The sequence below is a fragment of the Methanothermobacter tenebrarum genome (assembly GCF_003264935.1).
Taxonomy (GTDB): Archaea; Methanobacteriota; Methanobacteria; order Methanobacteriales; family DSM-23052; genus Methanothermobacter_A; species Methanothermobacter_A tenebrarum_A.
This window is the reverse complement of the sequence record NZ_QLOE01000005.1, coordinates 56463-108581: the sequence shown is the minus strand read 5'-3', so window position 1 is coordinate 108581 and position 52119 is coordinate 56463. Positions and strand designations below refer to the sequence as shown.

Below are 52119 nucleotides of genomic sequence, written 5' to 3'. Positions count from 1 at the left end.
TCTATGATGAGGTATCTTCCCTGCCCGTCACTGATAAGCGTGTAATTCTCGCTTTCGAGGATGTTTAGTGACCCGCCGTTGAGGAGTGTTAGGCCTATTCCTGTTGTGGGCGCGCTTGTGGGGTCTGATCCTGGGAAGAGGGCCTCCATCACATAGTATTCTATTGGATTTATAGCTGATGTTCTCGCATAATTGAATGCTTTAATGTTTTCGGGTGTGCCTTCTGCTTTCACGGCCATGTTGTGGTTGCATTCGAGGCTTATCCATGTTCCGGGGGCGTGGTCTCCTGCTGAGACCATCACTGGCATGGTCCTGGTCCATGTTACATTATAGCGCGTGGCTGCTTCTTCTGCGATGAGATCGTGGAGGTATATTACTTCAAGGCCTGTTAGGAATGTTCCGTGGGCTGCCTTTAATGGTCCGGGCTCGTATGTCCTGTTTAGCCACTTTTGTAATGTCTGGTTTGTTATCTTCCCTGTGGCGAGGGTGTAGGTTATGATGGCGTCGTAGTTGCTAGCCTCCCAGATGAGAGTGTCGTTTATTATGATATTGGGTCCTGTTTCTCCTGGTGGGTGTATGTCTTGGCCGTTTGTGTAGAGTAGGAGGAGTGTTCTTGTTGATTTGTTCCCTGGGAATGTTATATTGGCTATTGTCACCTTTTCCTCGCCGGGATACTCCACACTGACCTGTAAAGGGTCTATGCACTTGTTATAGTTTGTGAGTATGAATGTCTTTTCTGCCTGGGTTAAATTGAAGTTGTTGAGATATTCATTCACTTGAGGTTCTGCTCCGAGTTTTGTGTAAATTTCTATGAGTCTGTTCAGGCCAGCTGTGACTTGCCAGACTATTTCTCTTTGACTCTGGCTGTTAGCCTGGTAGAATGGGTTAGTGACCTCGGCTAGTTTGTATGCTATGCCATCCTCCACAAGGAATATTGTTTCATTGAATAGGCCCGAAGCTATAGCCCCTATACTAATCCATTTAACCGTGTCATTGAGCGGAATTTTAAATGTTAAATTTAGGGGCTTCCCAGAGGATGTTGCCGTGGAATTAACATGGACCGTTGCAAGCATAACCTCCAATGTCATAGTCTTCGTGTCTGTTATGCCATAGGCTTGGACTGTTAGGGTTGCTTTGTAGGTTCCTGGTTTGTAGGCGTGTACTGGATTCTGGTGGGTGCTTGTGCTTTGGTCTCCGAAGTCCCATTTGTAGTATTGTATTGTCCCTGTACTTTTATCCTGGAATTGGACATTATAGCCTTGTATTGTGTAGGTGTAGTCTGCCTTTGGCCTTGTCAGGGTCCCGGCCTTACCTGTAACACTATATACTGTTACATGGTTTGGTAGTTTTCTTGTGCTGTTGTAGAAGTTTATTATTTTTGCGTAGGTGTATATTAGGCTTTCTGGGCGGACTTTTCCGATGGCTGTGCTGGCATAATTCGGCGACCTCCCATAGGATTCCATGAAAGCCTTAACGTTCTTTGCCGCCTGCAAGTATCCTATATTGTCTGTGTAGGTTTTGTAGAGTGTTCCTGTTCCACTCGGACTGGGTGGTGGGGCCATACTATCGGATGATATGCCAAGCCCTCCTGTTCTGATCGAGGTTTATGATGGTTGAGGATGAGGCGTAGTAGGTAATCAGTCTGCCGACACATTCTTACCGTTAATCACAACCTGTGATGGTATTTTCCCATTTTGTGCAGTGTAGTTTCCGATCAGCTTTGAAGCGTCACAAATTTCATCATAGGATAAAGTTACAGCTGAAGAACTGCCCAGAAAACAGAAACAAGAGAGGATTGCCAGAAAAAAACAATAACCTCTTCACAACCACCACCAAAAAATAGTAATACATTATAGTATAAAAAGATTACTATCTTCTTTGGAGGCGAAAAAAAGTATATGCAGGGGGACTAGGGTTCCAGTTAACACATAGGAAAACAAAAAAGGGGGGGAGAGAATTTCCAAGACAAGCATGCCAAAAATTTTGGTGAATGACTTTAAAGTGATGCCCCCCTCATCAGTTTATCCTAACAGTATTGAAGATAGAAAAACAATTTAAAGCCATGATAAAACTCGGTGGATATAAAATCTAAGATTTGGAGATGTTCAAATAGATGTTAGTAAGGTATAGATGGAAGAAATATGCGCTCTCCGTCTACGATTCCTTTCGATGATGTTCACTTCAGGGGGTTATCGCCCACGCCTAACGAAAACGTTATACGAAAGGCTCGCTCGCCCCACTATAAAGTCGTTCCAAAATTGTCTTATTTATAGGGGAAAATGAACAAAGAAATAATTCACATCAAAAACAACTTCAAAACCAGGTTCTTATTTTGTACTACAGTCTTCTTGGGGCTGACTAAACATTTGGGTGGATTGAAAGCCCATTAAAGAACTAGTCACATACTCATACGGTTTTTTGGAGGTTGTAGATGCTATATGGCAAATATGGTTGCAATATCAAAGATAATGGTTAAAAGGGTAGAAAGAGCTAAGAAAAAGGGTAAAATGATAAGATTTAAGGCAGCAGATGCTCAGAACCCTTTTTGGAGAAGGATCTTTTCAATGCAGTTTATTAGCGATTCTGTAAATGCCTTCAAGCCCATAAACGAGTATAAGATGGTAGTAAAGCCTGGGGGTTACATTGGATTCGATAAAGCAACTTGGGTGGAAATTCCTCCTCTAGAATTAGTTGAATGCTTATCCCACGCTTTAAGTGGAGCTGAGTTTTTAACTACAGAGGATTGAAATGTTTTTGTTGGGAGAGAGCAGGATCTTTTCTTGACCTAGTAGTTAACAAGATTATTATCCTACGCCAGGAGGGCTGACGAAGCTAAATGAATCCTGAGGATTGCTTGGAGGGATGGGGGCAAATAGATTATATTGGTGATAAAAAATGAGGTGGCGAATGAGCGCTTAAAATTGTTATGCAATTTTTGCCCTTCGAGTCCTTTAACAAGCAAAGTATCTGGCTTGGACTTTAAGTCCCCGCCCAAATCGCTTTTGGGCGATTTCAGCGCCAAATCTTATAGGAGGTTGCATTGGAGGGAAAAGAAGAATGTTTAGCATAGAAAATGTGTTGAATAAGCGTGAAAGGATCGGTCTATTCTGAAGCGGATTTTTCAACACTCAATTTAGCATGGGAAATTCATAAAATGCATCCAGATTTCAATGTAAGATTGGAAAAAGAGAGGAAATGTTTTCATTTTTTAGGAAACGACAAGATTTGTGTTTTAGAATTGAAATATAAAGGTAAGAGGTTTGACATAACTGTATCAAGATTATCACTTAAAAAATCAAAGTGTCCAAGGGGTACGATTTTTTTGTAAGGGATGTTGAAAAGGACTGAAAAAGTGTTAGAAAAATACCCGATGGCACAAATTTCGTTATTTTTTTTCTAATGACGATCTCTATTGGAGGAGCGCCACGAAATTCAAATGCAGCAGATAAAGTGGTCATGAAGGAAGAACATTGAAATGGAAAGAATGGGGGACCCATCCAATTAGCCAATGAGTTACACCATTCACTGGAAAGGTTATTCAGACTTAAAAAATGGAAAGTTTAGATTTCTAGAGGGAATTTTTTGATCTAGTTTTCCCCTTAAAGTCATTGACATAAAAAATTTGGGTTAAGAGCCGATTCAAAATAAAACTTTTTTTTGTTGCTGCTAACATGCCATTAAATAGGGAGGATAAAATCAGAAAATTTGTTTCCTATAAAGGATCTTGTTATTACCAGTGGGATAGCCTAGGAATGGTTCAAAGGTTATGTCCATGAACATCTGGGGGGGCACCTTCTACCCAAGACTGAAAGAGCCCACTAGTATAAGTGCTCATGAATTAGAGTTCTTCACATAAGCAAGGAGTGGTTTTTCTTTTGTTTGCAGTGGATTAAGCCGAGCCAATTCTTTGTAATCTGTTTATGTAAATTCGGGCCCAGAGATAGGCTATTGTGCTTCCTACTATGTCTCCTGCGACTATACCCCACCATGCCCCCTTTTGGCCAAGGTTAAAGATTATGGCTAGTATATATGCGAATATGACTATGAAGAGTAATTGTCTTATTATCGTTAATATTAGTGAGGTTGTTCCTTTTCCCATACCCTGGAATATGGAGTTTGACATGAGCCCTGGGGGTATGAAGATATAGAATAGGCACATTGTCCTGAGGAATTCTGTTATAAGGGGGGATAGGTGGCTTGTCTGTGGAGAATATGTGAATATCATTGAAATATAAGGTGCAAGTATGAAAGTTAAGATACTTGTAGCTATTGCTACGAGCATGCCTATTTTTATAGAATAACTATGGGCTATTGAAAGGTTCTTATATTTTCTGGCTCCATATGCCACTCCAGCAACTGTAATGGTACCCGCGCCGATTGATATGAGGGGTACGAAGCCTATCATCACAACCCTCCAACCGGCAGAATAGATCGCTACTGCATCTGTTCCAGCGACTGCAACAAATATTATATTCAAGATGGCTGTGCCCATTGAAATCACCAAAAATTCTACACTGGCTGGTAATGCAACTTCTAGAATGGATTTAGCGACCTGGAAGTCTGCTTTGAAATACTTCCATGACAAACTTGTGAAAGTATCTTTCTTGTGAAAGAACCAGTATATTATAACAGCCGATACAATAAATTGGGATGCCAGGGTTGCCCATGCCGCTCCTGCAATACCCATCCCAAGGGAATAGATAAGGATAGGATCCAGTATCATGTTGATTATAGCTGATACCATCATGGCATACATTGTTCTTTTGGTGTCACCCTCACCCCTCAGGATCCCATAGGCAGAACCAGTAAATAACATGAAAATTGTCCCGACAAATACTATACGGCCATAGATAAGGGAAAGATTAAGCGTAGTCTTTGCTCCTAACATTAAAAGCAGATCCTTTAAGAAAAATTCTAACAAAAATGTTATAAAAAGTGAGATTATAAGTGTGAGTATTATAGCATGTATTGCACTGTTGTTCACTCTTTTTGTGTCACCAGCCCCTATGCACCTGGAAATGGCTGATGTTGCACCAGCACCAAGACCATTTGAAAGGCCAACAAGCACCATATAGAGTGGCGTGACAAATCCAATAGCTGCAAGGGCACTTCCTCCTAGGCCAGAAACCCAAATAGCATCTATCAAATTATAAGTTGATGTTAGGAGCATGGCAACGACAAGGTGACTTGACAATTTCAAAATGGCCTTTTTAGGATCTCCAGTGATGAGATCAACACCCGCTGTACTTTTGCTTTTTTCATTCAAAAAAAATCACAACCTCTAACAGATTATTTCAATGATCTTTTAGCCGATATTATTAGAATAATTGGGGGAGTGATATAAATTACTATCTTTGAGGGGCATCCTATAAAAAGAGTATTCTTATTTTGAAAATTTTGAAGGGGGAATTCCCATAAAAAAAAAAAAAAAAACAAGGGGGGAATTAAAAGATTAAGTTCCCTGGTCAGCCACCTAGTCTTTCCACAATACTCTGAAGTTTCGGCTTCGCCACATTGACTCTCCAATCCTCCAATTCCTCCATCAACTTTACAAGTTCGTCTATATCTGCCTTAAAGGCTTCTGTGTCGCCTTTTTCAAAGTCGTCAGGCATCTTGTTCGTTAAGTTCACCAATTTTTCCATTTTTTGTTCTATGTCTTTGCTGTAGACTTCTCTTATGTCACTTGCAACATCCCCCATCAATAAAATGTCATATCTGAAAGCTACATCTTCGCGGTTCCTTGTACAATTATACTTAAATTCTTGAAATTCTTTTGTCATATTTCCAAAATAATCTTTTCTCAGTTCATCGGCCATCTTTTTTCTTTCTTCTTGGGGGATAACTTTGAGATCAGTCCCTTCAAGCATAGATGAAAGTTCCTTCATTTCTTTTATCTCAGCGGAAGTTAAAAATGGTTCTTCTACTGACTTTAGCTCACTTTTAAATGTTTTTAAGTCCTCTGGAACAAGTGTTGTCATGGCATAGGCATAATAGCCTAGATAGCCACCAACCACTATCACTAACACTATTATCAGAGCCGCCAATTTTTTATTCATTTTCACCCCCTCAATCTTCAAGCTCTATAAAAATCCAAGGGCGATCACTATTTATTAACCCACAACTTTGAAAACTTATACCCTGTGATCCCCAAAGGTAATCTAAAATGAAAACGAATATATAAAAATTTACTTATGGAGTTAAAGTAACTAAAGTTTCACTGACTTATCCAACATATAGCGAGGCTTAAGTACCCTTTTATGCCTTAAGATGTTTCAAGGCTCATGTACAAGGAATTCACACCATTTAATGCCTTCACCATCCGAAATGCTCGGTTTTAGCGGCGCCCCACACTACAAAAAAACATGATATTAACTGGACAAGAAACAAGAACAATAAAAGCAAAAAAACATGGGAAAACCCAGTAGTCACAGTAATCCCCCAGTGAGCGACGCACCCATAAAAAAAGGATTCAAGATAACCAAAGGCCACAATTGAATACAATTACAATCAAAGCAACGCAAGTGAAGGACACACACTAATAGCAGATCCCAAGCGTGTATCAAAAGAACGTTATCATAAAAACAATATCACGTTAATCAAAAAACCAGACCACCAAAAAACACAGCCATAATAAACCCCACCAATCAAACTGTAAGCATACCAAAACGTGCAAATAGTAGAATTCACAATAACCAACGGAAACAATGGAATCTACCTCCAAGGAAGCAATTGCACAATAAAAAAACAACAATATAACCAACAACAATAATGGAATTTTAAAGGGTTGTGTAAGTGGGTTGATTCCCACAACTTCAAAACCCTTAAAGAAAGCAAAAAGATGTAAGGGATGGGATTAGAGTTTATTTTTTTGGGTCAGCCCTCCCTCAGGATTCTTTGAAATTTTGGCTTTCCTCCTATAGCTCTTGGTTAACTTTATAAATTTTTCCAAGATTTTCCTTGAAGGCTTCTAATTTTTATTTCATCAAGAAATGAGCATAATGTCTATTCGGCCTTATCATTGGGGTGGGTACAATAACTTGCATGACCAGTAAAACCAATACAAGGTATTGTTCACTTCATAGTCTCCTTTATTGCACCTCCCTTTACCGGTGTAGATCCTCCCAATCTTGCAGAAGATTATGAAAGTCCGATTAATGGAATATTTGTACTTTCCAAGAGACTTGTATGTGAGTCTGTGTAGCTGATTCCATAAGCGCTACCTTTCTCTGTAAATACTTCCTTTAATAATAATCCTGTTGTCTTATCATAATATCTTGTTGCTTCTATTGTGGATCCATCTCCTTCCTGTTCTGTCTTCGTCACCCAACATGCGATTTTTTTACCCATGAAATCTATTGTCTCAGAACCAGTCAGAATCTCTCTTCCAACCACTTTTTCTCCTTCATAAATGGGTAGAGAATCATTGACGTCGATAAGTGCACCCTTAGAGAAAAATATCAAGGAAGAATATGTTCCGTTTTTGTCTTGGAGAGTTTCAGGGTTAAATATATAAGATTCACTAGGTATTGGTGTTTGATATACTGTGCTAGTTAACCATATTGTCTCGCCGCTCCTTTCGATGACTTCCTCTATGTTTCCTCCAGGAGCATTACGATAGGTAACATTCCATTTTGCTGAATAAGATTTATCATTCGCTGTCCCATTGACGCTATACTTTGCATATACTCCAGTATTTGGTATGATGTTAATGGTTCCTATGCCAACACTTTTCCCTTCTGAAAATGGATCCCAAGAGCTTCTATATTCTAAAATTTCTGGGGCTTCAGCAGCGTCAAAAACTAACAAGAAACTTTTACTTTCTCCTTCTGGGATTTCAACGCTTTCAGGGACGTCTGTACCTTGACCATAGAAATTTGAATAGGTAATGTATTCTCCCTCAGTAAGGAGGCTGAATTCATTTGCATGAACTGTTAATGGGCCTTTGCCATTGTTCTTTACCGTGACGTTCATAACAATGAACTTACCATTGGTTGAATCATTACCGGCGATGTTGTCGACAGCATATGCTGAATTCACAGTCACTGTCGCGTCTGCATTAATTATAAGACAACCAATGGCATATATTGCTAAAATTGCAATTAACAGGTAGCCGGCGGATGCCAAAATCATCTTCCATGGAGTCCTAGATCTGAAACCAGGTATTTTACTTATAAAACTTTCCTTTCGTGTGTAGTCTTGTTCTGTAGGCTTTAGTTTCGCGCCACATCTTACACAAAATTTTGCAGTGTCAAGGTTTTTGGCGCCACATTTTGGACAATACATCATATAACCCCCCCACATACCACATAAAAGACTACTGGAATCCCCCTGATATATACTTTATCATTTGATATGTATTCTTCATATTTTTTCCGCTTGGATAAACTAGTATAATCTTTTTTTTGAAATAATATCCCCCAAGTTTGAGTTTAAAATATTATAAAAGTCCTTCAATGGAACATCCTAACCCATACCTTTTTTTATTGAGCGAAGGACTATCCTAAAAAGAATTTATTTTAATAATTTCACTTATATAAGATGGAAAATTTACAGTGACTAGGTGTTGAAATTTCAAATCTTCAGAGGAACGACTTTATAATGCTAAAGCATCCCCTGGAGATTGTGCGAACTTCCTTTAGTGGGATTTAATCTAGGAGGTTATACCATGAAAAAAGTGCTTTTCATTTGCAAGAACAATTCTGGAAGGTCTCAGATGGCCGAAGCCCTCCTAAGGAACATGTATGGTGAATATTATAAGGTTTATAGTGCTGGGATCGAACCAAAGGATATAAATCCCCTCACAGTAAAAGTCATGGAGGAAATTGGCATAAACATGGAAGGCCACAAGTCAAAAAGTATCGAAGAATTTCACGGGAAAAAATTTGATATCATAGTAAGTGTATGTGAAGATGCTTGTCCAACGCCCCCAGAGGCCAGAAAATACATTCATGTTAAATTCCCAGATCCTCGAGGCTCAGACATTGAAACATTCCGCAAAATCCGGGATCAAATCAAAAAATGGATCGAAAAAGAACTAAAACCCGAATCTATGAAATCTTTAAAATAAGGGAAAATTGCACCCCCAGTATGGCCTTGGGGTTACCTTAACTTAAATTGACGAAAAAAATCCTAATTAGTATTCTCATCTTAGTGGTATTTCCCCATTATAAAATTTTTGTAGGATGATTGCGTAGGCTTGTCCAATTTCCTCTGAAACTTTAAGATCCTCTATTGTATAATCTATTGGAGGATCTCCAAGGACTATCTGACCCAATATCCTGTTTTTGTCTTTCACGGCCACTGATAGGAACCTTTTGATGGGTTTATGGCCTTTTGGTGTTCCATGGACTGCTGGATGATTCATGGGGTCGTTTGTGAAGAAGGATTTGCCGGTGTCAATGGAATATCCTAGTAATCCTCCATATTTTCCATTTTTTGGACGTTTAAATCTGGCCTCTTTTATGCTTTCATAGTAGTTGCATTGGCTTGTAACATGTGTGAATGTTATGGCGACACTATCACCATTTTCGGGGTCTATGTAGGCTACATAGCAACATTTGCTCCCTGTTAATTTTTTAAGTTCTTTGTATATTATATTGGCGGCTTCTTTGACTGTGGAGGCTTCTTTGATTTTATCTGCTATTTTTTCTGTTTCTTTCACTTGTATTCGCCTATTTGAGGTTTTTTAATCCTACATATGATAGTATTTTTTCTGTGTCTTTGCCTAGTATTTCTTTTGAACGTTTTTGACATTCTTTGATGACTTTTTTGAGGTCTTCTTCACCATCCCAATATTCTTCTAGGATTTCTTGGCCTGTTTCTTCTGCTATCTTTTTTAGTATGAGTGATGATAGGTATATGTCGTCGATGTAACCTTGTGGTCCGTATATTTCCTCGGGTAGGATGTCGTAGGGTGCTACGAAGTATCCTAGGGTGGCGCATATCATGATACGTGTCCGTGCATTGATTCTTTTATCGTTTAGGAGGTCTGAGAGTAGTTTGAAGATGTCCGGGGCATAGTCTACTATCAGTTCATAGTCTCCCCGGTACATGTCCAGGTTTTCCCTTAAAACATCATAGAATCCTTTAAATTTCATTTTAACCCCTCATTTTGTATCCCGCATAGGCTTTGGAATATGCAGAATTTGCAGAAATAATTTTCCTTTGGTTTGAATTTTTCATTTTTTATGGAGTCTACTATGTTTTCTATTTTGTTTTTTATTCGATGTTCTGGGTCTGGTTTGAAGCTTGTTCTTTCATTGTCTTTTATGGTGTATGCTGTTAGTTTGTCGAATTTGTATTTATCTGATAGTGCATATTCATAGGTTCTGAGTTGGAAGTCCACGCCCATATATTCTATGCCGGCTTTTTCCCTTGCTTTGAAGTCTACAAGTTCAATTTCACCATCCTTGTTTTCTATTATGAGGTCTGTCCGGCCCCTTATTATGATATCATCCTTTGGTATGGAGAATGGTTCTTCAACTGCTATAACCCTTTTTATATAATCCTTGTTTTTATTATAATAGTTTTTTAGTTGTTTTTCGAGTTTTTCTTTGAATTTGTCGCTTCTCCAGCAGGTTTCCACGATCTCTCTGATATCTACTTTTTCTCCTTTTTTCATTTTTTTGTGTAGCATTTCGAGGCAATTGTGCAATATTTTCCCATATACTTGCATGCGAGTTTCTGGGTAGATGAAACCATAATGGTAGATCATCATATATCTGAATGGGCACTCTTCATATGTGTGGAGTGATGAGAAGTTCACGGTCATGATATTATCCTCTCTAAGACTCCTTTCAACACACTTTTCAACCCTTTTACAACCCCATTCAAGTTCACATTCCCTTACAAGCTCTTTTATGAATGGTGAATATCCTACTTTCCTAGTGCGGATCCTCTGGGCTGTTGATATTATGAGGATGTCCTGAGCTCGTGTCATGGCAACATAGAATAGGCGACGTTCCTCATCACCCACATCTCCCTGGGAAAGTTTAAGATGCTCTGGGATGGGAACGAAACTCCTGTTATCGGCTCCTTGCCTGGGGAATCTTCCATTCACCACGGAACAGATGATCACAACAGGAAATTCAAGACCCTTAGCCTGGTGTATCGTCATTATCTTAACAGAATCTGGAGTATCAAGGGTTTCCCCATCATATTGCATGTGTTTTGGCAGCAGATAGAGATACCACATGAAGTCTTGGACACTAGGCCTTGCGTGTGTCCTTTCATATTTTTTGATTATGGAACTAAGCTTTGCAAGATTGAGGAGCTTCACCCTACTCTCATAGCTATCATCTTCTATGAGACGTCCCAGATAGCCTGTAATATCAAGTAGCTTGTAGAATATTTCAAGGATACTCATCGGCTCCTTCTTTATCTTCTCTTTGAGCCTGTTCAAACCCAAAAGCTTCTTTATGTCAGCGGGTTCTTTTATACCGGCTTCCTTGAATGATTCCTCATCTAGGAGAGATGACAACTTGAATGTTTTCCCGAAGCCTTTGAGGGCATTCTTGGTTTCTCTGCTAAGTCCCAAGAATTCTCCATCGAACATTGAAATGTTCCACCAATCCCAACGCCTGAAATTCTTGTAGCGTGGCGGGTTAACATAACCTAAAAAATATAAGATGCTTTTTATCTCGTCACGGTCAAGGAATGAACCATCGCCTCTGATCGTGTAGGGCACGCCCTCCTTTTCAAGTTCACCTATGATTTTACCCGCATGATACCTCACACTCTTAAAAAGTAGTGCGACATGACCATAATCTGGGATTATACCATCCCTTTTAAGATTCTTTAAAAGTCTAACAATCCTCCTAGCCTCGTCATGCGCATCCCTGCTTTCTAGGAGGATAACATCATAGCCGCCATTCCTTTTAGCTTTTATACGCTTCTTATAATACCGGCTTTTATTCATGAACTCGTCCGCTATCTTTATGATACCGGCTCTTGACCTGAAATTCTCATCAAGGAAGATTGTATGGGCGTTAAACTTATCCTCGAAGGATCTGATATTCTCTACTGTAGAACCCCTAAAACCATAGATGCTCTGGTCTTCATCTCCAACTACGCAGATATTCCCACTTGCTAAAAGTTCGAATAAACGCTCCTGTATAGGATTAGTATCCTGATACTCGTCGATGAGAATATACTTGAAACGTGTTCTCAGATCCTCCTTAACTTTCTCATTGGATTCCAAAAGTTCAACAGCATTCCTCTGAAGGCCGGGAAAATCAATCTTACCTTCCTTTTTAAGCAAGTCTAGGTATTTGGCGTAGCAGTCGCAGAAGCCATGATATCTGCCATTGTCTGGGTGTTCCCTTTTTAGGGCTTCTTTAAGCTCCTCGGGGTCTATGCAGTTTTCACTGCACTCGTTAAAGAAGGTTATAACATCTGGGGCTTCCCCCATTCTAATATACTTGTTGAGTCCTAGCTTGTAGAAATGGGATCTTATGAAGATTAACTGGTCATCGTTGTCTAGGATGTCGAAGCCAGCGCCAAGATCATGATATTCACTGTATTCGCGCAGGATCCTATTGCAGAATGAATGGATGGTGGAAACTTGCATCCTCTCAACGTCTAAACCCACACATTTTCTTAAACGATTTTTAAGTTCCTCGGCAGCTTTCTCAGTGAATGTTATGACAAGTATGCTCCCTGGGTCCACATTCTCCTTTTTTATAAGATAGGCCACTTTCTCGATGATTACACGGGTTTTACCCGTCCCTGGCCCGGCAACTATAAGCAGCGGACCTTCATCGTATTTAACGGCCTCTTTTTGGGTTTCTGTACATTCCTCCTGGGCATCGCATAATGATCTGGTCATCCTAATATATGGGATCTCCTATACTATGATAATATTAGGATGAAGAAGAGTGATTCTATTGTGAAGTGCAAAGCCCTGTGATATAACCATCCATGTTCAACTCCTGTGATTTGATGATATACATCTACTATTAGATGTATTAGAGCTGCTAATAATCCTATCTCAACTGATAGGAAGACTATTGAGAGTATTATGAAATGGAATAATGCCTCCAGGCCTTCGTGTATGAGCCATAATTGTATGTTGGAGCTTACGGCCTCCCTTATAATACCTGCTAATATTATATAAAAGTCCGTGAAGGTTTTCCAGAGTATCCTTGTGTGTAGTTCGTCACTTATTGCAAGGAAGACCGCTATATAAAACCATACAAGTTCCATCAAACTTCACCACTATATGGGACTAATGATATATTTATTAGGAGACTAATTCTCTAATAAACTTTTCACATTAGGGGGAATGTGATGGACAGTGAAATCCCAAAGGATTATGATCATAGAAGAGAGGCTGAATGGCAAAGGAAATGGGAAGAACAAAAAATATACAAGTTCCATGCTGATGAGAGAAAACCCCAGTATATAATTGACACACCACCACCATACCCAACCGGATCCATACATATGGGCCACGTACTAAACTGGGTTTACATGGATATAATCGCCCGCTTCAAAAGGATGAGAGGATATGATGTATTATTCCCACAAGGGTGGGATTGTCATGGACTCCCAACCGAGGTGAAGGTTGAGGAAACCTATAATATAAGAAAGAGCGACATACCCAGGGAAGAATTCAGGGAACTCTGCATAAAACTCACAACAAAGAACATAAAGCGGATGAAAGATCAGATGAAAAGCCTAGGATTTAGCCAGGATTGGAGCACAGAATTCGTTACAATGACACCAGAATACATGAAAAAAACACAACTCTCATTCCTCAAAATGTATAAAGATGGGCTGATCTATAGGGGTGTGCACCCAGTTAACTGGTGTCCGCGCTGCGAAACAGCCATAGCATTCGCAGAAGTGGAATACATAGAAAACGAAACAAACCTAAACTATTTAAAATTCCCATTAGAAGAGGATTCAAATTACCTTGAAATAGCCACGACAAGGCCCGAACTTTTAGCAGCTTGTGTAGCGGTCGCAGTACACCCCGAGGATGAAAGATACGCTAAATTGAAGGGTAAAAGTGTTCGGGTTCCCATATTCAACCACAGGGTCAAGATAATAGAAGACGAGGACGTTGACCCGGAATTCGGGACAGGAGCCGTCATGATATGTACCTTCGGTGACAAAACAGACGTAACATGGGTAAACCGCCACAACCTGGACATAATAGAGGCCATAGACGAGAAAGGGCAGATGACAGAAGCAGCGGGCAAATATAGTGGCCTTAGCATAAAAGAATGTAAAGAGAAGATAATAGAAGACCTCAAAGCCGAAGGCCACCTTATAAAACAAGAAAGGATAAAACAGAACCTTGGCGTCTGCTGGAGGTGCAAAACACCCATCGAAATCCTAGTCAAAAAACAATGGTTCGTTGCGGTGAAAAAACTCATAGACGATGTCATAGAAGCCGCAGAAGAAATGAAGTGGATCCCAGAACATATGAAGGCAAGACTACTAAACTGGACAGGATCAATGGACTGGGACTGGTGCATCTCAAGACAGAGAGTATTCGCAACACCAATACCAGTATGGTACTGCAAAAACTGTGGCAAAACACACATAGCAACAGAGGAAATGCTACCAGTAGACCCCACCCAGACCAAACCAGACTTCAAATGCGAATGCGGCAGCGAAGAATTCATTGGAGAAGAAGATGTACTAGACACTTGGATGGACAGTTCAATATCACCACTCGCAGTCGCTGGCTGGCCCAAACCAGAATATAAAAAGTTATTCCCAGCAACTCTAAGACCCCAAGGACATGACATAATACGAACATGGGCATTCTACACCATACTAAGATGTAAAGCCCTCACAGGCCAAAAACCATTCCATGAAATAATAATAAATGGTATGGTATTCGGCGAGGACGGGCATAAGATGAGCAAATCCAGGGGCAATGTTATAACACCAGAGGAAGTCATAGAAGATTATGGTGCTGACGCGCTCCGATTATGGGCTTCCAACAGCGTCCCAGGCTCTGACGTCCCATTCGCTTGGAAAGATGTGAAATACGCTTATAAATTCCTCAGGAAATTCTGGAACGCATTCAGGTTCATAAGCTTCCACTTAGAAAACGTGAAAGGAAAACCCAAACCCCTAGACCAATGGATACTATCCAAGCTCAACAGGCTAATAAAAGAAGTTACAAGGGCCCTTGAAGATTACAATTTCGCAAAAGCCATAAATAGTATACAAATGTTCATCTGGCACCAGTTCTGTGACGAATACATAGAAGCGGTCAAATACCGCCTATATTCAGATGATGATCCCGAGTCGAAGAGAGCAGCCCAATGGACATTAAACAAGGTCCTTGAAACATCATTAAGACTATTAGCTCCAATGGCCCCACATTTCACAGAGGAGATCCACCAACACATAGCCACAGGATCAATACATACAAAAAGTTGGCCGAGTGTCCAAGAAGAATATATCAACGATGAAATAGAAGCCAAAGGAGACCTTGCAGTAGAGATCATAGGAGCGCTTAGAAGATTCAAATCATCCAATAGGATACCATTAAACGCCCCACTAGAAAAAGTGAACATCTACACAACAGAAAACCTCTACAATACAATAAAAGACTACCTAGACGACATCAAAGGTACAATGAACATACAAAAAATAGAGCTCATAATAGGCAAACCAAGGATAAGAGAACATATCAAAGAAGTCAAACCATTAATGGAGAAAATAGGCCCCAAGTTCAAAGCCGAAGTCCCCAAGATACTATCATTCATAGAATCCACAGACCCACAGGAAATATATAATAGGCTAGAAACTGATGGGATGATAGAAGTCAAAGGCCACAAATTAACAAGAGAATACTTCAAGATTAAAAAAGAGGCGCTCGGCGCCACAGGAGAAAAAGTAGAGGTAATACACTTAGATGACATAATATTAGAGATTGTACCGTGACCATATATGGAGCTTAAAATCCGAAAATCCCCCAAGATTTATGGTATGGTGGACGCGCCACCATCCAAAAGTTACACCCATCGCAGCATCATAATAGCATCACTTGCAAAGGGCACATCAACACTATACAATCCACTAGAAGCCGAGGATACCCTAGCCTCAGCCCATGCTTGCAAAAAATTCGGGGCCAAAATAGAAAAGAAAAAAGGAAAATGGATAATAGAAGGCGTGGATGGGAAGCCAAGCACTCCAGATGACGTCCTAGATCTTAGAAATTCTGGTACAAGCTTGCGTATATTAACTTCAGTCGCTGGATTGGCAGAAAATTACACTATACTCACTGGTGACGAGTCTCTTCGTTCACGTCCAATGCAAGATCTCCTGGACGCCCTCAGACCACTTGGGGTTGAGGCAGTATCATCTAGGATGAATGGCAGACCACCAATCATAGTGAAAGGAGGATTCAAGGGCGGCAAGACAATCATATCTGGCAGTGTGAGCTCACAATTCATATCATCCATACTTATAGCGGCACCATTATCAGAGCATGGCATAGAACTTAAAATTGAGGGAGATTTCATATCAAAACCATACGTGGACATGACAGTAGATGTTATGAGAAAATTTAATGCAAGGGTAGAATTTAACCCACAAAAGAGAATATTCCATGTGGAACCAGGAAAGTACACTGGCAGAAATTATCAAGTGGAGGGTGATTATTCATCTGCATCATATCTCTTAGGTGCTGTAGCTGCCGTTGGCGGTGAACTCACAATCAAAAACCTCCCAAGGGACTCGAAACAAGGCGATAAGATAATATTGGACATTCTAGAAGATATGGGGGTCACCATCCACAGAAGACAAGAGAGTGTTACAATAGAATGTGATGGCAGACTACAGGGTGTGGAAGTCGACTTACATGATAGTCCAGATCTACTACCTACAGTAGCCGTCCTCGGAGCCCTCGCAGAGGGCACGACCAGGATACATGGAGTGGAACATGCCCGTTTCAAGGAGACCGACAGGATAAAAACTTGTACAATGGAACTTTCACGCTTGGGAGTGCCAGTAGAGGAGAAAAGAGATGGTATGATCATAAAAGGTGGCAGGATAAAGGAGGGTACAGTATATTCCCATGGTGATCATCGTCTTGTAATGGCATTCACACTCATAGGCCTCAAGGCAGGTTTGAAGATAAAGGACGCTGAAGCATATAAAGTATCATTTCCAGATTTTATCAACATTCTATTAGACTTGGGTTGCAGATTAGAGGTGTTCGAAAATGGGTAAAAAGATTGTAATATTCGGGGATTATGATTCTGGGAAGACAACAACCCTCGAAAGGTTATGTGAAAAGACTGTGAAGATTGAATACAATGGGATTACGGTAGCCCTTGATTATGGTAACATGACAATAGATGGTGAAAAAATACATCTTTTCGCCACACCAGGCCATGAAAGGTTCAGGTTCATGTTAGAGATAATATCAATCGGCTTGGATGGGGCTATAATAGTGGTTGATAATAGTAGGGGTGTTACACTCGTCGAGGAGCGTATAATGGACTCATTAGAGGATGAAGGCATACCATATGTTGTATTCGCGAATAAACAAGATTTAGATGATTCCACCCTTAAAATTGGCAGGGACGTGGATGTTATACCCACAATAGCCACTGAGAATGTGGGACTCTTCGAGGGCCTTAAAACACTCCTAGGAAAAATTTCATGAAGATAGTTAAGATAATAAAAATCCTTAGAAAATTTTATAATCTGCGCGTATTCGAGGACAGGGACCCCTATAGGGTCCTTATAAGAACCATATTGTCCCAGCGTACAAGGGATGAAAATACTGATGAGGCCAGTAGTAGACTATTCCAAGAGTATCCGACAATAAAGGATGTTGCAGAGGCGCCAGTTGAAAGGATAGAATGGCTTATAAAGCCTGCTGGATTTTATAGGGTGAAGGCTAAAAGGATAAAAGAAGTCTCAAGGATTATATTGGAAGATTATAAGGGTAGGGTGCCCAGCAAATTAGAAGATCTATTAGAATTGCCTGGGGTGGGGAGAAAGACCGCGAATTGCGTCCTTGTATACGCGTATGGGAAGGCCGCCATACCAGTTGATACTCACGTACACCGTATAAGTAATAGGTTAGGCCTCGTTAATACAAAGACCCCAGAGGAGACCGAGAAAAGGCTGCGGGAGATAGTTCCAAAGGAGTATTGGATTGAACTTAATGATCTTTTCGTACAATTTGGACAAGACATTTGCAAGCCTATAAGCCCTAGACATGATGAATGTCCAATAAGAGAATATTGCAGATACTATAAACTACTTTCTCTCTAGTTTCGCTATTTTCTCGGCGAATCTTCCAAGAACCTTCTTTGAAAGGCCTTCCACATATTTGAGTGAACCTGCACATTCATGGCCGCCTCCGTCAATGGCCGCCTCCGGTATTTCATCAGCGAGTTCCCATACTATCTTATTTAGGTTGAATCCGAAATTTTCATGGACTGCATCAGTGGCTCTTATCACGCTAAAATCTGGTCCATAGGCTAATGTTATTATGGGCTTGTCTTCTCCGTGCTTTTGCACCATATAATCGTGTACGAAGCCACAGGTTTTACCAGGGGCTGGGAATGTGAAACGATGAGAGTATTTCTCCACGTCGAGTACGTTGAGTAGTATGCCATTTGGCAGCTTTTTTGACTTTACGTGTGGTAGGGCTGCTCTTAATTGTGATTTCACCCTCTTTTCATATTCTTTGTAAAGTGCTTCAACGAGCTTTTTATGTTTGTCGAGACTCCCCAAGCCTAGTATTGTGTCTATTATCCCCCTACCATTCATGAACCTAAGATAGAATGCTTCGAAGTCTATGCAAGCCGCGATCTTCTCTAGGTCTTCTCTAGTGTACCCTTTTGATTTTGCGAGTTCTATGTATTTTTCTGCTTCCGGAGAATCTGCATGGTCTCCTACCACTGCTATGCCTGGCAAGTGCAATATGCGTTCTTCTATTTCCGGGTTTATCATCTTAGCTATTTCAACTGAAAGGGCGCCAGCCGTAAGCTGGGAATCTCCACCAACAAGGTAGGGGTTTACATGTACATCAACATAATCATCCACTTCAACTCTCCCATCAACTACTTCCCCGGGATAATGATGGTCTATTACCACGATTTCGATATCATATATTTTGGCTTTTAAGAGAGCTAATATATCCTCCTCAGTGGACCCATTATCCAATAATACTATCAGGGGAAGTTTTTGCCCGAACCTCTCCATATCCTCAAGAGCATATGTTAAATCCTTCACAACATCCTCCAGTTCATAAAATGGTGCCTTGCTCGGTTTTCTCTTGAAATAGTGCCATTCTGCTTCTATGTTCGGATTCAACTCCCTGAGGAGTGGTATAACAGCCTTTTCTATTGCCACACCAGCACAGATACCATCAGCATCTGCATGATGCCTTACAAGGATTGATCTACCATCGAATATAGCCCTTCTTATAGCCTTAGCAGCCTCTATCATCCTAGGCCTCAACCTTTCTAAGATTTCACTCTCAATGAGTAAATCTGTCTTCTCGGGTTCCGCCCTCCGATCTATGGCCTCATCGATTAATCTTCGAGCCTCTGAAGCTTCTTTACCTATGAGACGCTCTATGATCTCTGATTCTATCTGTATTCTCCCACTGTGCTGGTTAACTTCCCCTATAACCTCTACAATATGGCCTACTTGTATATGGGGGTAGGCTCTTATACCTGGCTCGTCGAATGCAGCTACTGAAGTTGTCCCTGTTTCATCAGATATTGTGAAGATTGTGGGACCTGTTGTCTGTTGGATTTGTATAACCTCCCCAACGATACGTATAGTCTTCCCCAGGCTCTTGTTGTCTATTTTCCCTATCCTAGTCCTTGGGATGTCCTTTTTTAATTTAACGACTTCATAGGAGCCGCTTATGGAGGCCAGTAGGAGGTCGACTTCCCCCTTATAGTGGTTTATCTGGGCTACCTTCACGAGTACTTCATCCCCTATCTTGTAATCCGGGAAGATACCGCGCATCAGCCCCCATACTTTATTGTTCAAGCTTACAAACACGCCATAATCTTCTATCCTTGTTATTTTACCCTTATAGATCTTGTCCCTTTCAAGGTCTTCTATGGTGCAGGCAGGATGTAATATGTAGACTTTATCCTTTTTCTGACAATCTGGACAATACTTGCTAGTTCCTTCGATTATTTTGCCACATTTGGGGCATATGTTTATTTCTCCTTTACCATCACATGCACTACATTTTTCTCTAACTTCGATCTCTCCTTTACCTTTACATACTGGACAGGGCACCTCCTGTATATCTTCTAGGTGAAATTTTTGTTTCGCAGTCTCGGGGAGTCCTTTAACATGTTTACTTATATCCTCAGTTGATTGGAAGCCTGTGCCGTGACAAGCTTCACAGATTTTATAACTTTTAACCTTGTAACCCTTACCTTTACATTCACTGCACTTCCTGATCATAGAATCATCATCCAAGGAGTAGAATTATATTATGTAATGAATCTCCACCCAATAATTATATATAAGTACACTATTAGAATTTTCCTTGTAACTGGGGGATCATAGTGCCAACTTTCGAGGATAAAATCTTGGATTTTATAAGGAATAGAAGTCACGAAGACGGAGGATATACTTTATATGAGGGTCTCCCTGATTCAAAGAATACATACTATGCCATTAAGAGTTTACAGTTACTCGGCGAGGAACCAGAGAATCTCGAAAAGACCCTTAAATGGGTTGAAGAAGTCCATAGAAGGGGGTCATTCACTGCCCAAGGATTATTCTACAGGTGTAGTATACTCAAAGAATATAATAAAGATTATGAGATACCTGAAAAATTTATCAAGAGATTAGAGGAAACTTATCAGAGATCTCAATTCGAGATAACATATTATATAGATTCAGTGCTTAGAATGCATAATATAATATTAGATGATATCGTGGATTGGATCATATCACAACAAAACCATGATGGGGGCTTCGGAAAATATGGATCTGATATAATAAACACGCAATATGCTCTTGAAATCTTAAAAGCCCACAAATACAAACCCAATAAAAAAGATATAAAAAATTATCTTAAATATTGTGAGGATAATGGATTATGGTCCTTCACACCCATCTCCTATCCACCATATATAGAAACAGTATATGCAGGTTTTAGGATAAGCGAAATACTAAACCTTAAATTTAAAAACAAAGATAATATTTTAAAGTTTGTATTATCATTACAAAACAGTGACGGCGGATTCAGGAGATCATCATACCTTGGCATATCCGAATTAGAATACACCTACAAGGCCCTTTATATTATAAAATCTTCAAGCTTGTAGTATTGGTGCGATTGGAGAATAAAACGATGAACAAATATCAGGGTTTCCATCATAGGAGCCAATCACTATTCCTCTTCATACTATTACTATTATTTCTACCATTCCTTTTCCTAGTCTTCGCTGGGAGTGTGATGATAGCATTCACACGCCTTGGAATACCACTACCATTAGCATACTCCCTATTCTGGTTATCATTGATTGGAAGTAGTATAAACATCCCCATAAAAGAGTGGATAAGCGAAGTCGAAGAAATAAGGGAGATAAGATTTTTCGGGATAAATTATAGGATACCATACCATGGAATGAAAAAAACGGTACTCGCAGTAAACCTTGGAGGCGCTATAATACCCCTCACAATAGTAGCATATGAACTTCTACGTTTATCAGGTAATCCACACCTCCTCTCTAATTCTATACTCGGGATAATAATAGTGACTGTAGTATGTAAAATATTCGCCCGGCCCATAAAAGGGCTTGGGATAGCTATTCCCGCCTTCATACCCCCAATCACAGCGGCGATAACAGCACTAATCATCGGTGGAGAGAATCCGGTTGTGGTCGCATACATCTCAGGGACCATGGGGGCCCTGATAGGAGCCGACATCCTAAACCTCCACAGGATAAAAGATCTAGGCGCTCCAATAGCAAGTATAGGAGGGGCTGGAACCTTTGATGGGATATTCCTTTCAGGAATAATAGCTGTCCTACTAATATGAACACGCCCCATTCCAGCAATCAAAAACCCACAAAAAAAGCTTATAATAACCATGAACTTCCTCTAAACAGGCCCCCCTCCATTAGATTGCGAACTCCCCATACTATGAAATTTTATCCCCCCTGTTTAAATTCCTTTGAGGAGTAATATTCCATCCCCCCCATAAACCTCCAATCTGGAAGATGTTAAGAACGTGCAAGACACCTGGAGTATCCTAGAAGACCCTTTAAAGCTTCCAGGAGCATATAAATATTAGCTAGTAAAATCATGGAGAAATAAGATATGAAGAGAGCGGGTAAATTTATAATACTCCTAGGATTGGTCAGTCTCTTTGCTGACATGACATATGAGGGTGCGAGGGGGATAACAGGACCGTTCCTTTTAATGCTAGGTGCAAGCGCCACGATGGTAGGTTTCGCCAGTGGCCTGGGGGAACTTTCAGGTTATATTATACGACTTTTCTCGGGGTATGTTGCTGATAAGACTCGTCGTTACTGGCTCATCACATTCACAGGTTATATTATGAATTTGGTGGTTGTCCCATTGCTTGCATTGGCCTTTAATTGGCAGTTAGCAATCCTATTGATAATCCTTGAAAGGATAGGGAAGGGTTTCAGGACACCAGCTAGGGATGTTATGTTGTCATATGCTACAAGCCAGGTAGGTCATGGGTGGGGTTTTGGCATCCACGAGGCCCTCGACCAGGTAGGGGCGATATTGGGGCCTTTGATGGTCTTTCTTGTATTATATTTTAGAGGGGGTTATAGGACAGGTTTCACATTCCTTGGATTGCCTGCGGTTTTTGCCATTTTAACGTTAGTGGTGGCATATTTTCTATTTCCAAGCCCGCATGAATTGGAGGTTGGGAGAGCAGAACCCTTAAGGTCTCCCGGGTCGGTTTTCTGGTTGTATCTTGGTGTTGTATGTCTTATAGGTGTTGGTTATGCTGATTTCCCCCTTATTGGATACCATTTTAAGAATGTGATGTTATTTGGGGATTTTATGATACCTGTATTGTACGCCCTTGCGATGCTTGTGGATGCTCTTTCAGCATTATTATTTGGGAAATTTTTCGATTATTATGGTTTCAAGGTTATGATAGTATCTGTCATATTATCTTCATTATTCGCTCCTTTAGCATTCCTTGGTGGTGTGCTGGCGGCCGTTTTTGGTGTTATATTGTGGGGTGTTGGCATGGGCGCCCAAGAGTCTATTATGAGAGCTGCTATAGCAAGGATAATCCCATCCGATAGGCGCGGGTCCGCCTATGGAATCTTCAATTTACTATTCGGCTTTTCATGGTTCCTTGGCAGCCTCTTTATGGGTATATTCTATGAGATCTCATTGTTAGCATTGGTCATCTTTTCGGTTATAATGCAACTTCTAGCTGTTCCTTTACTTATCAGGATAGAAAAGAGCGTATGAGTGGGCCGGGCGAGATTCGAACTCGCGACCACCTCGTTGTGAGCGAGGTATCCTAACCCCTAGACCACCGGCCCCAAATAGTATATTTTGATATTATCTTTCATATAATTGTTTGTAGAATTAGGTGTTGTATGCCACCCACAAGAAATGCTAGTGTCACCATGAGTATTCCTATTTTTATCATGCCCTTGACCCCTATCTCCTTTGCAAGGACTACGAATGTTGCAATACATGGGAAATAGATCGCTAGGACAGTTGTTGCCACTACTAGCTGTTCTGGGCTGAGGTGTAGTGGTGCTAGCAGGCCAGTGGCAATATCCTTTCTCAAGAATCCTATTATTAGGGTAGTTGCGGCTTCCTTGGGCAGGCCTAGCACTCCTGAGAATATGGGTGCAAGTATGCTTGTCAGGATCTGCATTATACCCGCTACATATAATAGGTTTACTAGTAGGATTCCTAGGAAGACGAATGGTATGGCTTCTATGAGGAATCCTCTTATGCGGGTCCATGTTTTTTTAAGCAGCGTCCCCATGTGGGGTATTTTGTATGGTGGTATTTCAAGGAATATTTCGGGGCTTTCGCCTTTCATGATCTTGTTTAGGATGTACCCAGCGGTTATATAGATTGTTAGTAGCGTCCCATATACCATTGCAATATATTTTATACCGTAGGGTCCTAGTAGTCCTATTATAACTGCTGTCTGGGCCATGCACGGCACAGATATTGATAGTAGTGTTAGGGCTATGAATCTTTCCCTTTCATCTTCTAGTATTCTTGTGGCAAGGACTCCTGGCACGTTACATCCAAGTCCTAGTATGAGTGAGATTATGGAGGCTCCGTGCAATCCTAGCTTGTGCATTATATTATCTGTGAGTACTGCGAGCCTTGGCAGATACCCGAGATCTTCAAGGAAGCCTAACACAAGGTAAAATAGTGACACGTATGGTAATACGATTGCAACCGGCACGTATATGCCTGTTGTCAGAAGCCCGAATGATTCCATGTAATTGTAGCCCGTACCTACTAGTATGTCATGTATGGGGCCTTTTGGGAACGCTGATTCCACGATCCTTGTTATGAATGGGCCGTAGTAGTTGTAGAAGAATGGGTCTAGGATTTTCCCGGTGAGGAATTCTCCGATACCTATTATAAACTGTAATGTGAGGTATGCTACTATTAATCCTATTAGGACTCCGAGTAGGGGATGTACTGATGCGTCTTCGAGTTTTTCAAGTAATGTAGGGTGTCTATGTTCTATCTTTTGTATTTCTAGTAGTAGTTTGCCTATGAATTTCCATTTTTCCTCATCACCCATCTCCGGGATACTTGGGGTGTGTTCTTCTTTTTTTTCTAGTATTTTTTTTATTAGGTGTACTAGTTGTTTTATTCCTTCCCCGCTTACTGCGGTCACTGGTATTACTGGGACTCCTAGGCTTTCCTGGAGTTTTTTAATGTTGAGGTGGACTCCTTTTCTTTTTGCAAGATCCCACATGTTAAGAACGATTATGGTGGGCATCCTCTTTTCTAGTATCTGGAGTGTTAGATAAAGATTCCGTTCTAGGTTTGTTGAATCAAGCACATTTAATATTAGGTCTGGGTTTTCTTTGAGGAACATGTCCCTTGCAACTTCTTCGGCCTTACAAAATGGTGTTAAAGAATAAGTGCCCGGGACGTCTATTACCTCGATTTTTTCATCATCCACCTTGAGGGTTCCCTTGGTGTATTCCACTGTTGTACCTGGATAATTTGATGCAACGACATTTGCACCTGTTAGTCTTGAAAAGACAACACTTTTGCCAACGTTAGGGTTTCCCATGAGGAGTATTTTCATCTATTACCTCCACTAGGATCTTACCTGCCATGCCCCTGCCTATGGCTATCTTGCAATTGTCAACTTCGATGATTATAGGACCGCGGAATGGTAAAGTTGATACTTTCCGGATCTTCTTCCCAACCCTTATATTAAGGGATTCTAGCCGCCTTTTTAGGCCGATCCCCCCTGTTATCTCACGTACTATGGCATTTTTTCCTGTTTTAAGGTTTTTTAGGGTGATCATCACACAACCTCGAATATTAGGTGAACCTAAATCCTATTTAAATGTTCCCACACACAACAAAATTTTTCCACCATCCCATTGGGGGGATGCCATCCATAAACTTTATATACTATGATAGAAGATGTGATGCCAATAGGAAGGGTGATGGAGTCCACCTTTAACTGCTATTTTTTCAGCTGATGACTCCTGCTTTCAAAAAAGAGAGCATGGAGGGGATTCTACAAATGGAGTATGTTGCATTTAGTATAGCTATTATTATCATTCTAGGACTTCTTTTAGGCAGAATATTCGAAAAAATCAAATTACCGGGACTTTTAGGAATACTCATTCTTGGCATGTTACTAGGCCCCCATGGCTTGAATCTCATCTCAAAGGATATATTAGCCATTTCAGGCGACCTTAGGATCATAGCCCTCATAATAATCCTGTTAAGAGCTGGTTTCGGTATAAACATTGAAAGTCTTAGAAAAGCTGGCATGGCCGCAGTTAAGATGAGCTTCATCCCTGATTGCATTGAAGGCTTTACCATAATGATAATAGCTTCTCTCCTACTGGGTTTGCCCTTAATAGAAGCTGGTATACTTGGATTTGTCATAGCAGCTGTCTCACCTGCAGTTATAGTCCCCCAAATGTTATCATTCATTGAACGGCGGATGGGAACAGCTAAGGGCATACCAACCTTAATCCTCACAGGAGCCTCAATAGATGATGTGATTTCAATAACAATATTTTCAATATTCCTTGGAATCTACACTGGAAAGGAGATAAATATTGTGAAGGAGATTTTGGGAGTACCCTTATCCATACTTTTAGGTATACTGGGAGGAGCTGCCATAGGTTTTTTCCTTATCCAAGTTTTCAAAAGATTTAAGATGAGAGATAGTGAAAAGACCCTCATAGTCCTCGCGACAGCAATTCTCTTCAAGAATATGGGGGACATTCTCAATTCATACATTCCTATCGCAGCACTCATAGGTGTCATGGTCATAGGCCTTGTAATATTGGAGAAAATGCCTGAAGTGGGATTAAAATTGTCAAAGAAATTTAATAAAATATGGATATTCGCAGAGATACTCCTATTTGTCCTTGTAGGCGCGCAAGTCGACCTCAACCTTCTTTTAAAGGCCGGTTTTATAGGGGTCGTGATTATCATCCTAGGACTTTTAGCTAGGAGCCTTGGCGTCTACATATCACTTTTAGGCACACAATTAAATTTAAAAGAAAGGATATTCTGCATATTCGCATATATACCAAAGGCGACAGTACAAGCCGCCATAGGTGCAATACCATTATCTTTAGGGGTGGCCCATGGAGAATTGATATTAGCCATGGCTGTACTATCAATAATATTCACAGCACCCCTTGGCGCTTTGACGGTTAAAATTGCAGGTGAAAAGTTCCTTGAAGCCGAAAGGATCGTATAAAAGTATATATCATGTGGAGGATTATTGTAAAAACGTTGCAGTTTACCCCCCCACACAGATTATTATTTAGTGTGTAATCTTATAAAACGTGAAGAGGTCGGAATATGAGGATTGCAAGTTTCATCGCAATATTCTTAAGGGGTTTCCTCATGGGCACGGCTGATACGATCCCTGGAGTTTCAGGGGGGACAATGGCACTTATAACAGGAATATATGAAAGATTAGTCCATGCTATAAGTAAAATCAGATTCAGATTCCTAAAACCCCTCCTCAGAGCCGACTTCAAATCTTCCATAAAATTGGCTAAAGAAGAAATAGACTTCGAATTATTCATACCACTACTTCTCGGGATAGGAACAGCCATTTTAACAATATCAAGGATTATATCTTTCCTCATAACCTATTATATGGCATACACTTATTCATTCTTCCTGGGGCTCATATTAGCCTCAGCTTACTTAGTCTTCAATAGGATAGACGGTTTTTCATTAAAAAATCTCATCTCGGCTATTATAGGGTTCCTTTTCGCCTTTTTCTTCGTGGGTTTAAACCCCATCCAAGCAAACCATAGCCTGCCCATAATATTCATGTCAGGGGCTATCGCCATATGTGCAATGATACTACCAGGGATTTCAGGAGCGTTCATGTTATTACTCCTTAACCAATATGAGTACATGCTCAAAGCCCTTGCCAAGTTCTCAATCCCAGATATTATAACATTCATCGGAGGCGCGGCCATAGGGATCCTAAGCTTTTCCAAGTTCCTTGATTATCTTCTCAAAAATCATGAAGCTGTGACAATGGCATTCCTTGTGGGCTTAATGATAGGAACCTTGAGACTCCCATATAGTAAAATGTCCATCATACAATCCACGCCCTCCTTGATCTTCGCAGTTATAATAGCCATCATCGGATTCTTCATAGTCTTCCTAATCGAGAAGAGATTCCACTACATCGAATATTAACAATACTCTTTTTTATCAGAATTTACAAAGATAAAAATATGGAACTCATCAAAGGTATAGGGGCCAGCCCTTATATTAGAAGCGGACGAGTGAAAAAGATAGAATCCTTCAAGGATATGATGTCTATTGAGGGCGGGGAGATCATAGTAACGCCAAGGGTATCAAGGGACATGCTCCCCCAACTAAAAAGAGTAGGCGCGGTTGTGACAGACTATGGTGGCCTCACAAGTCATGTTGCCATCACACTCCGAGAATTGAAAATACCATGTGTAGTAGGGACCGAGAAAGCCACCCAGATCCTAGAGGATGATATGGTGGTTACAGTTGATGGCAAAACCGGTAACATTTATGAGGGTGTGATGGAATGGGAAGAAATTATAGAGGAGCTGCCTCTTGAGGATACTGCGACAACGCTAATGACGAACCTGAACATACCATCAATCGCGGATAGGATAGCAGATTATGCTGATGGTATAGGATCTGTTAGAATAGAACATATGGTTATAGAAACAGGTAAACACCCTTATAGGCTCCTAGAGGAGGGCAGGTTAACTGATGTTCTGAAAAAGGGTCTTGAGTTCGTCCTTGAATCCTTTTATCCTAAACCTGTATGGTTTAGGACATTTGACATCCCTACTGATGAGTTGAGGAACCTTCAAGGGGGGGATGTGGAACCAGAAGAACCAAACCCACTATTGGGCTTCAGGGGCATCTACAAGGATCTTAGGGACGTTGAAGTGCTAAAGGCAGAATTCAGGGCGATAAAAGAGCTTATAGATGATGGATATTCCAACCTCGGCCTCAAGTTCCCCTTTGTAAGGGATGGGAGCGAATACTTGTCCGCTAAGAGAATATTAGAAGAGTGTGGTTTGAAACCTCACCGCGACCTTGAAGTTGGATTATCAGTGGAAACGCCATCAGCCGCCTTACAAATTAGAGAATTCATAGATTATGGTCTTGATTTTGTATCCATTGGGATGAGCGATCTTGCCATGTGCACCCTAGCAGTGGACAGGAGGGGTGTGAGGGTTGCGAAACTATTCGATTTAACCCATCCAGCTCTTCTTGGACTCGTAGATAATATTATCAGAGTATGTTCTAGGGAGGGAATAAAAACGTGTATAGCCGGGTATGCAGCAACAGATTATAATATTGTGGAAAAACTTATAAGAATGGGCGTGGATGGCATATCAACAAACCCTGATCAACTCTTAAAGATGAGAGTTTTCATCACAAGAATTGAAAAGAGCATACTCTTAGAAACTCTAAGGGGAGGCTAGAGTGGGAAGTTCATAGTGAATGATGTCCCACCATCTGATTCTATCTTGAATTCTCCATCCAATTGTCTTACAAGGCCTATGACGAGCTGCAAGCCAAGGGATGATACCTTTTCAATGTCAAAATCTTCCGGGAGGCCCTTACCATTATCTGATATTTCAAGGTTGCATTTATCTTCTCGGCATTTAAATTTCACGCTTATTATCCCCTCTTTTTCTGGGAAAGCATGTTTCATGGAGTTCATTATAAGTTCGTTTGTTATGAGTCCAAGGGGTATGCACTTGTCCATTTCAAGGGGTATATCATCTATATCAGTTTCTAGGCGTATTTTTATTGGCCTTGGGGCTTGGAAGTTTATAAGGTCTCGGGCAAGACTTTCTAGGTAGTCTTTGGAGCTTATATTGGTGATGGTTTCTGTCTTGTAGAGTTTCTCATGTACTAGTGCGAGGGATTTTATCCTTGCTTGGCTGTCTGATAGGATATTTTTCACTTCTTCACTTCCACAATATTTTGCTTGCAATGATAATAGACTTGATATGATTTGTAGGTTATTTTTCACGCGATGGTGAACTTCCCTTAGCAGAGCCTCCTTTTCATGGAGTGACTGCTGGAGGTTCATCTGGGTTATTATCTTCGAAATAGCCTCATTTATCTCATCAGCAAATAATCTGATAAATTCCATTTTAGGCACTTTCTTGGTACTATAGGCTTCTATCACACCAAATGCGCTCCCTTGGAACCTTAAAGGTATCCTGAGGATTCTCTTTTCACCCTCCCTTTTAAGGGTGGTATCTTCTGGGATCCTCTTTTCTGGTATGATGGATCCTCTCTTGTATATTATTTTCCCATTAACTATGATGCTCCCATTTTCAAATTTTAGATCATCTATTATGATATCAAGTATTCTTTTAAGGAAACTTTCTATTTTATCTTTTATCCGTCTTTGATGCCTTCAATACCTTGTTAAGTATCTTCAACCTTGCTTGGTGTTTTATAAGCCTTTTTTCGTATTCTATGCGGTGAAGTGCAAGTCCGAGATATTGAGCAAACCTCTTAATAACTTTAATATCGAATTCATTAAAGCCTTCATCCTTTTCTAGGCTGATTCGGCCGATTAGTTCGTCTCCTATAATGATTGGTGTGGATTCTGGGTTTGTATATTTTCCTTTGGATGCGAGGATTTTGTCATGGAATGTGATGAACCCTCCACTGCTTTTTGTGATTTTTAGAAGTTCTGTGAGTATTTTATTGGCTATAATCTTTTCTGTCGCTTTTGGCGATACCATAATAGGGTATAATCTACTCAGGGTACTTGTGATCATCAGTTCTGCTTTTAATTTTTTCTCTGTGATTTTGAGGGGGCTTATATCCCTTATGATTTCAATAGCCCCTATAATATCCCCTTTATTATCATATAATGGGGATACTTTAAGTTGTAGGTGGCCTCCGCGTCCATTGTAGATGTTTGGAAGGTAAATTTCCCCGTAGATGTTATGGTCTTCGCGTCTAACATTTTCATAAAGTTTTTCGATCTCTGGCATATCATGGAATAGTAAATCTAGGAGTGCTGGTCTGGGTTTTCCATGGAATGGTATGCTGTAGGCTTGGCCGTCTCTTCCTAGCATCTCATCTGCTGGGGTTCCTGTCATCTTCTCTGTCTCCTTGTTCCATGCTATGATGCGTCCTTTTTTATCCACGGCAAAAACTGCATCGGGTAATGAGTCTATAAGATCCTTGAATTTCCGGTGCTCTGCCTTTAAAAGCTTTTCTGTCTCTACTTGGCCTGTTATGTCACGTGTGGCTGCTATGATTTCACCTGTGTGGGGATGGTAGGTTAGAGATACATGGACATAAAATGGCTCTCCAGTCTTTTTTTTTGTGAATCCACCTGAATTGTTTTTCACCTTCTCTGATGGTCTCCTCTATTAACTTTTTGGCTTTGATCTCTGATTTTTCACCATCTTCCTGGTACTTTGTCGATAATTCCCAAGGATGTTTACCTATTATATCCTCAGGTTTTGCCTGGAAAAGTTCGAGAGCTTTCTTGTTACAATCTATTATGGTGTTTTTTTCCATGATGAAGAGCGCGTCACCTGCACTTTCGAAAAGTTCCTTATATTTAAATTCTTTTTCTCTTAATCTTTTCTCGGATAGCATTTTTTCTATTGCGAATGAGAGTGTGGATGCTATCTCCTCGAGGATGGCTAATTCATCAAGTTCAAGGTCTCCTTTTATGCTGAGCAGACCCCATAGTTTATCCTTTACACGTAATTCTAGGATGTTTTCAAATTTGGCGGGTCTTTCCCCTATCTCGTGGATTGGTTTATAATCTTTGTCTAATACGCCGATATACTTGTATGGTCTGTGTTCGGCGAGTATATTGCATATTTTTTGGATCATCTCTTCTATGTTCTCGGATTTTATGATGGAATTGTTAACCTTGTTTAGGATTGTGAGGAACTTATTGGTCTTTATAAGTTCTTCTTCGAGTATTTTCTGTCCTTTTATATCTGTTAACATGCAGAATCCGCCTTTGAAGGCAGAATCTTCTATTATTGGGGTTGCAGAAAATAATAACCAGCGTGGTTCCCCATTGCTTTTGATGAAGCGTATTTCCTGTTTTCCCCGCATCCCCTTGCTGCAGAGGTCGAGTATTCTTTTGGCAATCACCTTATCATTGGGGTGTGCAATTTCTAAGATATTCTTTCCTATAAGTTCGCTAGTTTGACATTCTAAAAATTTCCCCAGTTGCTTGTTACAATATATTATGTCCCCAGAATTGTCGAAAATGCAGAAGCCCTCTAGGCTTGTGTTAATCATCTGCTGGTATACCTGTTCGTTATCTAGAAATAGTCTTTTCATTTTATACTTGTAGAGGCTAGTTTTTATAACTTTTATGAGTTTCTGTGGATTTATTGGTCTTTTGAGGCGTGCAGCCACCTTTAGGCCTTGTGTTGTTGTCTCATCTAGAATTTCTGTGACTAGTATGATGGGTAGATTGGCTTTTTTTCCTAGTTTGATTGCTTTTATCTTGTTTATTGTGGGTTTTGATGTGTCAATTATAATAAGTCCAGCTTCTGATTCGGCTTTGAGAATATCCTCCTCACTATATACTAGGATGGGATCATATCCACAAAATTTTATAAGTTCTTTAAGATTGTGATCTTCACTTACAAGGAAGATATGTACCATATAATTATCTTATATGTAAACTTTTAATATTTTTAGTTGACGTAAAATCCTCTTCACTTTCACCCTTTCAATTTTGTGCTATTTGACTATTAGGACCGGTATCTTAACATTTTTTAGGGTGCTCTCCGCCACACTCCCCATCAAAAACTTTTCAAAGCCACTTTTCCCATGGCCCATTATTATGAGGTCGGCTTTGCTTCTTTCAGCGATCTTTTTCATGTCATGGATCGGGTTTCCGTATATTAGGATTTCATCTATCTGGACGCCCCTTTTTTTCCCCTTTTCTTGTACTTTCGCCAATATGCTTTTTCCTTCTTCTTCCAAGACTTCAAATGGGTAGATGAGTTTTTCATCCATGATATGGACTGCTACCACCCTAGCACCTAGTTTTTCTGCAAGTTCTATGGCGATATCCTCGGCCTTCTGGGCCTGTTCTGAACCGTCGGTCGGCACCATTATACGTTTAAACATTTTAGACCCCTATTTGACGAATTTCACCCTATCGCCTATTACGAACTTGTTGCCCCCTACATGGAGTATAGGTTTAACCTCTTCCACATGGAGTAAACCTTCTTTTATTGAACCCTCTTTTATGCTTGCATGGACCACCGACCCTGTATAGAGGTTATGGTCTCCTATTTCATTCATCCTTAATAGTTCACATTCTAGGTGGGCTGCTGCTTCTTTAATGCGTGGAGGCGAAACTTTAACTGACGGTATCCAATCTAGCCCTGCCCTCTCAAGTTCGTTTTCACCATATGGTATGTTTTTTCCTGTTATCCACATCTTCTCTAATATGTTGAGGCCTGTGAGGTTTACCACAAATTCTCCAGTCTCTTCAACATTCTTGGAAGTGTGATGTTCTGGCATTGAAGCGAATGCTATAATTGGCGGGTCCATGGATATTGGCATTACAAAAGAGAATGGGGCCGCGTTTATCTCCCCTTTTTTGTTGACTGTTGTTATTATAACTGTGGGCCGTGGTGCTAGTAGCCTGTAAGAATCTTTTATAGGGAAATCGGTAAATTCCAATGTAAACCCCCCTTATATGTGTGTTTGTGCCTTTAGCAGATATTCTGCTTTACTTTTTTCGATAAATTCTTCACATAATTTTCCGGGTTCTCCATCCATTGTCAGTTTGCCGTCTTCTATCATCACAGCCCTTGTACTTATCTCCTTGATGAAGTCGATGTGATGGCTTACCATTATTATTGTTGTGTTGAATTCCCTGTTTATCCTCTTAAGGGAATTTGAGACTAATCTTAGTGTTATAGGGTCTAGATCCCCGAATGGTTCATCTAATATTAAAACCTCCGGCTGTGATGCCATTACAAGTGCTAGGGCCGCCCTCACCTTTTGACCGCCTGAAAGTTCATATGATTTTCTGTCTAGGATGTCTAATGATAGGTCTAGTGCTTCGAAGACTGGTTTCGCATACTTTTTAACTTCTTTGTCTGGGAATTTTGGGAATAGTTCCTCTAGGATTTTTGATGATAGTCCTAGTTTTTCTAGTCTTTGTTTGGCTTCTTCTTCTGGGAGGTCTGTTAGTTGATAGAGGACGTCAAGGACTTTGTCACTTATACCCATCCTTTCAGCCCTTTTCTTGGCCTCATCCACAACCTTTTCACCTTTTACGCCTAGTCGCGCCGCTATCTGGTCTCTGATGGTTGCGTGGTGTATTAGTGCGAATTCTTGGTGCATGAAGCCCATTTTTCTACGTATGCGCATCCTTTTCATGCCTGGTTCGTGCATGTCAATCCATTCATTGTCTAATTTGAATTCTACTCTACCATCTTCTGGATAGTCTAATCCACCGACCATCCTTAATAGTACTGTTTTACCGGCTCCACTGGGTCCTATGATGGATACTATTTCCCCTCGATTCACGTTGAAGTTTATGTTCTCCATTTCGAGTACTGTTCCACCTTTTATTAATACGAATTTTTTGCGGAGATCTCTAACTTTTAATATTGGCTCATTCCATTCCCTAACTTTTATTTCCTCTGGGGGCTCTATATCCTTGAGGAATTTTCTTATGATCCTTTTGGGTTCTCCCTCATCCACTATTTTACCATCTTCCATGAGTATTAGCCTGTCTGCTAGGTACTCATGGACTTCTGGCAAGTGTGATACAAGGACTACCGTGATTCCAAGTTCCCTGTTAATCTTCTTTATAGCGTCTAATATTTCCTGTTTAGTTTTTGGACATGACATTGTAGCCGGCTCATCCAATAATAAGACCTTCGGTTTCTTGGCGAGTTGTCTGGCGATTATGAGACGTTGTTTCTCCCCGCCACTGAGTACTGGGGCGAAATGATCCGCCTTGTGGTCGAGTCCCACAATCTTGAGGAGTTTCATGGCCTCTTCGCCGAATTCGTCATAGGCTCTTTTGAAGTCTGTGAGCGACTCGTCACCATACTTTGCACCATAAAATTTCCTTAGAACATTCTCTATGGTTGTCTCTGCCCATAATCCGAAAGTCCTTTGGAGGTGGATCGCAGTGGCCCTTTTAAGTTTGGTGAAATCGTATGGATTGGAATCTGCTGTTACTTTTATATCATCAAGTATCACTGTCCCTTGATCGAATGGTTCAACACCCCTTAGTATGCGGAGTAGGGTGCTTTTACCCGCTCCACTCATACCAATTATCCCAAGGATCTCGCCCTTCTTGACTTCTAGGCTAATATTATCTAGTGCTTTAAACTTCTCCCCAGTCTCTAACTTGTAAGTTTTTGAAAGATTTTCTATCATTATCACCTTAGATCACCTTGTAATTATTAGTCGATAAAGTTGATTAATCCCCCACATATATATTGAATCATAGATCTTAATAATCTTATATGGACCTAATTTGGGTGAGTGTTAGGGATGAGAGGATTACTCGTGGGTAGAATGCAACCCTTCCATCAAGGACACCTAGAGGTTATAAAGAGGATCCTAGAGGAAGTTGACGAACTCATAATATGTATAGGCAGCGCACAATTAAGCCATTCCCTCAGGGACCCCTTCACAGCAGGTGAGAGGATCATGATGGTGACAAAGGCCCTTAGCGAGAACGGTATACCAGCCTCACGCTACTATGTTATACCAGTCCAAGATATTGAATGTAATGCAGTATGGGTTGCCCATATTGAAATGCTAACACCACCATTTGATAAAGTTTATAGTGGAAATCCCCTTGTCCAGAGACTATTCCAAGAGGCCGGCTATCAAGTCACCGCCCCCCCATTATATTCCAGGGAGAAATATTCAGGCACAACTGTTAGGGAGAGGATGCTCACCGACAGCGACTGGGAATCACTCGTACCAGGGGCTGTTGCAGAAGTCATAAAAGAAATAAAAGGTGTTGAAAGACTGAAACACCTCTCAAGGAAAGAACTAAGTGAGGTGCTAGAGGATGCTTGTGAAGATCACAACAGACAAATATGAATACAAACTACCCCAACTCATAGAACATGTGAAAAAGAGCCCCTATATCGAAGAGACAGGGGCCATATTCACATTCGAGGGTATAATGAGGAAAATAGGGGGGGAAGAAGTGGAAAAACTTACAATATCCCATGAAAACCCCCAAAAAGCCCAGGAGGAATTAGAGAAAATAGCAGAAGAGGTAAAAAAGAAACATAAAGTTAAAGATATCGCACTCGTACACTTCCTAGGCGAATTCCACGCCACAGAGACACTATTCATGGTCGTGGTGGGTGGAGCACACCGTCAAGAAACCCTCAAAGCCCTCAGTGAGATAATTGAAAGGACGAAAAAAGAGATAGGATTCAGAAAAGAAGAATATACAAAGGAGGGTAAGAGGGTTATCCTCTCAGGCGGATAAACCCCCCCACATACTAGGGAGGTTGAAATGAAATTTATAAGAGACAGCATACACGGCAACCTACAAATAGAGGATTTCGAGATCAGACTAATAGATACACCCCCAGTCCAGAGACTTAGAAGGATAAGACAACTAGGCTTCACCAACCTAATATATCCCGGTGCAAACCATACCCGCTTTGAACATTCCATCGGAACAATGCACCTCTCATCCCAACTAGCAGACCAACTAGGATTAGACAAACATAAAAAAAGTATACTAAGAGTATCCGCACTATTACATGATCTAGGCCACGGGCCATTCTCACACGTATCAGAGGCGGTGATCCCAGAATCCCATGAAGAACTCACAATAAAAGTGATAAGAGAATCCGTAATCTCAGATATACTCATGGAAGAGTTTGACCTAGATGAGATAGAGGCCACCCTCAAGGGTGAGGGCGTTCTTGGACAGGCAATCTCCGGTGAAATAGACGTCGACAGGATGGACTATCTCCTAAGGGACTCCCACTATACTGGGGTAGCCTATGGTATAATAGACGTTGAAAGGCTAATCCAGAATATCAAAATCGAAGATGATCTGATACTGGATAAGAAAGGTGTTCCAGCTGCAGAGTCAATGCTCCTAGCACGTTATTTCATGTACCCAAGCGTCTACCAACATCATACCACAAGGATAGTAAATTCAATGTTTAGAAGATGCCTTAAAAGGCTCATCATGGAAGATAAAATAGACCCTAAACGCATCTATCATTACGATGACATGGACATTATAACAATGTGCCGAAGAGAAACAGGATTAGTAGGTGACATGATAAAAAGATTAGATACAAGGAATCTCTTGAAGAGGGCTGCCACCATCCGATTAAATGAACTAGAAGACCCTGAGAGGATATTCAAGATCACAGAATCCGAGATATTAAAGGCAGAGTCGGAGATAGCTGATGACATGAATATAGACCCAGATTATCTTATAATAGACGTGCCAGAATACCCTGCATTTGATGAGATGAAAACCCAAGTAGATAGTGGAGACTCCATAGTAAAACTCAGCGACATCTCCAGCCTAGTCAGAGCATTAAGGGATGCGAGATTCAACCACGCAGACCTCTGTATTTATACACCCGCAGAAGAATCAGAGAAATTCAAAAACTTCAACTTCTATGATTACCTCAACCTCCCCAAGAAGATAAAAAGGCACGAAAAACAACTACGCCTCACCACCCCAAGTTAAAGGTTGAAATAGTATGATCATAATAGCCATTACAGGGGCCAGTGGGACAATCTATGGTGTAAGGATACTAGAAGCCCTATCAGAGAAAAAAGAAACAGCACTCCTAGTTACTAATACAGCGTCCAAGATCCTAGAGTATGAGACCGGCCTGAAACTAGACGAGATAAAAGAACTGGCAGACCACTACTTTGATGTCCATGATTTGGAAGCTCCAATAAGCAGCGGCTCCTTTAATTTCGAGGCGATGATAATAGCACCTTGTAGCATGAAAACCTTGGCGGCCATAGCCCAAGGATACGCTGACAACATTATTACACGGGCGGCTGACGTCTCCCTCAAAGAAAAACGCAAACTAATACTAGTACCCCGTGAAACACCACTTAGGAATGTACACCTTGAAAACATGTTAAAAGTGAGCAGGGAAGGTGGTATAATATTACCTGCAATGCCAGGATTCTACCATAAACCAGAAAATATAGATGATATGGTCAACTTCATAGCAGGCAAGGCACTAGACATTCTAGGAGTTGAAAACAGGCTTTTCAGACGGTGGACTGGCCATGATACCCGATGAAGATTTCATAAAAGATGATAGAGTGCCCGGGCCCACCAAGGAGGAGATTAGATGTCTAGTCTTGTGCAAGGCGGACCCGAATGGGGGTGAGACCGTTGCTGATGTTGGCTGCGGCACGGGAGGTTTCACATTAGAGTTTGCGAAAAGAGCCAATAGAGTATACGCTATAGATAAGAACCCCCAGGCCATAAAAATTACAAGGGAGAACCTCATAAAGCATGGGCTTGGAGAAAACGTTGAATTGATCAATGATGATGCTGAGGAGGCCCTCAAGGAGATAGGGGATCTTGATATAATAGTCATTGGGGGAAGCGGTGGTAGACTATCAAAGATCATAAAAGTGGGTGCAAGGAAACTTAAAGGCCATGGGAGGATCATAGTAACTTCCATATTACTTGAGACTAAAATAGAGGCTATCCAGACGTTCAAAAAGCTCGGGTTTGAATATGGGATCATAGATGTTAATATTGCGAGGGGGCACCCTCTTGAGAGGGGTACTATGATGCTGGCTAATAATCCAATATCAATTATATGGGGTAGGCAGAGATGAAGATTAACTGGAGGGTTAAACTTGGCATAATGCTCATTCTATCCTCTGTATTACTCTATATTCTAGTGTATCTTATATTTAAGGATGCGAAGCATGAGTTGTTCTATATTGGGATTGACCTTGCATTTTTACCCCTAGAAGTGCTTATAGTTGTCCTTGTAATAGAGGCGGCTATAACTGCAAGGGAAAAATCTATACTCCTAGAAAAACTTAACATGGTAATAGGGGCGTTCTTCAGTGAAGTGGGAACAGAGTTCCTGGAAAAGGTTTCAAAACACGAAATAAACACGGAAAGGATACGTGAAGATCTTAAAATAGGCCAGGATTGGAGTGAAGACAAGTTTAAGAGGGTAATGGCTAAGATAAGAGCCTATGATCCTAGAATACCATTAGATGAGGGTAAAAGTCCTTTCCTAGATGATTTGAGAATTTTCTTGGGTGAGCGTCGGAGGTTCATGCTACGCTTATTGGAAAACCCAAATCTTCTAGAGCATGAAAGTTTCACTGACATGCTCTGGGCGATCTTCCATCTTACGGAAGAGCTTGAGAAGAGAATATCATTTGATAATTTGCCCAAGACTGATTATGAGCACCTTGAAGGCGACTTGGAACGCGCTTATAAAAGTGTTGTCTCTGAATGGTTAAAATACATGGAGCATTTAATGGGGAATTACCCTTACCTTTTTTCACTTGCAATCCGGACAAATCCATTCGACCCAGAAGCGAGAATACATGTAATATAAATGGTCAATCATTTATTAAATGGCTTAGGTGAGAAAATAAAATCGTATCATTTATATATGAGGAGATTTGGAATGATTATAACATAAAAAGGGTTTGATGGTTGGTATTAATGGAGCGTTTGACCCTAGAGCAATATCGAGAGATGGTTAATGAGATATTAGAATTCAAAAACCAGACTGGGATGCTCCCTGAATATGCTATCGTTGATGGTAAAAAGATAAGAAAAGAACATTATATTGACATGATTGAACGGGTGAACAAGTTCATACTTGAGATGGGGCGTAATCCCAGGACCGTTGACATTAAATCCTAAGATCCTCCGGCCTATTAACATTCCTGAAGCTTTTAAGGGATGGGTCCAATTCCTCCACATGCACTAGCCTAGACCTGATAATCTTGGCTAGAGTGCTCATTCTCCTCTCATCCTTTAAAAGTAGTCTATGGATTCTTTCAACTACTCTTCGATTGTATATCCCATGTAGGGGTTCTAGTCTGCCATCCTCCCATACTGGTATTATCGCATCATATTCCTCAAGGTTACCTATTTTAAGACAATTTTCTATAAACTCTCTTGTTATAAATGGCGAATCGCAGGGTAAAACAAGGGCATTTTCTGATTTTATACTCTTTAATCCTGTTAGCAAACCCCCGAGGGGCCCTTTCCCTTTTATTATATCTGTGATGACTTTCACGTCTTCGTCTTTAAGTAATTTTAAGTACTCCTTTTTTTGCTCCTCGTCCCTTAGTACAATGAATATTTCGTCAAAATAAGGCTTGATTTTATCAAGGACACAGGATATGAGGGGCTTGCCATCTAAGATAATTAGACCTTTGTCTGTTCCCATGCGTTTGCTGTGGCCTCCGCAGAGTATTATGGCTGATAGGATATTATCTCCCCTACATTGTGGGATAATTTGGGCTTTCATTGGTTATTAGGAGGTCGTGTGGGTGGCTTTCCTTTATCCCACTGGATGTTATCCTGACAAGTTTAGCCTTCCTTTGCATGTCTTTGATGGTTTTAGCCCCACAGTAGCCCATAGATGCTTTAAGACCCCCAACTAATTGGAATATGACTTCACTTACAGTGCCTCTGTAAGGTACGACGCCTTCAACTCCCTCTGGGACTATCTTGGTATGTTTCATGTGACTCTGTGGTTCTTGGAAGTAACGGTCCGTCCCAGCGCCTATACCTCCTGTCATAGCCCCTAATGATCCCATTCCACGATATTGTTTATATTTGCGCCCGTTCATGATTACAACATCACCTGGGGACTCGTACGTGCCGGCTAGTAAGTTTCCGAGCATCACAGCATCCGCGCCTACTGCTATGGCCTTTGCGATATCCCCTGAATAGCGTATACCACCATCAGCTATTACTGGGATGTCATATTCCTTTGCAACATCTGCAACTTCTGCTATGGCAGTGAGCTGGGGTACTCCCACACCTGCAATTATCCTGGTGGTGCACATTGAACCTGGGCCGATGCCAACCTTTATACCATCCACGTCCTGGGCTATTAGGTCTTCCGCGGCTTTTGCGGTTGCGATGTTGCCAACAATTAGGTCTGCGTCGATATTCTTTTTCATTATCTTTGCATATTTTACGAGGTGGAGGTTATGTGCGTGTGCACTGTCAATGGCTATTATATCTGCACCTGCATTGTCAAGGGCCTTGGCCCTTTCAAGGTCGAAGGGTCCTGTGGCTGCTCCTACGATGAATCTTCCTTTTTCGTCCCTTGAAGCATTGGGGTATCTTTTACGTTCGAGTATGTCTTTTATGGTGAGTATTCCCACGAGTTTACCCTCTTTTACTACTGGTAGTCTTTCTATTTTGTTTTCATAAGCTATGTCAAGGGCTTCGGCTGGTGTTACTGATTCGTCTACGGTTACAACTTCTTTTGTCATTACTTCTTCTACTTTTTTCTCGGCTTCTGAATTGATTATGGGTTCTATGTCTCTTCTGCTTATTATGCCCAGGATGTTCCCATTGTCTACAACTGGAAGTCCGCTTATATTTTCTCTTTCCATTATTTCATGGGCTTCTCTTAGTGATGCCTCTGGGTTTATTGTTATAACATCTCTTATTGTAAGGTCTCCTGACCTTTTAACCCTTTTCACCTGTTCTACTTGGTCTTTGATGCTCATATTCCTGTGTATTACGCCTAGGCCGCCTTCTTGCGCCATAGCTATTGCCATTTCGGATTCTGTGACTGTGTCCATCGCAGAACTTATGATGGGGACGTTTATCTCATGGTTCTTTGATACTTTACTTTTTATAATAACGTCTTTGGGTTCTACTAGTGATGCTTGGGGTACTAACAAGAAATCGTCAAATGTGTAGGCGGTTTCCGCTTCCTTTAACTTCTTAGAATACATTAAAAACACCTAAATAGCTTCTATTAACCTTTTAAGTTCTGTAACCGCACTTCTGTGTATTGTACCTGTGTTGCGGTCTCCTCCAACGCATGCGGCTCCCCTTACACCCACTATGTCACATCCAATCTCATCCAGTGGCCTTAATTGTTCTTTTTTAATGGAACCTGCCAATGCAGCTTTTAATCCTAGGTTATGCGCTTCTCTAACAAAATCTCGGAGTTCTTCAACACTCAAGAAATCGAATAAGGTTTTACCATCCTTTACAGCGGTATCTAACATTGCAACATCGGCACCGGCCTCATAGGCCACATTAGGGATTTCCATCGGATCTAGGGAGCCTACCCTGTGGGCGTCGGCATATCCTGCCGCGACCACGAAAGCTTCCTTTTTCTCGTCTTTTATTGTTTTTACAACATTTTCCATCACATCAACTGCCTCTTTGGAATTTTTCGTCCCGTAGAGGCCAACTTTTATGTAATCTGCCCCGGCTGTAAGGGCGCCTAATGCGGCTAGTGAAATCGTGCCTGGCTTATATGGGACATCACCTAACGTGGCGCTTACAAGCATGTTATCAGGTGTTATCCTCCTTATCTCCCTTATAATCCATGGGAAGCTGGCTCCGAGGGAGCCTTCCTTGGGATTTTTCACATCTATTATATCTGCGCCACCTTTAATGGCCTCTATAGCCTCCTTTGGGTTGATTGGACTTACTAGTAGAAGCAATTCATGAACCTCCCTCATAAGAATGAAGATAATATTTTTTTATTTTATCAGAAAAACATCCTTTTTATCTTTTTCGGCGCTAACTTCCTTTCGAAAGTGAAGGGATTGGAAGCCGGGAAAACTTAAATATTACCAATCTTTAAATGTTTATAGGGATGCTTCTCCCCATAGAGAGTTCAAAACTTGAATTTGGAGAATATCCTACACGTTAATGAACCCTTGGGGGTGGTTGAGCTGTGAACCCCCCACACTCAAGATTGTGGATGAGCTGAGGTAGTGTGAAAATCCTAGGTGAATGCTGGAGGCCTCCAAAATATTGTTTTCATGTTTTCCCCCTATCTGAAGGGTGTTCCAGTTTCTTTGATGTTTTTCCTTATATTCTCATGGGGATCTAATTTGTAACCTGCCGTTTGTACTTGACACCTTACCTTTTCTATTATATCTGCTATGGGGATTTCAAGTGGACATGTTGTGGTGCATCGGCTGCAGAGTGTGCACATGTATATTCCAGCATCAAAACTTGCCTTTTCACCTTCTATGAAATTTGTGAATGCTACGCCTCTACCACCAAGGTAACCCTTGTAGCCAAAGTCATACCCTACTATATTATAAACTGGACATGATGTTATACAAGTTCCACAGCCTATGCACCATAAACATTCAGGTGGGGCTTTGCTTCTACCATTATCAAGGGCTATCGCTACAACCCTATGAGCGCCATACATGTTTTTTAGGAGTATTTTTTGGATGTCAGCTGTCTTAGAGGGACCTGAAACCACACTTATATATGATGGAACCCTTGAACCGGTGGCATAGGCTGTTTCGAGTTTAGCCACTGATATAGCTTCTTCTAATGTACTTACTAGTTTTTCTATGCCGAATACGATAATATGAGTGTCCTTGAGCGAAATCAAGCCTATGTTACCTTCATTATGGACCATTACAATTGAACCATCATCTGCTGCCACTGCATTAGCCCCTGTAACCCCGACTTTAACATTTTCGAGTTTATTGAGAACATCTGCTTTTATGGTCTCCATTATATCCTTTGGGTTTGCTTTGACTTTCACTTTAAGTTTCTCAGTTATTACGTCAGCTATTTCTTGCATGTTAAAGTGTAAGGCTGGGGCTGTGGGGTGTATTGGTCTATCATCTGTTAGTTGGATTATCCTATCACCTAGGTCTGTTTCTATAACTTTTAAGCCTTTTTTTTCGAGGAATTTTGCCATGTTTATTTCAGAGAGCGTGTTAGATTTGGACTTTGCGATTATCCTTTCGTCCTTAACGATGTCATAGATGATTTTATTCGCTTTCTTTGCATTTTTTGCAATATAAAATTCTATATCATTGTCCTCAAAGGATTCTCCCACCTTTTCTAATAATCTTTCAAGGTTTTTAATTGAATTTTCCCTTATACTCTTCACAGTTTCTTTTAACTCTTTTATCCGAGGATCTTCTGTTATTTCCACTCTTCTTTCAGCTAATATCCTGAAGGATTCATTGAGGTTTTTCAGTTGATTTTCGCGGATTTTGGCACCCCCATGAGGCTAACTATAATCTCAGAAATGTCCATTACTTTCATCCCGTGAAATTGTAGGTTGTATTTACAGAATGGACAAGTTGTACAGAGTATCTCCGCCCCGGTATCAAGGGCTTGTTCTATCCTCTTCTTGGCTATTTTCTCTGCAAGGTGGGGGTATGCTGCCTTCACACCACCACCAGCGCCACAACATTGGGCATTCACTTGATGTTCTTCCATTTCCACAAGGGTTCCAATAGCCTCTAAGACCTTCCTTGGGGCATCATATTCTCCACAATGCCTTGCAAGGTGGCAGGGGTCATGATATGTAACCTTTAAATCTCCTCTAATTTGGATTCTACCTTCCTTTAATAATTGATGGAATAATTGGGAACTATGGATAACATCTATCTTAACATTAAATAGGCGAGGATAATCTATTTTAAACGTCCTGTAACAGCCGGCACATGATACAAGCAACCTAGAACCGGATAATATGGTTAAATTTTCCATTATCCTTTCCTCGGCATCTTCAAGGAAGCCTGTGCGAAGCAGCACTGAACCGCAACACTTTTCATCCTCAAGGATCCTATAAGAGACTCCGGCATGATCTAAGATTTGTTCTGTGGCCTTGACTATCTCGGGAACCTTTTTTCGGCCCATACAACCTCTAAAATATATAAGATCCAATTTTCATTCCTCCTATGATCACAGGGAAAAATCGAAGCCCCCCACACACATTGGGGGGGTGTGCTTTCTCCTTTAAACTTTGGATTACATATCACTTTTTTTAGCCTTTCATGCTCCCCTAGGATAATATGATGTAAATTGGTGTGTGGTTTCATCTTGTTGCTTTCGAGGAGGAGTTTCCCATTTTTCATATTTGTTATCTGGAATGTGCCATTAAGTTACTGTTGTCTGAGAAACTAAACTGCCAACTTCAAACTAGCACAAGTTAATTTATAATATCTTAAGATTGAAGTATTAAAGATCATCCCTTAAATCTTTAAGATTAATCTGTAAATTGTATCCCCCTTATAATCTGTCATTTACCAACCCTTTATAGTATTTTCGTACCCTTCATTGGGCTTCGAATTTCTCAGATTTTAAAATCGAATTTTACTTTGACCATTGAGGGGGAATAACACCCCATTGAACCCTCCCATCGGCTTTTTTTAGATGGTATCGAGTATTGGGGGAAATCATTTTTTTTCTTCACAATCATGCCCTTTTATTGGTTATAGTGATAGGTTATACATATCATATCCTTTTTACTTATATTTGCGCCTTTTACAATGAATTCCAAAAAATAAGCCCATAAAAGTCTCTTTCATTGTCTACAGTGAAAATCCTAGACTCTTTCATTCTAAACCTTGGAGATAAGCATGAAAATGTTATGGGATCATCCTTCCGATCCAAGATCATTGTTTCAGCCTCCCCCAGCTCCCCTTGATGGGGGGCTGTTTCGCATTCTAGGAACATTCTCATAATATTTGAAAAAAGAAATAAATGGGAGAGTTTTTCTCCCCCTCCCAAGAAAATATGGTGGCCTTTAAAATGGTAGGCTTGCGTAGGTTCCTAGTATTTTCCCGGTTGTTGTGTTCCAATTGTTTATTACGCCAAGACTGTTTCTGATGCTTGTTGCATCTGCATCGTACCATGTACCCCCAATGTAGATTTGCGCCCAGACATGTCCATAGGTTCCGCTGGAGAATGTGCAGATCCCATGTTTGTATCGTGCTGGTAACCCAGCTGCCCTTGCAAGTGCCACAACAAGATGCGCATGGTCACAACAGTTAGCAGTCCGATACCTGAGGGTTCCGACAGCACCGTACTTCGTATTATAATAGAAGCTGTAGTCTATGTTGTCTCTGACCCAGTTAAAGACGGCTTTGGCCTTATCCCATTCGCTTGTAAGGCCATTGGTTAACTGGGCCGCTAATGCTTGGATACTAGGATCGTTCACCTGACAGTTTGCTGTGGCGACAAGATACTGGCTAATTTCATTGTTTGTATTCTGATTTTGATTGTATACCCCTTTTATTGTTACTATTTTAGGTAATCTGTTATTTTCCTTGTAGAATGTAAGTATTCTGCTCATAGCATAGATTATAGTGGGATAGTATACTTTCCCAATACTTGTCGTGACATAATTTGGTGATCTTCTATTGGTTTCAATGAAATCTGCGACATTCTTCGCGACTTGAACATATTCTGTGAGTTTAAGCTCGCCTGTAGTGGTCCCCGAAGGGTTTGGCGCGTCATTAGCTTCTATTAGGCTGATGGGTGTGTTTTTCCCGTTATTTATTTGGTTTATGCTTTTAGCCATGAGGTATAGGAATTGGTTCAAGTTTATTTTTTGATTTGCCACCTGCACATATGTGGGTAGGCGCTGATTTTTTTCTATGAAACTTTTAAGTGAAACTGCGGCATTTAGGATGTCTTTGATAGCTATTGAATTGCCATTAGCAGCACTTCCTGAGGTGCTGCTTGGATTGTTATTGTCTATAGTGTATGTGCCTATTTTATTAAGTTTTTCAAGGTCTATATAATTGGGCAGGCGTTGATTTGTTACTTTGAAGTTGATGGCTTTTGTGAATAGCCATACGAGGGATTCGAATCTGATTTTAAAGCCTTGGTAGGTTGCATAGGAGGGTGCTCTATTTTCTGATTTTATGAAATTGTACACCCTATTTGCAAGTTCGAGGTAGTCATTTAATTTTATTGAACCAGCCACTGTGCTTCCAGTGGAGTTTTCGGGTGGTTCCACGTTCTTTATGATGGTATCCCCACCTTTTAGGGATGCTGTGAGGAGGTATAAGTATTCTGGCATGCTAACCTCTGAATTTTTGATTCTCACATACTTTGGGAGTTTTCCGTTCTCTTGGACGAACTTGTTAACCCGGACCGCCGCATCCTCGATATCTGAGGGTTCCACGGCCTTTACATTCTCTTCATCGTTATATGCTGCCTGTTGGCTTGTTTCATTGACTTTGGGGTTTTTTCCCATAATGGTGGGGGTTTCGTTGATTTTCTCTTCGCTTAATTGCGCATTGTTATCATGCATTTCAAAGTTTGTGGTTGTGTTTTCTTGGGCGTAACTGGTACCTACTGCTGCCAGTACCATGCATAGCATGCATAGTACTGTTATACCAGTCGAAATATTATCGCCTCCCACATCACAGGCAATGTAACCTGTGACAAATAAGAATATGAGTTAAAAGTTTTATATAAATGTTTTTATTTAGTTTCCAGGAAAGAGAGTATACTTTGACAATATCTGTTAATCTAGGAAGCGTTATCCCTTAAAGCTTTTGTTAAAGGGTTTTCCCTTCCAAAAGGGAGTATCTGAGGTGTCGAAGAATATATGGTAAAATGTGAACATGAAAAATTTGTGGGGGAGTGGGGAATGATAAAAGACATATAGAGCTTGTGAACCTCAGAGTTTGTGGGAAGAAATACTCTACTAGTATGACCAAGGTTGTTTGCTGTGTGGATGATTTTTCATCCTACATTTAGAATGGGTCGATTCACGTTCCTTTATACTGGGGGATTTTAAATATTGAGAATTTGCTAGTTAAACTTTCTAATCTAGTATCCCCCCAAGCCTAGTTTTTTCTTCTTTGTACCATTCTATTGTCTTTTCGAGTCCACTTTTGAGTTTTGTGATCTTTTTGAATCCAAGAGATTTTAAAAGGCCTATATCCGCCCTAGACTCTATTATGTCACCTGGTCTTGGATCATGGTAGATGGGTTTAATGTCAACATCAAGTATATCCTCTATTAATTCCAGGAGCTTGTTTATTGTTATGCTTTCACCCGTGGCTATGTTGACTGGGCCTGTGAATTTTGATTCTGCGAGTAGTAGGTTGGCTTCCACTATATCCTCTACATAGATGAAGTCTCGGGTTTGGTTGCCGTTCCCATAGATTATTGGTCTTTCTCCTGAGAGTATGGCATTTATGAATCGTGGTATGACTGCAGCATATTCTAATTTTGGGTTTTGGCGGGGTCCGAACACGTTGAAGTATCTTAATGAGACGGTTTTAAGTCCATAACATTGGGTGTAAACGTGACAATATGATTCTGCTGAAACTTTTGAGGCGGCGTAGGGTGAAAGTGGCTTGGGGTTTTCGTTTTCATTTAATGGTATGTTTGGATTGTCCCCGTAGACTGCTGAGGTGGATGCGTGTAATACTTTTATAATATTACATTTTTTCGCGGCTTGGAGGATTTTGAGAGTGCCTGTGGCGTTTATTTCATGGCATTTTATTGGATTTTTTATACTTTCTTCCACGCTTGCGAGTGCTGCCTGGTGGAATATATAATCCTTTCCTTTGAAGATTTTTTCAAGGTCCAAATTTGTTATACTGCCTTTTATAATTTTGAGGTTTTCATGATCTTTCATGGTTAAATTGTTGATTGAACCTGTGGAACAGTCATCTATAACCGTTACCTTGTTACCGTTTTCTAGTAGCCTGTCTGTAAGGTGTGAACCGATAAATCCAAGGCCGCCGGTGACTATGACATTTTTATCCTTCACAATTCTCACCTTTATTATTTCACATTCACGAAGAGGTGGAGCGACCTGTAAACTCTTTCTTCATCTGGCAGACGATATAATAAAAATTGGAGTTTTTGATTGTCCCCAGCCTCTTTTGGGGTGAATTTAAAGCGTTTCTCCCACTTTTCACCGTTTTTTAATGTTATTGTGGTATTGTCTATGACTTCTTCGCCCATTTTAACGATTATTCTATAGTCTGTGGTCTGGTATTCATGGTTTACAACTCCTATAATTACTTCCCCAGTTTCGCCTATTCTTAGGTTTGTTGGGTAATCATATGCTTTTCCTGTGGGTCCGAGGATGTAAAATTCTGTGAATCTTTCTGACGGGACTGGATTTAAAATTATGGTGTTAATAGTAACTCCTATCATTGAAATGAGGATGATGAGTAATATGAGTGATACTATCTGGTTCTTTTTCAAGCGCGTGTCTTTAATCCTTTCAATGGATTTGACGGGGTTCCAGTAAAATCTTTCAGTGGGTTTAGTCTTCGATCTTATTATGAGGGATGTTATTGTTAAGAGAATGGACAATCTGCAGGATGTTTCTGTGATGACAAGGTTTGAAGGTTTTTTTAGGATTAGGCTTATGATAGCGCTTATGATTATACTCAGTGTGAAACTTAGGAATAGTCTTTCATAGGAGTTTATGGTTCCCTTTTTTGGTGCTAGGATTGCTATGAGTAGATAACCAGGTATTAGTATCATCATGAATATTCCAAGTGGCCATTTGATTGGTGAAATCATTGTTATTATTGTGAATATGAGGATGAGTATGAGGTCTGCGTAGGATCCTAGTTTTGGCTTTTCTTTTTTTTCTTCGATTTTGAAATATTCTTCTGGTGGGAATGCCCTTTCAAGCTCATCCCCCCTGGATAACCTTTCATGTCGTTCTATAGCTATCTTAGCAGCCTCTGATGGGCTTATGATATTCTTTTCATCTATTCCGGCTTCTTTCAAGGACCTTCTTATCATATCTTGCCTTCTACGTCTCCTAGCATATGCTAGTATCCCTGCTATAATTGATATTATAGCTGATAGTCTGAGGATCCCATGGTTATCCAATGGTAGATAATCGAATGCTATTATTATCACCAGACTCAGGGGGATGCTTAGGATCAGCCTCAAAGATAATCTTTTCTCTTGAAACTTGAGGGAGAAAAATGATATTATAGAATATCCTATTATTAAAAAAATGTTAAATCCTATAATCAAGCTTCTGAGGATCCAAAACTTATATGGGAATTGTAGAAATACTAAGAGTATGAAGGCTGAGACAACTACAACGAAAAGATCCTTTGAAGATTGATGGAACCTTAAAATTTCTTCATGCTCAGATGTCATGATCAACTTGCCTCCCAAGGAGCAAAGATGTGAATTTGGATATACTGGTTGATATGATCAATCTCACGAACATCAGTTTTCATACTATGCTTTCTCCTCAATCATTAGATTATTAGAGTGGATAAATATATCCCCCTATGGGGGCATGATTTTATCTTTTGGGGTAAAAGTTCCGCAAATCATAGGATTATTCTTGGAAAAATTTTATATATTTTAAATTTTCATCTTTTTAATATGATCCTCTTTAGTTACTTGATCGCGATAGTATCAGCCATCATTGTAGCTTCACTCCTCGGGCTCCCAATTGTAGCTGAAAGACCATGGAGACGCTCATGGACTTTAACAGTGATATTCCCAACACCCATAATCGCAGCAGGCCTCCTCGCAGTATCCCTAAAATTGGGATTCAGAGGATTCTATAATACCCTAGATCTAGGCCTCATTATGGGGATATTATCAGCCCTCCTAGTAAAATATATCATAGAGAACATCTTCCCCAGACCCCCATTCCATCCAGGATAGGATAATATCCCCCTTGTGGGGGGGTGATCCCAAATGAAAAAATTATTTGTAACAGACTGTGAGGGTCCTATTTCACTTAACGACAATGCATTCGAACTCGCAAGCCATTTCATACCAGATGGTGACAAATTCTTCGCGGCAGTGAGCAAATACGATGATATACTAGCATATGAGATTAAAAGACCAGGTTATAATGCGGGTGACACCCTTAAACTCATCACCCCATTCCTAAAAGCCTATAATGTTACCAATGATAAGATAGTGGAATTCTCCAAGGAAAATATCAGCCTAGTCCCATGGGCGCGCGAACTACTACAACGAGTCCAAGGACTCATGCCATCCTATATCATAAGCACAAGTTACAAGCAATACATTGAAGCCCTCTGTAACCTCATCAACTTCCCCCTCGAGAACACATATTATACAAGCCTTGACATAGACTCACACGAACTCCCCGAGGATGAAAGGGAGAAACTATTCCAATTCAAAGACATGATAGTAGAGGGCGCTGATTTCGAGACAATGGACAAAATATTCTTCGAGGAAATACCCCAGATGAGGATAGGTAAACTCATAGAGGATGTTAAGACAGTGGGAGGAGAGGGTAAACGCCTAGCCCTCAAAGAAATACTCAAAAAGGAAAAACTCCCCATAAAGTCAACATTATATATAGGGGATAGTATAACCGATGTGGAACCCCTCAGGTATACAAGGGGGCGCGGCTTGGCCGTATCCTTCAATGGGAACCATTACGCTGTAAGGGAAGCTGATATAGTCATCATAGCAGAGAACGCCCTCCCATTAGCTCTGATAGCAGATTTACATTCACGTTTCGGCAGAGACTATATCATAGAATTCGTGAAAGCTTACACAATGGACCCTGAAAGAGCCTTGGAAAACTTTAGGATAAGCTATAATATTTTCGAAAAATTCATGGAAACATCCAAGAAAAAGTTCCCAAGAATACTCATCCCAGATGATAACATAGAAGAGATAGCAGAGGAGAGCCTCCAAATGCGTAAAAGGGTCAGGGGGGAAGCCATAGGAGGCCTAGGATAGTGAAGATCAACGGTACAATCATAGAGGATACATTCTGTGAAACCTTTAAGGGTAAATGTGTAAGGGCCATAGTAACCGCCCACGACAAAAGAACAGTTAAAAGAGCGGCATATGATGCCACTTCCACACCCGCAGCGGTAATAGGAAGATTAGAAAGTGGCGTTGAATCTTTCCTGGATCCTGACATGACCCCAGATTCTAGACATGGTGCTATTCTACAATTCTATTTCGCCCTTGATAACATGGAAAAATTTGAGGTGGAATTATCTTATAGGATAAGGCAAGACATCCTAGTGAAGCCGTTCACAAGCCTATTTGATGCAAGTTTAGAAGCAGAAGGTTACATTGACATGATGAAGCACGTTGGACATTGTGGTGATGGATACGAATGGATAGAAACCATTCATGGAAGAGAGATGATAATAGTACCCATAGCAGTGCCAGACTTCAAAATAGAAGCCAGGCTAGGATACCAGACAGGTATAATGGGTGCCAACTTCTGGTACATGTGCAAGGATAAAGAATCGGTCCTAGAAGCGGGTAAAAGTGCCATAGAAGCCATAAGTAGAGTGGATAAGGTTATAACACCATTTGATATCTGTTCAGCCCCATCAAAGCCCGAAACAAAGTACCCATGGATAGGCCCCACAACAAACCATCCATACTGTCCATCACTAAAAACAAGACTAGGCAAGGAATCCAAAGTCCCAGATGGGGTTAAATACATACCAGAG

Annotated in this window: 48 protein-coding genes, 1 tRNA gene and 1 riboswitch (1 of these 50 cut by a window edge); of the genes, 22 read left to right on the top strand and 27 right to left on the bottom strand. The window is 40.7% G+C overall.

The features are described from left to right. Both DPC56_RS05370 and DPC56_RS08410 read right to left on the bottom strand, forming a co-directional pair. Nucleotides 1–1562, bottom strand: a 1562-nt coding sequence (locus DPC56_RS05370) for a pseudomurein-binding repeat-containing protein (RefSeq protein WP_245923913.1), incomplete at its 3' end; no start/stop codon positions are given. Between the two features lie 75 nt (nucleotides 1563–1637). Further along, the gene (locus tag DPC56_RS08410; RefSeq protein ID WP_245923917.1) at nucleotides 1638–1715 is read right to left on the bottom strand and encodes a hypothetical protein; all 78 of its coding nucleotides are present in this window, start codon (nucleotides 1713–1715) and stop codon (nucleotides 1638–1640) included. Between the two features lie 723 nt (nucleotides 1716–2438). Here DPC56_RS08410 and DPC56_RS05365 point away from each other — a divergent pair. Continuing rightward, nucleotides 2439–2747, top strand: a complete 309-nt coding sequence (locus tag DPC56_RS05365) for a class I SAM-dependent methyltransferase (RefSeq protein ID WP_112094041.1) — start codon at nucleotides 2439–2441, stop codon at nucleotides 2745–2747. Nucleotides 2748–3889: 1142 nt separating this feature from the next. Here DPC56_RS05365 and DPC56_RS05360 read toward each other — a convergent pair. The 3 genes from DPC56_RS05360 to DPC56_RS05350 all read right to left on the bottom strand — a co-directional run bounded on the left by DPC56_RS05360 (nucleotide 3890) and on the right by DPC56_RS05350 (nucleotide 8286). Then, nucleotides 3890–5266, bottom strand: coding sequence for an MATE family efflux transporter (locus DPC56_RS05360; RefSeq protein WP_245923911.1), 1377 nt, complete (start codon nucleotides 5264–5266; stop codon nucleotides 3890–3892). Between the two features lie 199 nt (nucleotides 5267–5465). Next, on the bottom strand, nucleotides 5466–6056 hold the full coding sequence (locus tag DPC56_RS05355) for a hypothetical protein (RefSeq protein ID WP_112094040.1): 591 nt from the start codon (nucleotides 6054–6056) through the stop codon (nucleotides 5466–5468). Between the two features lie 1081 nt (nucleotides 6057–7137). Beyond that, nucleotides 7138–8286, bottom strand: a complete 1149-nt coding sequence (locus DPC56_RS05350; protein ID WP_181454396.1) for a zinc-ribbon domain-containing protein — start codon at nucleotides 8284–8286, stop codon at nucleotides 7138–7140. Between the two features lie 379 nt (nucleotides 8287–8665). On the opposite strand from DPC56_RS05350, the gene DPC56_RS05345 reads away from it, so the two are divergent. After that, nucleotides 8666–9067, top strand: coding sequence for an arsenate reductase ArsC (locus tag DPC56_RS05345; RefSeq protein ID WP_112094039.1), 402 nt, complete (start codon nucleotides 8666–8668; stop codon nucleotides 9065–9067). Nucleotides 9068–9142: 75 nt separating this feature from the next. On the opposite strand, the gene DPC56_RS05340 is transcribed toward DPC56_RS05345, so the two are convergent. From DPC56_RS05340 to DPC56_RS05325, 4 genes are read right to left on the bottom strand one after another with little or no spacing between them, the layout of a single operon-like run. Next, entirely contained in the window at nucleotides 9143–9661 is a 519-nt protein-coding gene (locus tag DPC56_RS05340) for a GAF domain-containing protein (RefSeq protein ID WP_181454395.1), read from the bottom strand. A 10-nt stretch (nucleotides 9662–9671) separates the two neighbouring features. Further along, entirely contained in the window at nucleotides 9672–10097 is a 426-nt protein-coding gene (locus DPC56_RS05335; RefSeq protein ID WP_112094038.1) for a YkvA family protein, read from the bottom strand. After that, nucleotides 10094–12826, bottom strand: coding sequence for an ATP-dependent helicase (locus DPC56_RS05330; protein WP_112094037.1), 2733 nt, complete (start codon nucleotides 12824–12826; stop codon nucleotides 10094–10096). Before DPC56_RS05330 ends, DPC56_RS05335 begins: the two co-directional genes overlap by 4 nt. 23 nt (nucleotides 12827–12849) lie before the next feature. Next, the gene (locus DPC56_RS05325) at nucleotides 12850–13203 is read right to left on the bottom strand and encodes a hypothetical protein (RefSeq protein ID WP_112094036.1); all 354 of its coding nucleotides are present in this window, start codon (nucleotides 13201–13203) and stop codon (nucleotides 12850–12852) included. A gap of 81 nt (nucleotides 13204–13284) precedes the next feature. On the opposite strand from DPC56_RS05325, the gene DPC56_RS05320 reads away from it, so the two are divergent. The 4 genes from DPC56_RS05320 to DPC56_RS05305 are packed head-to-tail and all read left to right on the top strand — an operon-like array spanning nucleotide 13285 to nucleotide 18255. Beyond that, entirely contained in the window at nucleotides 13285–15909 is a 2625-nt protein-coding gene (locus DPC56_RS05320) for a valine--tRNA ligase (protein ID WP_112094035.1), read from the top strand. A 6-nt stretch (nucleotides 15910–15915) separates the two neighbouring features. Then, the gene (gene aroA / locus DPC56_RS05315; RefSeq protein WP_112094034.1) at nucleotides 15916–17199 is read left to right on the top strand and encodes a 3-phosphoshikimate 1-carboxyvinyltransferase; all 1284 of its coding nucleotides are present in this window, start codon (nucleotides 15916–15918) and stop codon (nucleotides 17197–17199) included. Beyond that, nucleotides 17192–17638 (top strand): GTP-binding protein, encoded by a 447-nt coding sequence (locus DPC56_RS05310; RefSeq protein ID WP_112094033.1) that lies wholly within the window; start codon nucleotides 17192–17194, stop codon nucleotides 17636–17638. Before aroA ends, DPC56_RS05310 begins: the two co-directional genes overlap by 8 nt. After that, nucleotides 17635–18255, top strand: a complete 621-nt coding sequence (locus DPC56_RS05305; RefSeq protein WP_112094032.1) for an endonuclease III domain-containing protein — start codon at nucleotides 17635–17637, stop codon at nucleotides 18253–18255. The genes DPC56_RS05310 and DPC56_RS05305 overlap by 4 nt, the downstream gene beginning before the upstream one ends. Here the strand turns inward: DPC56_RS05305 and DPC56_RS05300 are convergent. Continuing rightward, entirely contained in the window at nucleotides 18241–20421 is a 2181-nt protein-coding gene (locus DPC56_RS05300; RefSeq protein WP_112094048.1) for a DHH family phosphoesterase, read from the bottom strand. The genes DPC56_RS05305 and DPC56_RS05300 overlap by 15 nt on opposite strands. Before the next feature lie 104 nt (nucleotides 20422–20525). Here DPC56_RS05300 and DPC56_RS05295 point away from each other — a divergent pair, with 104 nt between their 5' ends. The 3 genes from DPC56_RS05295 (at nucleotide 20526) to DPC56_RS05285 (ending at nucleotide 23433) form a co-directional block, all read left to right on the top strand. Further along, the gene (locus tag DPC56_RS05295) at nucleotides 20526–21293 is read left to right on the top strand and encodes a prenyltransferase/squalene oxidase repeat-containing protein (protein ID WP_112094031.1); all 768 of its coding nucleotides are present in this window, start codon (nucleotides 20526–20528) and stop codon (nucleotides 21291–21293) included. Between the two features lie 26 nt (nucleotides 21294–21319). Continuing rightward, complete coding sequence (locus tag DPC56_RS05290; protein ID WP_112094030.1) at nucleotides 21320–22009, top strand: DUF1614 domain-containing protein; 690 nt, start codon at nucleotides 21320–21322, stop codon at nucleotides 22007–22009. A 281-nt stretch (nucleotides 22010–22290) separates the two neighbouring features. Beyond that, a complete protein-coding gene (locus DPC56_RS05285) occupies nucleotides 22291–23433 on the top strand; it encodes an MFS transporter (RefSeq protein ID WP_112094029.1) in 1143 nt (380 codons plus the stop codon). Between the two features lies 1 nt (nucleotide 23434). Here DPC56_RS05285 and DPC56_RS05280 read toward each other — a convergent pair. The 3 genes from DPC56_RS05280 to DPC56_RS05270 form a co-directional block, all read right to left on the bottom strand. After that, a tRNA-Val gene (locus tag DPC56_RS05280) sits at nucleotides 23435–23507 on the bottom strand. A 26-nt stretch (nucleotides 23508–23533) separates the two neighbouring features. Next, nucleotides 23534–25264, bottom strand: coding sequence for a ferrous iron transporter B (locus DPC56_RS05275; RefSeq protein WP_112094028.1), 1731 nt, complete (start codon nucleotides 25262–25264; stop codon nucleotides 23534–23536). Further along, nucleotides 25236–25490, bottom strand: coding sequence for a FeoA family protein (locus DPC56_RS05270; protein ID WP_112094027.1), 255 nt, complete (start codon nucleotides 25488–25490; stop codon nucleotides 25236–25238). Before DPC56_RS05270 ends, DPC56_RS05275 begins: the two co-directional genes overlap by 29 nt. A gap of 131 nt (nucleotides 25491–25621) precedes the next feature. Next, nucleotides 25622–25686: riboswitch (Fluoride riboswitch) on the top strand. 28 nt (nucleotides 25687–25714) lie between these two features. Between DPC56_RS05270 and DPC56_RS05265 the strand changes: the two genes are divergently transcribed. The 3 genes from DPC56_RS05265 (at nucleotide 25715) to DPC56_RS05255 (ending at nucleotide 29159) form a co-directional block, all read left to right on the top strand. Continuing rightward, a complete protein-coding gene (locus tag DPC56_RS05265) occupies nucleotides 25715–26914 on the top strand; it encodes a cation:proton antiporter domain-containing protein (RefSeq protein ID WP_112094026.1) in 1200 nt (399 codons plus the stop codon). Nucleotides 26915–27018: 104 nt separating this feature from the next. After that, on the top strand, nucleotides 27019–27879 hold the full coding sequence (locus tag DPC56_RS05260; RefSeq protein WP_394339528.1) for a DUF368 domain-containing protein: 861 nt from the start codon (nucleotides 27019–27021) through the stop codon (nucleotides 27877–27879). Nucleotides 27880–27917: 38 nt separating this feature from the next. After that, entirely contained in the window at nucleotides 27918–29159 is a 1242-nt protein-coding gene (locus DPC56_RS05255; RefSeq protein WP_112094025.1) for a putative PEP-binding protein, read from the top strand. Here the strand turns inward: DPC56_RS05255 and DPC56_RS05250 are convergent. From DPC56_RS05250 to DPC56_RS05225, 6 genes are all read right to left on the bottom strand, one after another. Next, nucleotides 29156–29875, bottom strand: a complete 720-nt coding sequence (locus tag DPC56_RS05250; RefSeq protein WP_112094024.1) for a sensor histidine kinase — start codon at nucleotides 29873–29875, stop codon at nucleotides 29156–29158. The two genes, DPC56_RS05255 and DPC56_RS05250, sit on opposite strands and share 4 nt — an antisense overlap. Nucleotides 29876–30083: 208 nt before the next feature. Then, nucleotides 30084–31061 (bottom strand): PAS domain-containing protein, encoded by a 978-nt coding sequence (locus DPC56_RS05245; protein ID WP_112094023.1) that lies wholly within the window; start codon nucleotides 31059–31061, stop codon nucleotides 30084–30086. Continuing rightward, nucleotides 30970–32349 (bottom strand): PAS domain S-box protein, encoded by a 1380-nt coding sequence (locus tag DPC56_RS05240; protein ID WP_112094022.1) that lies wholly within the window; start codon nucleotides 32347–32349, stop codon nucleotides 30970–30972. Before DPC56_RS05240 ends, DPC56_RS05245 begins: the two co-directional genes overlap by 92 nt. 78 nt (nucleotides 32350–32427) lie before the next feature. After that, nucleotides 32428–32820 carry a universal stress protein gene (locus DPC56_RS05235; protein WP_112094021.1) on the bottom strand — a complete coding sequence of 131 codons (393 nt, stop codon included), beginning with the start codon at nucleotides 32818–32820 and terminating at the stop codon, nucleotides 32428–32430. Between the two features lie 9 nt (nucleotides 32821–32829). Further along, nucleotides 32830–33381 carry a flavin reductase family protein gene (locus tag DPC56_RS05230; protein WP_112094020.1) on the bottom strand — a complete coding sequence of 184 codons (552 nt, stop codon included), beginning with the start codon at nucleotides 33379–33381 and terminating at the stop codon, nucleotides 32830–32832. Nucleotides 33382–33393: 12 nt separating this feature from the next. Then, entirely contained in the window at nucleotides 33394–35106 is a 1713-nt protein-coding gene (locus DPC56_RS05225) for an ABC transporter ATP-binding protein (protein ID WP_112094019.1), read from the bottom strand. A 111-nt stretch (nucleotides 35107–35217) separates the two neighbouring features. On the opposite strand from DPC56_RS05225, the gene DPC56_RS05220 reads away from it, so the two are divergent. From DPC56_RS05220 to DPC56_RS05190, 7 genes are all read left to right on the top strand, one after another. Then, complete coding sequence (locus tag DPC56_RS05220) at nucleotides 35218–35778, top strand: nicotinamide-nucleotide adenylyltransferase (protein WP_112094018.1); 561 nt, start codon at nucleotides 35218–35220, stop codon at nucleotides 35776–35778. Further along, the gene (locus DPC56_RS05215; protein ID WP_112094017.1) at nucleotides 35747–36178 is read left to right on the top strand and encodes a molybdenum cofactor biosynthesis protein MoaE; all 432 of its coding nucleotides are present in this window, start codon (nucleotides 35747–35749) and stop codon (nucleotides 36176–36178) included. Before DPC56_RS05220 ends, DPC56_RS05215 begins: the two co-directional genes overlap by 32 nt. Nucleotides 36179–36205: 27 nt before the next feature. Beyond that, nucleotides 36206–37411: an HD domain-containing protein gene (locus DPC56_RS05210; protein ID WP_112094016.1), complete on the top strand. Its 1206-nt coding sequence runs from the start codon at nucleotides 36206–36208 to the stop codon at nucleotides 37409–37411. Nucleotides 37412–37424: 13 nt separating this feature from the next. Further along, nucleotides 37425–37985, top strand: a complete 561-nt coding sequence (locus DPC56_RS05205; protein WP_112094015.1) for a UbiX family flavin prenyltransferase — start codon at nucleotides 37425–37427, stop codon at nucleotides 37983–37985. Then, nucleotides 37972–38535: a precorrin-6Y C5,15-methyltransferase (decarboxylating) subunit CbiT gene (cbiT, locus tag DPC56_RS05200; RefSeq protein ID WP_112094014.1), complete on the top strand. Its 564-nt coding sequence runs from the start codon at nucleotides 37972–37974 to the stop codon at nucleotides 38533–38535. The genes DPC56_RS05205 and cbiT overlap by 14 nt, the downstream gene beginning before the upstream one ends. Next, complete coding sequence (locus DPC56_RS05195; protein ID WP_112094013.1) at nucleotides 38532–39278, top strand: hypothetical protein; 747 nt, start codon at nucleotides 38532–38534, stop codon at nucleotides 39276–39278. Before cbiT ends, DPC56_RS05195 begins: the two co-directional genes overlap by 4 nt. 110 nt (nucleotides 39279–39388) lie before the next feature. Beyond that, nucleotides 39389–39592 carry a pseudomurein-binding repeat-containing protein gene (locus DPC56_RS05190; RefSeq protein ID WP_112094012.1) on the top strand — a complete coding sequence of 68 codons (204 nt, stop codon included), beginning with the start codon at nucleotides 39389–39391 and terminating at the stop codon, nucleotides 39590–39592. Here DPC56_RS05190 and DPC56_RS05185 read toward each other — a convergent pair. The 8 genes from DPC56_RS05185 to DPC56_RS05145 form a co-directional block, all read right to left on the bottom strand. Beyond that, a complete protein-coding gene (locus DPC56_RS05185) occupies nucleotides 39582–40205 on the bottom strand; it encodes a molybdenum cofactor guanylyltransferase (protein ID WP_112094011.1) in 624 nt (207 codons plus the stop codon). The two genes, DPC56_RS05190 and DPC56_RS05185, sit on opposite strands and share 11 nt — an antisense overlap. Then, complete coding sequence (guaB, locus tag DPC56_RS05180) at nucleotides 40177–41655, bottom strand: IMP dehydrogenase (protein WP_112094010.1); 1479 nt, start codon at nucleotides 41653–41655, stop codon at nucleotides 40177–40179. Before guaB ends, DPC56_RS05185 begins: the two co-directional genes overlap by 29 nt. 9 nt (nucleotides 41656–41664) lie before the next feature. Continuing rightward, on the bottom strand, nucleotides 41665–42378 hold the full coding sequence (locus DPC56_RS05175; RefSeq protein WP_112094009.1) for a (5-formylfuran-3-yl)methyl phosphate synthase: 714 nt from the start codon (nucleotides 42376–42378) through the stop codon (nucleotides 41665–41667). Between the two features lie 335 nt (nucleotides 42379–42713). Further along, nucleotides 42714–43907, bottom strand: a complete 1194-nt coding sequence (locus DPC56_RS05170) for an LUD domain-containing protein (protein WP_112094008.1) — start codon at nucleotides 43905–43907, stop codon at nucleotides 42714–42716. Then, entirely contained in the window at nucleotides 43889–44587 is a 699-nt protein-coding gene (locus DPC56_RS05165; protein ID WP_245923906.1) for a (Fe-S)-binding protein, read from the bottom strand. The genes DPC56_RS05170 and DPC56_RS05165 overlap by 19 nt, the downstream gene beginning before the upstream one ends. A gap of 862 nt (nucleotides 44588–45449) precedes the next feature. After that, on the bottom strand, nucleotides 45450–47075 hold the full coding sequence (locus DPC56_RS05155) for a pseudomurein-binding repeat-containing protein (protein ID WP_146737615.1): 1626 nt from the start codon (nucleotides 47073–47075) through the stop codon (nucleotides 45450–45452). A 408-nt stretch (nucleotides 47076–47483) separates the two neighbouring features. Beyond that, the gene (locus DPC56_RS05150; RefSeq protein WP_112094005.1) at nucleotides 47484–48440 is read right to left on the bottom strand and encodes an SDR family oxidoreductase; all 957 of its coding nucleotides are present in this window, start codon (nucleotides 48438–48440) and stop codon (nucleotides 47484–47486) included. Between the two features lie 14 nt (nucleotides 48441–48454). Beyond that, nucleotides 48455–49804: a DUF1616 domain-containing protein gene (locus tag DPC56_RS05145; RefSeq protein WP_112094004.1), complete on the bottom strand. Its 1350-nt coding sequence runs from the start codon at nucleotides 49802–49804 to the stop codon at nucleotides 48455–48457. A gap of 234 nt (nucleotides 49805–50038) precedes the next feature. On the opposite strand from DPC56_RS05145, the gene ehaA reads away from it, so the two are divergent. The 3 genes in view from ehaA to DPC56_RS05130 are tightly spaced (at most 33 nt apart) and all read left to right on the top strand, a layout consistent with a single transcriptional unit that may run on beyond the window. Beyond that, nucleotides 50039–50326 carry an energy-converting NiFe hydrogenase A subunit EhaA gene (ehaA, locus tag DPC56_RS05140; RefSeq protein WP_245923904.1) on the top strand — a complete coding sequence of 96 codons (288 nt, stop codon included), beginning with the start codon at nucleotides 50039–50041 and terminating at the stop codon, nucleotides 50324–50326. Between the two features lie 33 nt (nucleotides 50327–50359). Next, entirely contained in the window at nucleotides 50360–51385 is a 1026-nt protein-coding gene (locus DPC56_RS05135; protein ID WP_112094003.1) for an energy-converting hydrogenase A, subunit R, read from the top strand. Then, nucleotides 51385–52119 carry the 5' portion of a formylmethanofuran--tetrahydromethanopterin N-formyltransferase gene (locus tag DPC56_RS05130; RefSeq protein WP_112094002.1) on the top strand. It continues 156 nt past the right edge of the window, so the window shows 735 of its 891 coding nt (coding positions 1–735); the start codon lies at nucleotides 51385–51387; its stop codon lies off the right edge, out of view. The genes DPC56_RS05135 and DPC56_RS05130 overlap by 1 nt, the downstream gene beginning before the upstream one ends.

Excerpts from the sequence above, each read along its gene's own strand:
- DPC56_RS05365 (WP_112094041.1), top strand. The coding sequence starts at position 2,439 with ATGGCAAATATGGTTGCAATATCAAAGATAATGGTTAAAAGGGTAGAA.
- DPC56_RS05355 (WP_112094040.1), bottom strand. The coding sequence starts at position 6,056 with ATGAATAAAAAATTGGCGGCTCTGATAATAGTGTTAGTGATAGTGGTT.
- DPC56_RS05350 (WP_181454396.1), bottom strand. The coding sequence starts at position 8,286 with ATGATGTATTGTCCAAAATGTGGCGCCAAAAACCTTGACACTGCAAAA.
- DPC56_RS05345 (WP_112094039.1), top strand. The coding sequence starts at position 8,666 with ATGAAAAAAGTGCTTTTCATTTGCAAGAACAATTCTGGAAGGTCTCAG.
- DPC56_RS05335 (WP_112094038.1), bottom strand. The coding sequence starts at position 10,097 with ATGAAATTTAAAGGATTCTATGATGTTTTAAGGGAAAACCTGGACATG.
- DPC56_RS05330 (WP_112094037.1), bottom strand. The coding sequence starts at position 12,826 with ATGACCAGATCATTATGCGATGCCCAGGAGGAATGTACAGAAACCCAA.
- DPC56_RS05325 (WP_112094036.1), bottom strand. The coding sequence starts at position 13,203 with ATGGAACTTGTATGGTTTTATATAGCGGTCTTCCTTGCAATAAGTGAC.
- aroA (WP_112094034.1), top strand. The coding sequence starts at position 15,916 with ATGGAGCTTAAAATCCGAAAATCCCCCAAGATTTATGGTATGGTGGAC.
- DPC56_RS05310 (WP_112094033.1), top strand. The coding sequence starts at position 17,192 with ATGGGTAAAAAGATTGTAATATTCGGGGATTATGATTCTGGGAAGACA.
- DPC56_RS05305 (WP_112094032.1), top strand. The coding sequence starts at position 17,635 with ATGAAGATAGTTAAGATAATAAAAATCCTTAGAAAATTTTATAATCTG.
- DPC56_RS05300 (WP_112094048.1), bottom strand. The coding sequence starts at position 20,421 with ATGATCAGGAAGTGCAGTGAATGTAAAGGTAAGGGTTACAAGGTTAAA.
- DPC56_RS05290 (WP_112094030.1), top strand. The coding sequence starts at position 21,320 with ATGAACAAATATCAGGGTTTCCATCATAGGAGCCAATCACTATTCCTC.
- DPC56_RS05285 (WP_112094029.1), top strand. The coding sequence starts at position 22,291 with ATGAAGAGAGCGGGTAAATTTATAATACTCCTAGGATTGGTCAGTCTC.
- DPC56_RS05275 (WP_112094028.1), bottom strand. The coding sequence starts at position 25,264 with ATGAAAATACTCCTCATGGGAAACCCTAACGTTGGCAAAAGTGTTGTC.
- DPC56_RS05270 (WP_112094027.1), bottom strand. The coding sequence starts at position 25,490 with ATGATCACCCTAAAAAACCTTAAAACAGGAAAAAATGCCATAGTACGT.
- DPC56_RS05265 (WP_112094026.1), top strand. The coding sequence starts at position 25,715 with ATGGAGTATGTTGCATTTAGTATAGCTATTATTATCATTCTAGGACTT.
- DPC56_RS05260 (WP_394339528.1), top strand. The coding sequence starts at position 27,019 with ATGAGGATTGCAAGTTTCATCGCAATATTCTTAAGGGGTTTCCTCATG.
- DPC56_RS05255 (WP_112094025.1), top strand. The coding sequence starts at position 27,918 with ATGGAACTCATCAAAGGTATAGGGGCCAGCCCTTATATTAGAAGCGGA.
- DPC56_RS05240 (WP_112094022.1), bottom strand. The coding sequence starts at position 32,349 with ATGGTACATATCTTCCTTGTAAGTGAAGATCACAATCTTAAAGAACTT.
- DPC56_RS05235 (WP_112094021.1), bottom strand. The coding sequence starts at position 32,820 with ATGTTTAAACGTATAATGGTGCCGACCGACGGTTCAGAACAGGCCCAG.
- DPC56_RS05220 (WP_112094018.1), top strand. The coding sequence starts at position 35,218 with ATGAGAGGATTACTCGTGGGTAGAATGCAACCCTTCCATCAAGGACAC.
- DPC56_RS05215 (WP_112094017.1), top strand. The coding sequence starts at position 35,747 with ATGCTTGTGAAGATCACAACAGACAAATATGAATACAAACTACCCCAA.
- DPC56_RS05210 (WP_112094016.1), top strand. The coding sequence starts at position 36,206 with ATGAAATTTATAAGAGACAGCATACACGGCAACCTACAAATAGAGGAT.
- DPC56_RS05205 (WP_112094015.1), top strand. The coding sequence starts at position 37,425 with ATGATCATAATAGCCATTACAGGGGCCAGTGGGACAATCTATGGTGTA.
- cbiT (WP_112094014.1), top strand. The coding sequence starts at position 37,972 with ATGATACCCGATGAAGATTTCATAAAAGATGATAGAGTGCCCGGGCCC.
- DPC56_RS05195 (WP_112094013.1), top strand. The coding sequence starts at position 38,532 with ATGAAGATTAACTGGAGGGTTAAACTTGGCATAATGCTCATTCTATCC.
- DPC56_RS05190 (WP_112094012.1), top strand. The coding sequence starts at position 39,389 with ATGGAGCGTTTGACCCTAGAGCAATATCGAGAGATGGTTAATGAGATA.
- DPC56_RS05185 (WP_112094011.1), bottom strand. The coding sequence starts at position 40,205 with ATGAAAGCCCAAATTATCCCACAATGTAGGGGAGATAATATCCTATCA.
- guaB (WP_112094010.1), bottom strand. The coding sequence starts at position 41,655 with ATGTATTCTAAGAAGTTAAAGGAAGCGGAAACCGCCTACACATTTGAC.
- DPC56_RS05145 (WP_112094004.1), bottom strand. The coding sequence starts at position 49,804 with ATGACATCTGAGCATGAAGAAATTTTAAGGTTCCATCAATCTTCAAAG.
- ehaA (WP_245923904.1), top strand. The coding sequence starts at position 50,039 with ATGATCCTCTTTAGTTACTTGATCGCGATAGTATCAGCCATCATTGTA.
- DPC56_RS05135 (WP_112094003.1), top strand. The coding sequence starts at position 50,360 with ATGAAAAAATTATTTGTAACAGACTGTGAGGGTCCTATTTCACTTAAC.